Origin of the sequence: Nocardioides sp. CF8 (assembly GCF_000389985.1) — a bacterium.
Lineage (GTDB): Bacteria > Actinomycetota > Actinomycetes > Propionibacteriales > Nocardioidaceae > Nocardioides > Nocardioides allogilvus.
On the sequence record NZ_CM001852.1, the window covers coordinates 2,761,939 to 2,810,723 of the forward strand.

Sequence of the window (48,785 nt, forward strand, 5' to 3'; positions counted from 1 at the left end):
TGGTCCTCGACCGGTGTGCTGGCGAGCCCGACCCGGAGCCGCAAGGCCCGGGAGAACGCCCGCCGGCGAACCGCGAGGTCATAACACGCACGTGTGGGATGCAGGTGCGCCCCACGACCTGGTGCCGCGCCGCGTGGATCGGGGCACACGGCCGGCTGGCCCTGGGCGTCCGAGCCGACGACGACTCGTAGCAACTCGCTCTTGGCGGCCCTCGCCCGACAGCCGACACACGTGCGGATGGGCACGGGAGCAGCGCGTTCGGTCAAGGAATCCACCATCGGTGACTCTATCGCGTGGAGGGTCGAAAACCCGAATGGCCCCGATCGTTCACCTGCGGCGGGCAGGGTCTGACACGTGCCACGCCCACCCTCACGGCTTCGCCGCCCCACGCGCCTCGACCGTTTCACCCGCAGCCAGGTCTTCCAGGCGGCCGGCACGCGGCACGGCGCCAACGTCACGACCTACGTCCTGGAGCGTCCCGGCGCCGTCCTGCGCGGCCGTGTCGTGCACGACGAACGACCCGACGCCCTGCTCTACCTCGGCGGCAACGCCGAGCACGTCACCCGCTGGGGCGACCGGTTCCGCGAGCACGTGCCGCACCGGGCGACCTACCTCGTCGCCTACCGCGGCTACGGCGCCAGCACCGGCGAGCCCTCCGAGCGCGCGATCGTCGCTGACGCGTTGGCTGTGTACGACGACCTGTGCACGCGCCACGACAAGGTCGCCGTGCTCGGGCGCAGCCTCGGGTCGGGCGTCGCCGTCCAGGTCGCGGCGGCCCGCGACGTCGACCGGCTCGTCCTCGTGACGCCGTTCGACAGCCTCGTCGCCGTCATCCGGTCGCTGCTGCCGCTCCCCCTGCCGGGGGTCGTGCGCGACCGGCTGCCCGTCCAGTGGCTGCTCGCTGAGCACTTCGACTCGGTCCGGCACGCCGACCGCGTCACCGCCCCGACCCTGGTGCTGCGGTCGGGGCGCGACGACCTCGTGCTGCCCGCGCGGACGGACCGGCTGATCGCCCGCCTGCCGGCGACCACCGAGGTGGTCGACTTCGCCGAGGACGACCACGTCTCGCTGGCCGACCACGACGCCTACTGGCAGGCGATCAGCCGGTTCCTACTCTGAGTCGGACTCCGAGTCGGCGGGGTTCGGGGCGTCGTCGGAGCGGATGTCGATGCGCCAGCCGGTCAGGCGGGCGGCGAGACGGGCGTTCTGGCCCTCCTTGCCGATCGCCAGCGACAGCTGGAAGTCGGGCACGACGACACGGCACGAGCGGGCGGCCAGGTCGATGATCTCGACCGAGCGGACCCGCGCCGGCGACAACGCGTGGGCGACGAGCTCGGCCGGGTCCTCGGACCAGTCGACGATGTCGATCTTCTCGCCGTGCAGCTCGGCCATGACGTTGCGCACCCGCTGCCCCATCGGGCCGATGCAGGCGCCCTTGGGGTTGACGCCCTGGACCTTGGTGAAGACCGCGATCTTGCTGCGGTGACCGGCCTCGCGCGCGATCGCGGCGATCTGGACGGTGCCGTCGGCGATCTCCGGGACCTCGAGGGCGAACAGCTTCTTGACCAACGTCGGGTGGCTGCGCGAGAGCGTGATCTGCGGCCCGCGCATGCCCTTGCGGACGGAGATCACCAGGCACTTGATCCGCTCGCCGTGCTTGTACTCCTCGCCCGGCACCCGCTCCCCCATCGGGAGGATCGCCTCGAGCTTGCCGAGGTCGACCATCACGTCGTCGGGGTTGCGTCCCTGCTGGATGATCCCGGAGACGATGTCGCCCTCCTTGCCGGCGAACTCGCCGAACCGGATGTCGTCCTCGGCGTCGCGCAGCCGCTGCAGCATGATCTGCTTGGCCGTGGTGGCGGCGATGCGGCCGAAGTCGGCGGGGGTGTCCTCGTACTCCTCGCTCGAGGTGCCGTCCTCGTCGACGTCGCGGGCCATGACCCGGACGTGACCGGACTTGCGGTCCAGCTCGACGCGCGCGTGCTCACTGGACCCCGGCGACTTGTGGTAGGCCGTGAGCATGGCCTGCTCGATCGCGTCGACGAGCACGTCGAAGGAGATCTCCTTCTCGCGTTCCAGCATCCTCAAGATGCTCAGGTCGATGTCCATCAGGCGTCCTCGCTGTCGATCTTCTTCTTGCGGTTGAACTCGATCTGCACCAGCGCCTTGGCGATGTCGGCGTAGGGCACCTCGCGGGTGTCCCCGTCGACGTCGAGAGTCGTCGACTCCTCGCTCGAGGCGACGATGCGGCCGGTGACCTCACCGTCCTCGACGAGGGTGATCTTGACGAGGCGGTCCTCGTTGCGGCGCCAGTGGCGCGGCAGGGTCAGCGGGCGGTCGACGCCTCGCGAGGTGACCTCGAGCGTGTAGGGCAGCTCGCCCATCACGTCGGACTCCTCGAGCACCCGGTCGATCTCACGGGTGGCGTCGGCGACGTCGTCGAGCGTGACTCCGCCGTCCTGGTCGACGGCGACGCGCAGCACGCGGCGCTTGCCGGCTGGGGTCAGCTCCACGGCCTCGACGTCGAGGCCCATGGCACTGAGGGGGTCGGTGATCTCGGCTTCGATGCGATCCCGGGTGGCGTCCTGTTTGGCGCTGCTCACGCGTGCGACCTCCTTGTGCTGTTGTTGCCGCCACGATAGCCGCTCCGACGCGTTGCGCCGACACCGCACGCCAGCGGTTAGGGTCACCGTCGTGTCCATCCCGCGTGCCCACACCTCACGGCGTACGGCGCTCGCGCTGGCCCTCTCCGCGCCGCTGGCCCTGGCGTCGTGCGAGCTCGACCCGCCGAGCGCAGAACCCTCCGACGCGCCGACCACCGAAGCACCTCCGGATGCCGAGGTCGTCACCTCGGCGCGCACCGAGATCCTGCTCACCGTCGCCCTGCTCGAGGCCGTGCGAGCCCAGCACCGACCGCTGCGAGCCGAGACCGGGTCACTGCTGCGCATGCACGCCGCCCACCTGGCGGTGCTCGACGACGGCACCGAGCCGGAAGCCGTCGAGGCCGAGTCGCCGGCCCCCACGCCCGAGCTGGCCCGCGACCAGGTCACCGCGGTGGAGTCAGCACTCTCCGCGACCCTCGCCGACGCAGCCGGGAAGGCCGCCAGTGGCGACCTCGCCCGCGCCCTGGCGAGCATGTCCGCCGCCGTGATCCAGCGAGTCGTCGCATGAACACCCCACGACGTTCTTCTACTCCGCTTCGCTCCCCCGAACAACGCCGCGGGGACCCCGCATGAGCACCATCGAGGCCCTGCAGGCGACGCTCGCCGCCGAGCACGCCGCGATCTTCGTGTACGGCGACGCCGGGGCCCACACCTCGCAGTCCGCCGAGCCCGACCTGTTCTCGACCATCACGACGCTCTACCGCACCCACCGCGCGCGTCGCGACCAGCTCCGGCTCCTCCTCGCCGATCGCGGTGCCACGCCGGCGGCTGCCGCCGCGACCTACGAGATCCCCTCACAGCTGGGGGCCCCCGGCGCCGTACGCCGTCAAGCACTGCGGACCGAGGAACGGTGTGCGGGCGTCTACGCAGCGCTGGTGGCCAACACCGCCGGCACCGACCGCGCCTGGGCGATCTCGGCGCTCAGCGAGGCGGCGCAGGCCCGGATCATGCTGAACGGGAGCCCCGAGACGTTCCCCGGGGCCCCCGAACTCGCTGGCTGAACCGCGTCAGGCGCGGTAGGCGGCCCACATCTGCGCCATCCGGTCACTCTGTCCGAGGCTGAACTCGGTGTAGCAGGAGTCGTAGCTGTAGTCCATGTAGTTGTGGATCGGGTCCGTTCCCGGCAGCGAGCACGAGTCGCGGCCCTCGGGACAGCCGCTCGAGGCGCTGCTCTGGGCCGGGGTGTCGCTCACCTCGTCGTTGGTGCTCGTGCACCCGCCCTGGAACGTGTGGTAGAGCCCCAACCAGTGGCCGGCCTCGTGGGTGGCGGTCTCGCCGAGGTCGTAGTTGGTGGCTGAGCCGCCGGGCAGGGAGGTGTAGTTCACCCGGATGCCGTCGATGCTGGGGTTGCGGGCGTAGTCCCAGGGGAACGTGGCGATGCCGAGGTAGCTGAAGTCCACCAGCCAGATGTTGAGCGCGTTGGCGCCGCCCTGGCGCGTGGCGGCACGGTAGGTCGTCGACTGGCGGTCCTTGTGCCACTGGTCGTTGTTGAAGCGGTCGACCCCGGCGAGCGTGAAGGTCAGCCCGGTGACCGCGGCGGTGGAGGACTCCTGTCCCCCGAAGGTCGCGTTGAGGACGGCGATCTGGTCGGCGATCTGGGTGTCGGTGACGTCGCCGGCGCCGGTCTTGGAACGCATGACGTGGACGTACACGGGGACGTCAGCTCCGACGAAGGACGCGCTGGCGTCGGCCGGCGACTGGCCCTGCGCCTCCAGCTTCTTCTGGGTGCGCACCTCGATGGCCCGCTGTTCCTGCGCCGAGATCTCGCGGTGGTCGGGGCCGAAGCCGCCGCGCGCGGCCGAGCTGCCGTGCTCTTCGTGTGGGTCGACCACCGTGGCCGGGGAGAAGCACTGCTGGTCCTCACGTGGGACCTGGGCCTGCGACGCCGAGGTGAGGGCGCCGGTCGCGACCAGGCCGGCCGACACGAGCGCGGTGGCGCTCAGGCGGCAGAGAATGCTTACGCGTGACATCAGGAGATCGTCCTTTCGAGGGGGTCCCCCGAACACGCCCGGGCTGCGCGGCGGGGCGGAAAAATGAGAAGTGGCCCGCAGCCTCGCCACGTGGGGAAGTCCCGAGATCTTCCCCAACTGGCAAGGATGCGGACCGCTTCGCGGGGCTTGTCAGCATCACCCGAGTGATCTCCCGTATGGGGTGGGAGCCACATGCATAAGTGTGCAACACGATGACACGATCGCCCTAGCGGTTCTCGATGCAGGTTTTTGCACTGCGAAAACCTGCAAGATGGTCGGTCAGGCCAGCCCGGCGACGGCTGCGGGGATCTCCGCCAGCGAGTGCACCACCGCGTCGGGGCTGCCCTCCGTGTGGCCGACCTGGTTGGCCGGGATCGTGCTCAGCGGGATGTGGATGGCCTTGAGACCGGCGTTGTGGGCGCCCCAGATGTCGTCGAAGAGCCGGTCCCCCACGTAGACGCACGCGCCCGGATCGCTGACGCCGACCGCGGCCATGGCTGCGCCGAACGCCTCCGGCGACGGCTTGGTCCACTCGATCTCGGAGGTGTAGACGTCGCCGTCGATCAGGTCGTAGACGCCGTCGCGCTGGAAGAACTTCACGTGCCACGCCCGCGGCCAGATCGTGTTGGACAGCACCCCGATCTTCAGCCCCATCGCCCGCAGCTCGGTGAACATGTCGCGGCACTCCGGGTCGGTGGCGGTGTGCGGCTCCCAGAACTCGTAGTAGGCCGCCAGCAGGTCGGGCTCGTGCTCGAGCCCGGCCTCGGTGAACAGGTCGGCGATCGTCGACGACTGCTGGTGGTCGCGGCTGCGTCCCCACACCACGTCACCGGCGGCGTGCAGCCGCGCCGTGATCTCCTCGGGATCGTGGTCGGCGTTGACCACGGCCTGCGCGAGCGCCAGCGACTCCGCATGGAAGTCCACGTCGTGCCAGCGGGTCAGGGTGCCGCCCCAGTCGAAGATGACTGCCTGGAGATCAGGCACGCACGAGCTCCGCGATGTGCGCGGCGGCGTCGGCGACGGCGACCTCCGCGCGCTCGCCGGTGGCCCGGTCGCGGACCTCGACCGTGCCGTCGGCCAGGCCGCGGCCCACGGTGACGATCGTGGGCATGCCCATCAGCTCGGCGTCCTTGAACTTCACCCCGGGCGAGACCTTGCCGGCGCGGTCGTCGTAGAGCACGTCGATGCCCTTGGCGGACAGGTCCTCGGCCAGCTGCGATGCAGCGGCGAAGATCGCCTCGTCCTTGCCTGCGGCGACGATGTGTACGTCGACGGGCGCGACGTTGCGCGGCCATGCGAGCCCGATCTCGTCGAGGGTGCCCTCGGCGATCGCGGCCACGGCCCGCGAGGGGCCGATGCCGTAGGAGCCCATCGTGACCGTGACGAGCTTGCCGTTCTCGTCGAGGACCTTGAGGTCCAGCGCGTCGGCGTACTTGCGACCGAGCTGGAAGATGTGGCCCATCTCGATGCCGCGGGCAGCCTCGAGCGTGCCCTCGGTGCAGTTGGGGCACTCGTCGCCGTCACGGACGTCGGCTGCCTCGATGGTGCCGTCGGGCGTGAAGTCGCGGCCGACGACCAGGTCGAGCACGTGCGAGTCGGGCAGGTTGGCGCCGGTGACCCAGCGGGTGCCCTCGACGACGCGGGGGTCGACGAGGTAGCGGATGCCGGACTTGGACTCCGTGCCGAGGACCTCCGGGCCGATGTAGCCCTTGACCAGCGCGGGGTGCTTGGCGAGCTCGGTCTCGTCCATGGCCTCGACCTCGATCGGCTCCAGCTGGCCCTCGAGGCGCTTCTGGTCGACCTCGCGGTCACCGGGGACGCCGATGGCGACGGGCTCGCTGGTGCCGTCGGGGTGCTTGAGCACCACGAGCACGTTCTTCAAGGTGTCCCCGGCCGTCCAGGGACGGTCGGGGCGCGGGTAGGCCGCGTTGAGGTGGTCGACCAGCGTCTCGATCGTGGGCGTGGCGGGCGTGTCCTCGACGTGCGCGGCGGGCGCATCGGCGTAAGACACCGGCTCGGGGGCGCGGACGGCGACGGCCTCGACGTTGGCGGCGTAGTCGCAGTGGCTGCAGCTGACGTAGGTGTCCTCACCCACGGCGGCCTTGGCGAGGAACTCCTCCGACTTCGAGCCGCCCATGGCGCCCGAGGTCGCCTTGACGATGACGTACTCGAAGCCGAGCTTGTCGAAGATCCGGATGTAGGCCTCGCGGTGCGCGGCATAGGACGCGTCGAGACCGGCGTCGTCGATGTCGAAGGAGTAGGAGTCCTTCATCACGAACTCGCGCCCGCGCAGGATGCCGGCGCGGGGACGCGCCTCGTCGCGGTACTTGTTCTGGATCTGGTAGATCGAGAGCGGCAGGTCCTTGTAGGAGCTGTAGAGGTCCTTGACGACGAGGGTGAACATCTCCTCGTGCGTGGGCCCGAGGAGGTAGTCGGCACCCTTGCGGTCCTTGATCCGGAAGATCCCGTCGCCGTACTCCGTCCAGCGGTTGGTCGCCTCGTAGGGCTCCTTGGGCAGGATCGCGGGGAACAGCAGCTCCTGGGCGCCCATCGAGTCCATCTCGTCGCGGACGATCTGCTCGACCTTGCGCAGCACGCGCAGCCCCAGCGGCAGCCAGGTGTAGATGCCCGGTGCGTTGCGGCGGATGTAGCCCGCCCGCACCAGCAGGCGGTGGCTCGGGACCTCCGCGTCGTTGGGGTCGTCACGCAGGGTTCGGACAAACAAGGACGACATCCGCAAGATCATGCGCACAGGATAGGTGCGGGTCGCCGCAGGCAGCGAGCCGGTTTGGCGCGAGAGCCCGGCCACAGCAACGAGACGGCCTCACGAGCGTCTGAGACAGTGGAAGGACCACACGATCGTCGTCACCTCTCGGGAGACCCTCCATGACCACTCTCCGCACCTTCGCCCTGGCCGCCACCACGGCAGCGCTGTGCAGTACGGCGCTGCTGGTGCCTGCCACGGCGTCCGCACCCGTCGAGCTGCAACCGGAGGACCTCTCCCGTGGGTCCGACATCGCCGTCGCGCACATCGAGGACGGCGACCTCGTCGTCGGCGATCGCCGGGTCGACGTCGGTGGTGAACGTGCCTACCTCATCGGCAAGGCGGGCAGGGGCCACCTCGTCGGGACGAGTGACTCCGACGGCGGCTCCCTGCGCATCGTGCGGGTCAAGCTCGACAACACCGTCACGGTGATCAAGCGCGGTGTCCCGTTCTTCGAGGCGAAGGTGTCGCACAACGGCCGCTTCTTCGCGCTCACCGGGCGCGGCAACCGCCGTGCGGTGCCGGTCCGGGTCTTCTCCGCCCGCAGCGGCAAGCTCAAGGTCGAGAAGGACTTCGCGAACTACCCCAGCGTGCTCGGCATGGCCGGCACGCGCGTGCTCCTGACGACCTGGGGCGGCAGCAGCAAGGGGGTCAGGTGGTGGGACACCGGGAACGGCGCCGTCACCGCGGTCACCAGGCGGCCCGCCGGCCAGGTCGACATCGGCAACAACCTGCTCGCCAGCTACACCAAGGACCCCTACCGCGACGGCTGCACCGTCGTCAGCCGCCTGAGCGACCCGACGGTCCGCCTCTGGAAGTCCTGCACCGAGCGCGTGGAGGACTTCTCCCCCGACGGCGAGCGGATCGCCACCGTGCACATCCTCTCCGACGGCATCGGCCCCAGCGAGGTCTGGGAGCGCGAGGTCGACGGCAGCCTGCTCGGGGAGTACTCGACGAACTGGTTCGGCCGGATCGGCTTCGAGGACGCCACCGACCTCCTGCTCGAGGTCAACGGCGACACCCGCTCCTCGACGGTCCGCTGCAGCGAGGGCGACTGCGAGAACGCGACCGACCCCGTCGCCGTACAGCAGCCGCGTCCCGGGTTCAGCCGCGCGCTGCCCTCACGGCGCTTCGGATCATCGGCACCTGCAGCGGGAGCCTGGCAAACGCCGCAGTTCTGAGGCCGGTCTTGCGGCTCGACCTCAGGTCGCTGGCCATCTTGAGGTTCGCCGGATAGACGGCGAGCAGCAGTGCCGCGCTCGCCCAGCCGGCCACCACGCGCGTGCGTGGGTGCAGCAGGCCTGCGGCGCAGACGAGCTCGAGCACGCCGCTGGCCACGATCACCTCGCGGTGCGCCGGCACGATCTTCGGCATCAGCGGCTCGTAGACCTCCGGCTTGACCAGGTGGATCACTCCGGAGACCGCGAAGATCCCCGCCAGCCCCTGGATGTCCTTGGTGAGCGGGGGCGTCGCGCGAGTCGTCATGGCGCGAAGAGTAGTCGGGCTCAGAACATCAGCGTCGAGAGTCTCGCCGTCTCGGTGAACCCCACGCGCGCATAGGCCGAGCGAGCGGCGGTGTTCCACTCGTTGACGTAGAGCGAGACCGTGGGCGCGACCTGCTCGCGGACCAGCGCCACGACCGCCGCCATCCCGATCTCAGAGAGCCCCTCCCCCCGTCGGTCCGGGTGGACGTAGACGCCCTGGACCTGGGCGGCGTACGGCGACGCGCACGCCACCTCCGCCTTGAAGATGACGCGTCCACGCTCGTCGAAGCGCGCGAACGACCAGCCGCGCGAGATCAGCTGGCGCACGCGCGCCTGGTAGAGGTCCTTGCCGCCGGCGGACTCCGGCGAGACACCGACCTCCTCGGTGTACATGGCCACGCACGCTGGATAGAGCGCCTCCAGGTCGCCGGCCGTGGTCACCCGGACCTCCGGGTCAGGGGCGACCATCGGGTCGTCGGCGATCTGCAGGTGCGGCTGGCGCCACCGCGCCTCACGCGGCGGGCTCCAGCGGTCGCTGACGACGCCCCAGAAGGCCTCGACGACGTCGTGCGGGCCGACGATGGTGGCCGTCGAGCGCACCCGCTCCAGGGCCCGGTCGGCGAACAGCCCGACGTCCTCGGGCGTGCACTGGACCGGGACCAGGTTGGCGCCCATGTGGCAGCCGGCCACGAGCTGGTCGCCCTCGAACCGGCCCCAGACCTCGCCCCCGAGCCAACGGGGATCGAGGTTGGTGACACGCGCGCGGTAGGCGGCAAAGACGTTGACGACCGGGTCCTGGGCGGTGAGGGACAGGAACGCCTCACGGTCGTCAGGCCCCAGCAGCCGCACGTCGTCGCGGGTCGTCAGCACGATGGGAGCCTAGCCCGGTTGGTCAGCAGGGGAGGTCAGCTGACGTTGACGGACGCGGCCGCACCCTCGACGGGCTCCATGCCCTCGGCGAGGCGCAGCGCCTCCTCGATCAGCGTCTCCACGATCTTCGACTCCGGCACGGTCTTGATGATCTCGCCCTTGACGAAGATCTGGCCCTTGCCGTTGCCGGAGGCGACACCGAGGTCGGCCTCGCGGGCCTCGCCCGGTCCGTTGACGACGCAGCCCATGACGGCGACGCGCAGCGGCACCTCGAGCCCGTCGAGGCCGGCGGTCACCTCTTCGGCGAGCTTGTAGACATCGACCTGGGCGCGACCGCAGGACGGGCAGGAGACGATCTCGAGGCGGCGCGGCTTGAGGTTGAGCGACTCCAGGATCTGGAGGCCGACCTTGACCTCCTCGACCGGCGGCGCGGACAGCGAGACCCGGATCGTGTCGCCGATGCCCTGGCTGAGCAGGTGGCCGAAGGCGACACTGGACTTGATCGTGCCCTGGAACGCGGGTCCGGCCTCGGTGACACCGAGGTGCAGCGGCCAGTCACCGGCCTCGGCGAGCAGCTCGTAGGCCCGCACCATCACGACGGGGTCGTTGTGCTTGACCGAGATCTTGAAGTCGTGGAAGTCGTGCTCCTCGAACAGCGACGCCTCCCACACGGCCGACTCGACGAGCGCCTCGGGCGTCGCCTTGCCGTACTTGTCCATGATCCGCTTGTCGAGCGAGCCGGCGTTGACGCCGATCCGGATGCTGGTGCCCCGGTCGTTGGCCGCCCGCGCGATCTCCTTGACCTGGTCGTCGAACTTGCGGATGTTGCCGGGGTTGACGCGGACCGCGGCGCAACCGGCGTCGATGGCCGCGAAGACGTACTTCGGCTGGAAGTGGATGTCGGCGATCACCGGGATCTGCGAGTGCTGGGCGATCTCGGCCAGCGCGTCGGCGTCGTCCTGGCTCGGGCAGGCCACGCGCACGATGTCGCAGCCGGTCGCGGTGAGCTCGGCGATCTGCTGCAGCGTCGCGTTGACGTCGGAGGTCAAGGTGGTGGTCATCGACTGCACCGAGATCGGGCTGTCGCTGCCGACGCCCACTGAACCCACCTTGATCTGGCGGGTCTTGCGTCGCGGGGAGAGCACGGGGGGAGGAAGGGCGGGCATGCCCAGTCCAATGGCGGAGCCGACAGACGTCATGGGATGAGTCTAGGAGGCGGCGGTTCATTCGCCGCAGCGGCGGCACACCCACGGCGGCCCGACCGGTCACGAAGTGCCGCCGAAGGCTCCCGACCGGTCACGAAGTGCGGAACTTTGCGACCGCTCGGCGGTCCCGGCCGGGCACTTTGTGCCCGCTCGGCGAGGTGGTGTGGAGCTTTGTGCCCGGTCAGGACGTGAGGTGCAGGGGTACGACGATGTCGCCGATGATCAGCACGACGCCCATCAGCAACATGGCCAGTCCCATGACGTAGGCGATCGGCAACAGCTTGGCGACGTCGACGTAGCCCGGGTCCGGCCGGCCCCGCAGCCGGGCCCAGCCGCGGCGCAGGCCCTCGTAGAGCGCGCCGGCGATGTGGCCGCCGTCGAGCGGCAGCAGCGGGATGAAGTTGAACAGGCCGACGAACAGGTTGAAGCCGGCGATCAGCATCACCAGCGAGACGACCTTGTCCTTGACCGGGAAGGTGTCGTGGGACGCCACCTCGCCGGCGAGGCGTCCGCCGCCGACGACGCTCACGGGACCGTTGGGGTCGCGCTCCTCGAGGCCGACGATGGCCTTGCCGACGCCGTAGACCTTGACCGGCAGCTGTCCGAGGGCCTTGACGACCTCGACGGTCATCGTGCCCATCTCCTGGGCGGTGTAGATCGGGCCGCCGGTCTCGTAGACCGGGGTCAGGACGGGCAGCACGCCCAGGAAGCCGACCGGGGTCAGCTCCTCGGACTCGCTGTCGAGCGGTCGCGGCTGCACCGAGGTGGCCGTCTCCAGGGTCAGCTGCTCGCCGTCGCGCTCGACCACGATGGTGGCCTTGCCGTCGTCGTTGGCGCGGATCGCCTTCTGCATCGTGGCCCAGTCGGTGACGGGCTCGCCGTTGAAGGAGACGAAGCGGTCGCCCGGCTCGAGGCCGGCCGCCGCCGCGGGGGTCGGGTTGTTCTCCAGCTCGTCGGCGCTGCAGACACGCCCGTCCTCGTCGGCGGGCACGATGCACGGCACCACCTCGGCCACGACGGGCTCGACCTTGGCGTCGACGACCTGGCCGACGGTGGCGAAGACACCCCAGAACAGGAAGAACGCGATGGCGACGTTGACCATGGGGCCACCCGCCATCACGATCACCTTCTGCCACCACGGACGCTTGTAGAACAGCCGGTCGCGGTCCTCGGGGCCGATGTGCTCCCACTCGGCCGCGCGCGCGTCGCTGATCAGCTGGGTGAACATGCCGGTGTTGGACTTGCGGACCCGCAGCTCGTCGTCGGGGTCGCCCGTCCCGTCGCCCTTGCCGGGCGGCAGCATGCCGACGATCTTGACGTAGCCGCCGAGCGGGATCGCCTTGACGCCGTACTCGGTCTCGCCGACCTGCTTGCTCCAGATCGTCGGGCCGAAGCCGACGAACCACTGGGTGACCTTGCCGCCGAACTTCTTGGCCGGGATCAGGTGGCCGAACTCGTGCAGGCCGATTGACGCCATGATCGTGACGGCGAAGATGAGCACGCCCAGCGTGTAGTAGAGCGCGGTCACAAGGTCTCTCCGTTGGTGGCTGCGTCGATCGCGAGGCGGGCCTCCTCGCGTGCCCAGGTGTCGGCCGCGAGGATGTCCTCGATCGTCAGGTGCTCTTCCAAGGGTACGTCGTGGGTCGCGAGCACGTGGGAAACCGTGGGCACGATGTCGATGAAGCGCAGCCGACCGGTCATGAACGCCTCGACACACACCTCGTTGGCGGCGTTGTAGACCGCCGGCGCCGTGGCGCCCCGCTCCCCCGCCCGGCGGGCCAGCGACACGGCCGGGAAGGCGTCGTCATCGAGCGGGAAGAACTCCCACGTCTCCGGCTTCGTCCAGTCGACGCCCGGTGCCGCGTCGGGCACCCGGTCGGGCCAGGCCAGGCCCAGGGCGATCGGGATCATCATGGTCGGCGGGCTCGCCTGCAGCAGGGTCGAGCCGTCGGTGAACTCCACCATGGAGTGCACCACGCTCGTCGGGTGCACCACGACCTCGATCCGGTCGAAGGGCAGGTCGAAGAGCAGGTGGGCCTCGATCACCTCGAGCCCCTTGTTGACCAAGGTCGCGGAGTTGATGGTGATGACCGGCCCCATCGACCACGTCGGGTGCTGGAGCGCCTGCTCCACGGTGACCTCGGCCAGCTCCTCGCGAGAGCGCCCGCGGAACGGTCCCCCGCTGGCGGTCAGCACCAGGCGGCGTACCTCCTCGGGCGTCCCGCCGCGCAGGCACTGTGCGACCGCGGAGTGCTCGGAGTCCACGGGCACGATCTGGCCCGGCCGGGCGCGGGCGGTGACCAGCGGCCCGCCCATGATGAGCGACTCCTTGTTGGCCAGCGCCAGCGTGTTGCCGGCATCGAGCGCGGCGAGGGTCGGGCGGAGACCGACGGCGCCGGTGATGCCGTTGAGCACGACGTCGCAGGCCATGCCCGCGGCCTCGGTCGAGGCGTCCTCGCCCAACCCGCTGAAGGCCGGCGCGAACTCGGCGACCTGGCGCTCGAAGAGCTCCTCGTTGGAGCCGCCCGCCGTCAGCCCGACCACGCGGAAGCGGTCGGGGTTGGCGCGGACGAGGTCCAGGGCCTGGGTGCCGATCGAGCCGGTGGAGCCGAGGACGACGACGTCGCGCCTCATGCCTGCACCCACAGGGTCAGTCCCCCGACGTCGATCGGCGTCGCGCCGGTGGGCACCCGCGAGCCGCCCTCGAGGGCGCTCACGATGCTGATCGGCTCCCCGTCGAGGACCGCCAGCACGCCCGGGGCGGGCACCTCCGCACACGGCGCCGGGTCGGTCCGGCCGGCCCGCATGACGGTGGCCCACGGCAGCTCGCTGGAGTCGTCGACGGTGATCAGCGGCACCTCGCCGAGGTCGACGTCCAGCACGGTGGGGAGTACGGCGACGCGCGGGCGCGCCTCCTCGAGGACCGACGCGACGGCGTCGGCCGACGCGGCGGCGTACGCACGGACGGCGCCGAGGCGCGCGACCGCGAGGCTCGCGACGACCTCGTGCAGGGGCGGCAGGGGGGCGACGAGGACGGTGTCGCCGAGCCCGACGCCGAAGGCGCGCAGTGCGCCAGAGAAGGCGCCGACCTCCGCGAGCAGGTCGGCGAAGGTCCAGTCGCGGCCGTCGAGGGTGGCGGCGACGGACTCGGCCAGGCCGCGGATGACGTGGCGGTCGAGGGCGTGGAAGCAGGCGTTGAGGGTGCCCGCGTCACCCTCGACCGGCTTGCGGAACCAGTCGATGCCGGTGCCGGTGCTCATGCGAGCCCGTTGTCGGCCGTCGCGGCCGGCTTGGCACCGGTCCGCAGCCAGGCGGTGAAGAACGAGGTCAGGTCCTGTCCGCTCACCTTCGCGGCGAGGGCCTCGAACTCCTCCGAGGTGGCGTTGCCGCCGGACCTGGTGTCGAGCCAGGTGCGCAGGAGCAGCCAGAACTTCTCCTCTCCGATCCGGTTGCGCAGCGCCTGCAGCGTCATCCCGCCGCGGTCGTAGACCGGCTCGTCGAAGATGTGCGCGGCACCGGGGTCGGCGATCGAGAGTCGCCAGAAGCTGTCCGACGCGCCGATCGAGGCATAGCGGTTGAGCAGCGCATCGGCGGCCGGCTGGCCACCGTGCTGCTCGGCATAGCGCCACTCCATGAACGTGGCGGCGCCCTCGTTGAGCCAGATGTCGCGCCAGCGGGCGATCGCGACGTCGTCGCCGAACCACTGGTGCGCGACCTCGTGCACGACCAGGCTGACGTTGTGGGCGCCCACGGACGGATAGGTCGGGCGGGTCTGGTTCTCGAGCGCGAAGAAGACCGGGAGCCCGGTCGTCAGGCCACCGGTCACCGAGAACGGGTAGGGGCCGAGGTCCGCGGACAGCGCCTTGACGATGCCCGGCGTGCGCCCGAGCAGCTGGTGCGACGACTTCTGCGCCGCCGGCGAGAGCTGCTGGGAGACCGCGTTGACCCACGGCAGCCCGTTGCTGGTGCCCTTCTTGATCGAGAAGTCACCCGCGGCGAAGAACGCGAGGTAGGAGGCCATCGGTTCGTCCGCGCGCCAGCGCCACGTCGTGCCGCGCCTGCTCTGCTTCTTGCTGACGAGCTTGCCGTTGGCGATCACCTCGCGGCCGGCCGGGACGGTGGTGCTGATGTCGAAGAGGGCCTTGTCGATCGGGTGGTCGTTCGCGGGGAACCACCAGGTCGCCATGTGCGGCTGGTTCATGGCGACGGCCTCGTGCTCGTCGGCCAGCCAGTTCTCCTCGCCGGCGTAGCGCTGGGTGCCGGGCCGCCCGGCGTACTTCACGACGACGGTGTGACGGGTGCCGGCGCGCAGCGCGGTCGCGGGCGTGATCGTCAGCTCGTGGCCCGACTGGGCGACCTTCGCGGCGACGCGGTCGACCTTGGCCAACGAGGCCTTCAACAAGAAGTCGAGGTTGAAGCTGCTCAGGTCGGAAGTCGCCGTCAGCGTGATCCTGGTGGTCCCCCTCAGCGCCTGGGCTCGGATGTCGTAGGCGTTCTTGATGCGGTACGCCGCCACGTCGATGCCGCCGTTGCCGTCGAGCGGCCAGTAGGGATCGCCGATGCCGCTGGCGCCCGGCGCCGGGGCCGCGGCGTCCTCGACGGCGACCGCGGCTCCCCCTCCGACGAGGAGCGGGAGGGACACGGCCAGGACAGCCACTCTTCGCAACATCACGCCCGCAACCTACCCGCGGCGATAAATGGGTGGCGAGCCGAGCCGGGCCTCGCCACCATGGTCGCGAGCACGTGTGCCGCGCACCCCGCGCAGCCTCACCGATGCCCCGGATGAGAGGAGTCGTGACATGTCCGTCGTTGTCCTCGGCCTGTCCACAGACCGTCCCTCTCATTCCTGGAGCACCCGTGTCACACCTCACTCCGGGCTCGGCTGACGAGCTCGATCCCGCCTTCGTCTTCGACTTCCGCACCTACGACGAGGATCTCGCGCCCAACCAGCGCTGGTCGACCTGGCTCGACGTCGAGCCACTCATGCGCGGCCCCGAGCCGCGCCCCGACTGGGTGGTGACCTCCCAGGGCGCCATCGACACCGACCTCGGCATCCTCAAGACCGGCAAGGAGGCTGACGTCTTCCTCGTCGAGCGTGCCGACCCGCTCGACCCCGACGGCGGCGTCGTGATGGCGGCCAAGCGCTATCGCGACACCGACCACCGCACCTTCCACCGCGCGGCCAGCTACACCGAGGGGCGCTCGATGAAGCGCTCACGCGACGAGCGCGCCCTCAAGCGCAAGTCGACCTGGGGCCGCCTGGTCGCCGCCGGCGAGTGGGCGATCTCGGAGTGGGACGCGCTCAAGCGCTTCCACGAGCTCGGCCTGCCGGTGCCCTACCCGGTGCAGATCGAGGGCACCGAGATCCTGATGGAGTGGGTCACGCACGACGGTGAGACGGCTCCCCGGCTGGCGCAGACCCGGCCGGCGCCCGACCTGCTCGCGTCCTACTTCGAGCAGCTGCGCGACTCGCTGGCCACGATGGTGCAGTCCGGCGTGGTGCACGGCGACCTGTCGCCGTACAACACGCTCGCCGCAGGCGATCGGCTCCTCATCATCGACCTCCCGCAGATCGTGGACCTCGTCGGCAACCCGCAGGGCATGGACTTCCTGCTGCGCGACTGCGCCAACATGTGCACCTGGTTCCGCGCCAGGGGGCTCGAGGTGGACGAGCAGGAGCTCTTCGGGGAGCTGATGGCGCACGCGTTCTAGGGTCGTCTCGTGCAGCACTCGCGAGGCCGACTGGTCGACGTCACCACCCTGGCCGATTTCGACCACCGTCTCGCCGAGGGCGTGCGGTCGCTGGCGGGCTGGCGGGTGACGGGTCTCGACCTGACCGGTCGCGGCGACGCACTGGCCTCGGTGACGGTCGCGCAGTCGCTGTTCCAGGGCTGCGCGTTCGCCCCCGCGGACGAGGAGTCCGTACGCCGCCGCGGCGCCGTCGTCCTGCCGCGGGTGCCGCACGCGCCGCTCGACACCTTCCGCAGCGCGCTCTACTCGCCCCGCGAGCTCTACGACACCCCGGCCTACACCGACTCCCTCGACGCCCGCGCCTATGCGTGGTCGCGCGGGATGCCCGACCAGGACGACGCGCTCGCCGAGGCGCTGCACGACCACTCGATCGACATCGCCCTCGACGCCTGGGTCGACGGACGGTCGATCGTGGGCGTCATGGGCGGGCACGCGCTCCAGCGCGGATCTGCCGGCTACGCCGACGCCGCCCGCCTGGGTCGCGCCCTCGGCTCCCGGCTGACGGTCGCGACCGGCGGCGGACCGGGGGCGATGGAGGCGGCCAACCTCGGGGCGTTCCTCTCGGCTGCCCCTGCGGACGCGCTCGACTCGGCGCTCGAGGCGCTCGGCGCCGTACCCTCCTTCACGCCTGACGTCGGCGCCTGGGCAGCCGCAGCCTTCGCGGTCATCGACGCCCACTCCCCCGGCGTCGACTCGCTCGGCATCCCGACCTGGCACTACGGGCACGAGCCGCCCAACCCGTTCGCGACCGTGATCGCGAAGTACGTCCGCAACGCCACCCGCGAGGCCATCCTGCTCGAGGTGTGCGACGCGGGCATCGTCTTCCTGCCCGGCGCCGGCGGCACCGTGCAGGAGATCTTCCAGGACGCCTGCGAGAACTACTACGCCGACGAGTCGACGCTTGCGCCGATGGTGCTGGTGGGCGTCTCGCACTGGACCGAGGTCGTGCCCGCGTGGCCGCTGCTGAAGTCCCTGGCCGCCGGTCGCGCGATGGAGGGACACGTGCACCTCGTCGACACGGTCGACGAAGCTGTCGCGGTGCTGACCTCATGACACTCGATCGAGGATGGGCCGAGGCCGTGGTCGCGCAGCTGCAGCCGGTCTTCGATGCCGACGGCTCGGGCTGGTCGTTCCAAGGCATCACCGACCCGCCCACCGCGCTCCTGTGGGAAGCGGTGCCTGCGTCGTTCCTCGCACGGCATCCTGACTCGGACATCGAGGCAGCCAATGGCATGCCCGCCTCGCAGATCCCGTGCCTGGACATCTGGTTCTACCTCGAGCCCGGCCTGGTGTCGTTGTCCTGGGAGGGCTATCCGCAGCAGCCTGCTCCGGTGGTGCCCACAGGGGACGGCGACCTCGACGGGCGCACCTTGGCGACCCTGCTGGCGGAAAACCTCCGCGTCGACCAGCCCGGCTGACGGGTCGGGCCAGCTGTCCGCCAGAACACCGGCGACACGCCCTACGGCGAATCCGACACGCCGTGCGAAAGCCGCGACGTCCGCAAGAAGTGGCCACTCCGGATCGTCAAGCACCGAGGAGTCGGGCTAGCGTCGCCGCGTGCTGCCCGAACCCACGCGCCGCCTGCGCTTCCGCGAGATGACCGAGGCTGATCTCGACGAGGTGACCGAGACGTTGTCAGCCACGCGAGCCGATGCCGAGCGCTGGATCGCGTGGACCACGGACAACTACCGCCAGCACGGATTCGGCCTGTGGGTGATCGAGACGCACGACGGGCGGTTCGTCGGCGACTGTGGTCTCACGATCCAGGAGGTCGAGGGCGAGGACTTCGTGGAGCTCGGCTGGCACGTGCACCCCGACCATCGACGGCTGGGGTACGCCGCGGAGGCGGCCGCCTCAGTCCTCGCGGCCGCTGGACAAGCGCGGACCGCCGATCACCTGATCGCGATCATCCGGCCGGAGAACGTCGCGTCCCAGGGTGTGGCTCAGAAGATCGGACTCACCTTGGAGCGCAGTGCGTTCAAGCTGGGCGGCGAGGCGCTGATCTTCGGCACCAGGCTCGTCCCGACCGGGGTTTCGTGACGGTCGCTGCGCGACCTCCTCAACCTCCGCTGTCAGGCCCAGGCGACGACGCCGTCGCCACCGTCCCAACGAGCAACCAGAACGGGTCCGGCAGGGTGGGCCGACCCGATGTCAGTCGCCAGGTGCACGGCCAGTCCGTCCGGTGACAGCGCCGGGTTCGTGAGGACCAGCTCCACCGTGGGCTCCCGGGTGTCGACGAGGGTGTCGCCGTCCCAGATCTCGAGCGGAGCCTGCTCCTGCTGACCAGCCAGCGCGCGTCGGTATGCCGCCAGGGCGACCGGGTCGCCCGCGCCGTCGTAGATCCACCGCCGGCCGAGCACCGAGTGCTCCATCGTGGTGACGAGGTGGCCCTCGGCGCCGTCGAGGGGTGCTGCGCGGTAGGTCAGGACGGTTTGGCGTACGGCGCCTCCGCGGGTCACCAGCAGCGCCTCGATCCCGACCTCGCCCTCGGGGTCGTCGAAGCGGTAGCTGCCGACCTGGCGCAGCTCCCCGTCACCGGCCAGGTCGCTGCCCAGCCACTCCTCGAGGAGCTCCAGCTTGGTCGGAGAGATCGTTGCCCGGTGGATGATCGCCATGTCTCGGAGCCTAGGCGTTGGCGTTCCGGCGGGGAGCCCGTCAGCCGGCGCGGCGCGAGGCGCGAGGCGTCCGGCTGCCGCAGACCTCTCGGTAGTGCTCGACGAGCCGGTCGTTGACGGACTGCCACGAACGCCCCTGCACGCTGCGGTGCGCGGTGGCGGCGACCTGCTCGCGCAGGTGCGGGTCGTCGACCAGCCGGGCGACGTACGACGCGAGCTCGGTGCCGTTGCCGGGCTGGTAGAGGAACCCGGCACCCTCGTCGACGACGTCGATCGGGCCACCCGCCCGCGGCGCGACGACCGGGACCCCACTGGCCAGCGCCTCCTGGGCGGCCTGGCAGTAGGTCTCGTGCCGGCCCGTGTGCACGAAGACGTCGAGGGTGGCATAGGCCCGGCTCAGCTCCTCGCCGTGGAGGACCCCGAGGAAGGAGGCGCCGGGCAGCAACGCGCGCAGCCGGGCCTCCTCCGGTCCGCCACCGACGATCACGAGCCGGACCCCTGCCAGCTTGTCGACATGCGCGAGCAGCTCGAGCTCCTTCTCCGGCGCGAGCCGACCGACGTACCCCACGAGGGACTCCCCGTTCGGTGCGAGCTGCGCGTGCAGGTGTGCGTCGCGGTAGCCGGGGTCGAACATCTCGAGGTCGACGCCTCGCGGCCATCGGACCAGGCCGGGGATCTCCATCTCCTCCAGCTGGCGCACCGACGCGGTCGACGGGGCGAGCGTGCGGTCGACGGCGAGGTGGATCATCCGCGTCAACCTGGACATCGCAGCGATGCCACCGGCGATGCCGTAGCGCTCGGCGAAGCCGACCAGGTCGGTCTGGTAGATCGCCACGGTGGGGATGCCGAGCTCGCGGGCGGCCTTCGCGGCCTGGTAGCCGAGCGTCGCGGGCGAGGCGATGTGGACGACATCGGGCTGGAAGCGCAGCATCACCGAGCGCAGCCGGCGGCGCGTCTCCAGGCCGATGCGGAAGTCCTTGTAGAACGGGAGGCTCGCACCGCGGGCGATCGTCACTGGATATCCGGCGTACGTCGATGGGCCGGTCGGCGCGAAGACCTCCGCGACATGTCCCTCGCTGGCAAGGTGCTCCAGCACCCGGCGTACGGAGTTGGTGACGCCGTTGACCTGCGGCAGGAACGACTCGGTCACGACCAGCACGCGCAGGCGGTCGGGGTCGGTTCGCCGCGACTGCAGCGGGACCAGGTTGGACCGGGAGAAGGTCGTGTTGGAGACGGCTGACTGTCGATCAGGTCGACGCAACGTGGCCATGGCGCCACCATGGCGGCGCGGTCACAACAGCGGTGGTGGCCCGTGCAGACGACACGTGAACACCGGTTGACGGATGCGGCGAGCGCTACTCCGCCGCGGCGAGCTGTCCGCAGGCGGCGTCGATGTCACTGCCGCGGGTATCGCGCATGGTCGTGACGACGCCGGCGGCGTTGAGTCGGCGGACGAACTCGTCCATGTCCTCCTCACGAGACCGGGTGAACTGGGACCCGGGGATGTCGTTGAGCGGGATCGGGTTCACGTGCACCCAGGCCCGGCCGCGACCGTTGTCGGAGAGCACCTCGGCCAGCCGGTCAGCACGCCACGCCTGGTCGTTGATGTCGCGCATCATGGCGTACTCGATGGAGACTCGGCGGCCGGTCTTCTCGAAGTACTCGTAGGCCGCAGCCACGGTCTCCTCGACGGACCACTTCGTGTTGATCGGGACCAGCTCGTTGCGGAGCTCGTCGTCAGGCGCGTGCAAGGACAACGCCAAGGTGACCGGGATGCCCTCGTCGGCGAGCTGCTTGATCCGCGGCACCAGGCCCACGGTCGAGACCGTGACATGGCGGGCGCTCAGGCCGAGGCCGGCAGGCGCAGGCTCGGTCAGGCGGCGTACGGCGTTGAGGGTCGCCTTGTAGTTGGCGAGCGGCTCGCCCATGCCCATGAAGACCACGTTGGACAGGCGTCCAGGTCCACCGGCGACGTCACCGTTCGCCATCGCACGGGCACCCACGACGACCTGGTGCACGATCTCGGCGGTCGACATGTTGCGCTGCAGGCCGCCCGCGCCGGTGGCGCAGAACGGACAGGCCATGCCGCAGCCGGCCTGGCTGGAGATGCAGATCGTGGCGCGGTCCTTGTAACGCATCAGCACCGACTCGACGAGCGATCCGTCGAAGAGCTTCCACAGCGTCTTGACCGTCTTGCCGCGGTCGGCCTCCTGCTGCCGGATGGGGTTCATCAGGTCGGGCAGCAGCGCGTTGACCAGCTCAGCGCGCTGGGCACCCGGCAGGTCGGTCATCTCGTCGGGGTCGTGGACGAGTCGACCGAAGTAGTGCGTCGACAGCTGCTTGGCGCGGAACCCCGGCAGCCCCATCTCGGTCAGCAGGTCCTTGCGGCCGGCTTCATCGAGGTCGGCGAGGTGGCGCGGGGGCTTCTTGCGGCCGCGCGGTTCGTCGAAGACGAGGGGCAGGGTCTTGATGGGTTCGTGGGACATCGCTCCGCGATCCTCCCACCCCGGTGGTGCAAACGGCGACTCAGCGCGCGTCGGCCCGGACCATGAAGTAGAGGACCAGCGACGCCACACCCAGCACGACGGCCGCGGTGATGAGCATCCCGATCACCATGAAGATCCCGAAGCGGCGGGTCTTGCGCTTGGCGAGCAGCGCGATGGGCAGCACCAGCCCGACCAGCAGGAAGGGAAACAGCTTCTCGGCCGTCTCGTCCGGCAGCACCATCCGCAGGATCGCCACGAACCCGCCCGGCAGCGCGGTGACGAAGAGCATCCCGGAGAAGAAGCCGGTGAGGGCCGCGAACGTCGGGTGACTGCGGTGCCACCAGTTGCGCGTCTCGTCGACCGGGTGGTCGGTCTCGGTGGTCGTGTCGGGCGCGCTCATGGCTTCATCGTAGGCGGGTCGGCACCGTGATCAGGTCGGGCATGCCGAGTGACCTCCACCTCACCAGGTCGGGCGGGTTGTCGGTCAGTGCGGCCACGGCCAGCGTCCAGGCCGTGCCGTGTCCGACCAGGACGACGTCGTCGTCGCCGTGGGTGTCGAGGATGCGGCGTACGGCGGGGAGCACCCGCGCACCGAGAGCGGCCAACGGCTCCCAGCCCGGCGCGGCGGGCTGATCGGGCTGTTCGAAGGCTGCTCGCACGCGATCGCCGAAGTCCTCGAACCACCCCGCGGCGCGCTCGTGCTCGCGCAGGTCCTCGATGATCCCGACGTCGCTGTCGGTCAGCAGCTGGGCCGTCTCCTGCGCCTTGGGCTCGGGCGAGCAGAACCACGCCGCCCGGCTCGGCAGCCGCTCCCGCAGCGCCCAGACGTCGTCGAAGCCGGATGGGTCGAGCTCCCACTCGGCGGCGGGCCGCAGCGGGTCGACGAGCGGCCGGCCGTGACGGACGAGATGCAGCGTCACAGGAACTCCCCCGCCCCACGCAGCCGCGTGCTCAGCACCCGGGCGGCCCGGCTCGAGTCGAGGCGTACGTCGATGGGCCCCGCGACACCCGCGGCGGCCCGGCTCGTGGCTCGCAGCGAGGCGGGGTCGAGCCGGTCACGGCGCGCGATCAGGCGACCCAGCTCGAACCGGCTCATCGCCTGGGCGCCCCCGATGTGCAGCACTCCTTGGAGGTGGTTGCCGGCGAGCTCGACGAGGGCGGCCGCCAGGTCGCCGACATGGACGGGGCAGCGCTGCTCGTCATCGAAGAGCGCCCCGTCGGCGCCCGACGCGAGCGCGTGCACGAGTCGTTCGTGCTGCGAGGTCCCGTCGCCGAGGATCAGCGACGTGCGAGCGACCACCACGTCGGGGCACACGGCGAGCGCCACGGTCTCGGCGGCGGCCTTCGCGGCGCCGTACGCCGTGATCGGGTCGGGCGGGGCGGACTCGTCGTAGAGCCCGTCGGCACCGGAGAAGACGACGTCGCTGGAGACGAGGACCAGTCGTGCTCCGTGGCGGGCAGCCGCGGTGGCGACGTGCGCGGCGCCGGTGGCGGTGACGTCCCAGTCCGACTGGACGTAGGCCGTGTGGATGATCGCGTCGGGGCGGTGGTGGCCGACGAGCGCCTCGACGGCGTCGCGATCGCGCAGGTCGGCGTCGTGCGAGCCGACGCCGATGACGTCGTGCTCGCGCGCAGCAGTCGCGACGACGTGGCGCCCGAGATAGCCGGTGCGGCCACCGGTGACGAGGAGTCGCACGGACCTAGAAGACGAGGTAGTGGAGCAGCAGCCAGATCGGGGCGACGGTCGCGAGCAGCGAGTCGAGGCGGTCCATCAGGCCGCCGTGCCCGGGGATGATCTGGCTCATGTCCTTGATGCCGAGGTCGCGCTTCATGACCGACTCGCAGAGGTCGCCCAGGGTCGCCATGACGACGGCGATCAGCCCCAGCAGGACACCCACCCACCAGTCACCGCCCAGGAAGGAGGTCACTAGCCAGACACCGACGGCGACGCACGCGATCAGCGAGCCGGCGAAGCCCTCCCACGACTTCTTCGGGGAGATCACCGGGGCCATCGGGTGCTTGCCGAACAGGACTCCGGCGATGTAGCCGCCGGTGTCGGAAGCGACCGTGATCGCGATGAACGTGACGACCGCGCGCATGCCGATGTCGTCGAAGTCGAAGCCGAACGACGGGTTGGTGCCGCCCTCCGCGAGCAGCAGGGCGACGAACGAGGCCAGGAACGGCACGTAGATCAGCGTGAACACCGACGCTGTCGCGTTCTTGACGTAGCCGTCGACGCCTCGGCGCAGCAGCCAGAGCATCACGATCAACGAGGTCACGGCCGTGGCGGTCACCAGGGCGGGCGCGCCCCAGACGTAGGCGACCACCACCATGACGACCGCGCCGAGCATCAGCGGCTGCTCGGGGATGTCGATGTCCTTGGCGGCCAGCCCCCGGTGCAGCTCCCACACGGCGACCACGACGGCCACCGCCACGATGAGCATGAACGCGGTCTTCCAGAAGAAGAGCGACAGATGGATCGCCGAGACCAGCACGACGCCGGAGATGATGGCGGCGGGCAGGTCACGACCGGCACGGCCGTGGTCCTTCTGGGGCGTCGGCTGGGAGGCGTCCGGCGCGGCGGGAGTCGTCATGATGTGAGGTGGGCTTCGGCTCAGACCTCGAGCAGCTCGGCTTCCTTGTTCTTGAGCATGTCGTCGATCGCATCGGTGTGCTTCTTGGTGATCGAGTCGAGCTTCTTCTCGGCGCCGGTGACGTCGTCCTTGCCGACCTCGCCGTCCTTCTCGAGCTTCTCCAGGCCCTGCTTGGCCGTGCGGCGCACGTTGCGGACCGCGACGCGCCCGTCCTCGGCCTTGCCCTTGGCCATCTTGATGTAGTCCTTGCGGCGCTCCTCGGTCAGCTCCGGGAAGACCGCGCGCAGCACCTTGCCGTCGTTGGACGGGTTGACGCCGAGGTCGGAGTCGCGGATCGCCTTCTCGATGTTGGCCATGGCGCCGATGTCGAAGGGCGCGATCAGGATCGTGCGCGCGTCCTGCGAGGTGAAGGACGCGAGCGCGGACAACGGCGTGGGCGTGCCGTAGTAGTCGGCGACGATCTTGGCGAACATGCTCGGGTTGACCCGGCCGGCGCGGATCGCCGCGAACTCCTCGCGGGTCGACTCGACCGACTTGGACATCTTGTCGTCGGCCTCGTTGAGGACTTCGTTGATCACGGCTGCTCCTAGTTGCAGATGGCGGCGTACTGCCAACGGTGCTTGCTGATGGGTCTGGATCGTGGGGCCGGATCAGCCGTCGCGGCTGACCAGCGTGCCAATCTTCTCACCTCGGACGATGCGCAGGATCGCACCCTCGTCCTCGGCGCCGAAGACGACCAGCGGCATGTCGTTCTCCATGCACAGCGCGAACGCGGTGGCGTCGGCGATCTTGATGCCCTGCTGGAGGGCGTCCTGGAAGCTCAGCGTGTCGTACTTCGTGGCGGTCGGGTCCTTCTTGGGGTCGGCGCTGTAGACGCCGTCGACACCCTGCTTGGCCATCAGGACGACGTCGCAGCGGGTCTCGAGTGCCCGCTGGGCCGCGACCGTGTCGGTGGAGAAGAAGGGCATGCCGGCGCCGGCACCGAAGATGACCACGCGGCCCTTCTCGAGGTGGCGCATGGCGCGGCGCGGGATGTAGGGCTCGGCGACCTGACCCATCGTGATGGCGGTCTGGACACGGGTCTCGATGCCTTCCTTCTCCAGGAAGTCCTGCAGCGCCAGGCAGTTCATGACCGTGCCGAGCATGCCCATGTAGTCGGCTCGCGAGCGGTCCATGCCGCGCTGCTGCATCTCGGCGCCACGGAAGAAGTTGCCGCCGCCGACGACGATCGCGACGTCCACGCCCTCACGGACGACGGTCGCGATCTCGTGGGCCACCTTGGACACGACATCGGGGTCCACCCCGACCTTGCCGCCACCGAAGACCTCACCGGAAAGCTTGATCAGGACACGGTTGTAGGCGGTCACTCAGGAACCCTTTCGAAGGTGTTGTCGATGCCCGAGCAACCTACTCGACCCGGGCAACGCGGGTCGACTCGGCAGCGGCTGCGGGGCACAAATGCCGGAGGGGCCGTACGCCGCGGCGTACGACCCCTCCGGATCAGTCTGTGAGGCTGGCGATCAGGCGCCGACCTCGAAGCGCGCGAAGCGCTTGACGGTGGTGCCGGCCTCGTCGAGGACGGTCTTGACCGACTTCTTGGCCTCGGAGACCGACTCCTGCTCGAGCAGGACGATCTCCTTGTAGAACCCACCGAGGCGACCCTCGACGATCTTGGCGATCGCCTGCTCGGGCTTGCCCTCCTCGCGGGTCTTCTGCTCGGCGATGGAGCGCTCGCTCTCGACGACGTCCGCGGGGACCTCGTCGCGGGTGAGGTACTGGGCCTTCATCGCGGCGACCTGCATCGCGGCGGCGCGGGCAGCACCGGCGTCGCCCTCGAACTCGACGAGCACGCCGACGGCGGGCGGCAGGTCAGCCGAACGCTTGTGCATGTAGACGACGGTCTCGCCGTCGAAGTAGGCGACCTGACCGAGCTCGATCTTCTCGCCGATGGTGATGGCGAGCTCCCCGACGACCTCGCCGACGGTCTTGCCGTCGAGCTCGACCGCCTTGAGGGTCTCCAGGTCGCCGGCCTTGGCGGCGTCGGCCGCGTCGGCGATGCGCTGGGCCACGGCGACGAAGTCGTCACCCTTGGCCACGAAGTCGGTCTCGCACTTGAGCTCGACCAGCGCGCCACCGGAGGTGGCGACGAGACCGGCGGAGGCCTCGCGCTCGGCGGCGCGGTTGGCGGCCTTGGCGGCACCCTTGACGCGCAGCAGCTCGACAGCCTTGTCGAAGTCACCGTCCGCCTCGGTCAGCGCCTTCTTGCAGTCCATCATCCCGGCCTGCGTCAGCTCACGGAGCTTCTTGACGTCGGCAGCGGTGAAGTCAGCCATGATCCCTCATCCTTCAGTTCGTGTGTGGTGAGCTGAAGCGGGCCGCGAGTCTCCTCGCGGCCCGCCAGCCGATCAGTCGTTCTTGTGCTCGGCGTTGACGAAGCCGGCGGCCTCGGCAGCCTCGGCGGTCTTGAACCAGACCTCGGCCTTGGTGCGGCCGTACCAGGGGCTGGTGGGCGCGTGGAACTTCATCGAGTCCTTGTTGCCCTTGATGTCGAAGCCCTCGGGAGCCGAACCGTCCTCGTTGGCGGGCGCCGAACCGGCGAACTCACCCTCGGCCGGGACATCCGCGAGCGGCTTGACCTCGGCAGCGGCCTCGTCGGCGGCGGGCGCCTCGACGACGGCCTCGGCGGCAGCAGCAGCGGCGGGAGCCTCGACAGCGGCACCGGTCGACTCGGCGGCGGGCGCCTCGGTCGTGGCGTCGCCACCGGTGGCCTCGACGGCAACCTTCTCGGCGTCACCCTCGAGGAGCTCGCGCTCCCACTCGGCGAGCGGCTCGGCGGCGGTGGCGTCGGTGGCCTTCGGACCGGAGCGGGCGATGAGGCCCTCGGCGACGGCGTCGGCGACCACGCGGGTCAGCAGGCCGACGGCGCGGATCGCGTCGTCGTTGCCCGGGATCGGGAAGTCGACCAGGTCGGGGTCGCAGTTGGAGTCGAGGATGCCGATGATCGGGATCCGCAGCTTGCGGGCCTCCTCGACGGCGAGGTGCTCCTTGTTGGTGTCGACGATCCACACGGCGGAGGGGACCTTGGTCATCTCGCGGATGCCGCCGAGGGTCTTCTCGAGCTTGGTGTGCTCCCGCTTCATCTGCAGGAGCTCCTTCTTCGTGCGACCCGAGCCCGCGACGGTGTCGAAGTCGACGTCGTCGAGCTCCTTGAGGCGGTTGATGCGCTGGTGCACGGTCTGGAAGTTGGTGAGCATGCCGCCGAGCCAACGCTGGTTGACGTAGGGCATCCCGACGCGCGTCGCCTGCTCGGCGATGGCCTCCTGGGCCTGCTTCTTGGTGCCGACGAACATCACGACACCGCCCTTGGCGACGGTCTCCTTGACGAAGGCGTAGGACCGGTCGATGTAGGCCAGCGACTGCTGCAGGTCGATGATGTAGATGCCGTTGCGCTCGGTCATGATGAAGCGCTTCATCTTGGGGTTCCAACGACGGGTCTGGTGACCGAAGTGGACGCCGCTCTCGAGCAGCTGGCGCATGGTGACGACTGCCATGTGATTCTCCTGTGTGATGGAGGCGCTCACCCGGTGTGCGCGACCTTGATGCAGGCCGAGCCGGGGATCGGATCTCCGAAGTGGTTTTCAGTTGCTTGCGCCCGACGGGTGTCGGTCGCCCTGACGCTCGCGCGCGATCCGATCCGGCTCGAATTCGAGCCGGAACTGAGGATCGGCGCCCACGGGTGGTCGGCCTCCAGGGAAAGAGGCCGTCGCGGTCTGCGAGCGTGCGAAGTCAGCCCGGGTCGATCTGGGTAGTGCTGGGCTGCTTCGCGAATCGTAGGCCACCCGCCCGTCGGCGTGCCAATCGAGCCTCGACCGGGCCCCGAACCGTCCACAGGCCCCTCGTCGGACGTCGTGTCCACAGGGTACGTCGCAGCGCGCGTGCCGCACCGTCGCGTGGGCGCGACGCTGGGTCGATGAAGCCGTTGCGCTGTCTCCTCCCGGTCGTGCTCGCCCTGCTGCTCGCCCTCGTCTGCGGCCCGGCCTCCGCCCTCCCCCGCCCGCCCGAGCCGGATCCGGTCGGCATCTGGCCGCTGAGTCCCGAGCCCGACGTGATGCACGGCTTCGACCCGCCCGACGACCCCTGGGGCTCGGGCCACCGAGGTGTGGACCTCGCCGGCACGGTGGGCCAGTCAGTGCTGAGCGCGATGGCCGGCCAGGTCGCCTTCGTGGGCAAGATCGCCGGCAAGCCCGTGGTCACGATCACCCACGGCGACACCCGCACGACCTACGAACCCGTCTCCTCCTCGCTCGAGGTCGGCGCCGTCGTGGCCGCGGGCGACCGCATCGGCTCGCTGAGCCTGCCGTTCAGCCACTGCTTCCCCCGCGCCTGCCTGCACTGGGGCTGGCTGCGCGGCGAGACCTACCTCGACCCGCTGGGCCTCGTCAGCGACGGCCGCGTGCGACTGCTGCCGCTGTGGCGCGAGTCGCCGATCGACCACGGAGCGACGGCGGCACAGTGGCGACCACCACCCCTGCCGTACGCCGCCTGGTATCCCCCGCTCCGGGCCCACCTCCCCTGACGACCGAGCCCTGACGACCGAGCCCTGGGTGACCCGACGCCGCGGTGAGTGAGCAACATTTCCCGGGGCGCGAATGTGGCTCACCCACCTGCCTGCCCGCGTGTCCTCGCAACTCGCCGACGCAGCGGTGGTCCAGCCACATTTCCGGCGCTCTGAATGTGGCTCAATCACCGCCGCCGAGGGGGCGGAGGCGGAGGTCCGCTCAGGCGCGCGGGTGGGCCTGGCGGTAGGCCTGCCGCAGCCGGTCGGTGGTGACGTGGGTGTAGAGCTGCGTCGTGGCCAGCGAGGCGTGGCCGAGCAGCTCCTGGACCGAGCGCAGGTCGGCCCCGCCCTCGAGGAGATGGGTGGCGGCGGTGTGGCGCAGGCCGTGCGGGCCCATGTCGGGCGCGCCGGGCACCTCGGCGATCCGGCGGTGCACCAGCTCACGCACGGCACGCGGGTCGATCCGGCGACCACGGGCGCCGAGGAAGAGGGCCGCGCCAGCACCCTCGACCCGGATGGCCGGACGGCCCAGGGTGAGCCAGCGGTCGACGGCCCGAGCAGCCGGCTGGCCGTAGGGAACCGAGCGCTCCTTGCGACCCTTGCCGAAGACCCGCACGACTCGCCGCTGGGTGTCGAGGTCGTCGATGTCGAGGCCGACCAGTTCTCCCACGCGGATACCGGTGGCATAGAGCAGCTCGAGCATCGCGACGTCACGCAGGCCGATGGGCGAACCGTCGTCGGCCCGCTCGGCGGCGGCCCGGATCAGGTCGGCGGCCTCGTCGGCGCGGAGCACCGGAGGCAGGGTCTTGTGCTTCTTCGGCGAGCCCAGCGAGGCCCCGGCATCCGACGGAGCCCGGCCCGTGCGGGCCAGCCACGCCGTGAACACCCGAGCGGCCGTGGCCCGACGGGCGATCGTCGTTCGCGACTTGCCCATGGACTGCTGCTTGGCCAGCCAGCTGCGCAAAGTGCGCAGGTCCAGCTCGCCGACGTCGACCAGCCCGAGCCGGGTGGCGTGGTCGAGCAGGCTGACGAGGTCACCGAGGTAGGCCCGGACCGTGTGCGGGGTCAGGTCGCGTTCGGAGGTGAGGTGCCGCTCGTAGTCGGCCAGGATCTTCGCCATCGACTCCGGGAGCTCGGCGTCGCGCGCCTCCACGTCTGCGTCGGTCGCCATCCTGCGATCGTAGGACGGCCTGGGCGGCGGACGCCGGAGCCACGACGGGAGGGTGGGGACCGTCGACCGGTCATCGGCCACCTCCGCCACGTCCGCCCCCTGCGACCAGCCGCCAGCCGTCGACGGCCAGGTGGACCAGGCCGGCCTCGGTCAGCTCCACCAGCACCCGGTCGGCCTCCTGCACACCGACGCCCGCGATGCTGCTGATCGACTCGGTGCTGGCCCCCCGCGCGACCGGCACCGCGTCGAGCACCCGCACCTGGCGCAGCGAGAACCCGTCATGGGCGCGCTCCGGCCCGCGCGGGACGGCCATCAGGTGCTCCCCCGAGCCGCCGACGAGCTCCAGCACCTCGGCCCCGCTCGTCACCAGCGCGGCCGAGCCCTTGCGGATCCACTCGTGCACGCCCTGGGACGTCGCGCTGGTGACCGGCCCGGGGACGCCCATCAGCACCCGGCTCAGCTGATCGTTCCAGTGGGCGGTGTTGAGGGCGCCGCTGCGCAGCGCCGCCTCGACCAGCACCGTGCCGCGGCTCAGCGCCGCGATCAGCCGGTTGCGGGACAGGAAGCGCACCTTGGTCGGCGCGGAGCCCGGCGGCGCCTCCGAGACCACGGCGTGACGCTGGGCGATGTGGTCGATGAGCTCGCGGTGGGCAGCGGGATAGGCACGATCGGCGCCGCAGGCGAGCACAGCGACCGTCGCTCCTCCGGCAGCGAGCGCGCCCCGGTGGCCGGCCTGGTCGATGCCGAACGCTGCCCCGGAGACCACCGGCCGGCCCGCGCGGGCAGCCGAGGCGGCCACGTCCGTGGCGACGTCGAAGCCGTAGGACGTCGCCGACCGCGACCCCACCACGGCGACGGACTCGCTCAGGTCGGTCAGCCGCATGGGACCGCGGACCCACAGACCCACGGGCACGCCCCCGAGCCCCTGCACCCGCTGGCCGTGCGCCAGGTCGTCGAGCTGGCTCGGCCACTCGTCGTCGGCCGGCGTGACGAACCGGACGCGCTGGCGATCGGCCACGGCCAGCACGCGCTCCGGGTCGACCGTCCGCAGCCTTGCGACCAGCTCGGGTCGCTCGTCGCCGTCCAGCAGCTCCTCGACCGTCCTGGCGGCACCGACGCTCGACACGCTGTCCGAGACGGCGCCGTCACCCGGCTCGATCGCGAGACTGAGCCGGACCCGGGCGATCAGCTCCTGCGCGGCGCTCACGACGCCAGCTCCATGAACGACATCGCCTCGAGGTTGATCGGCCCGCTGCCGCGCAGGGCGAGCGCCGTCTCGACATCCTGCTCCAGCGGCACCTCCCGCCCGGCCAGGTCGGCCACCGAGAGCGCCACCCGGTGCACGCGGGTCATGCCGCGGCGGGTGAGCCGCCCCTGGGACATCGCGTCGTCGAGCAGCACCTGCCCCTCGTCGGGGAGCGGCCAGTGCTCGGCGAGCACCGGCCCGGGGACGGCCGAGTTGAGGGCGAACCCGAGCCCGGCATAGCGGACAGCCTGGCGAGAGCGGGCAGCCGAGACCATCGAGCGGAGCTCCGCCGAGGTGCGGCGATGGGCGAACGGATCTCGACCGCGATGGCCGGCCATGGGCTGAAGCTCGCGCCAGATGTCGATGCGGTCGATGATCGGGCCGCTCAGCTTGCGCTGGTAGTTGCGGCGGACCGCGTCAAGGCAGTCGCACGTCAGGACGGAACCCTGGGCGTGGAAGTTGCCGCACGGGCACGGGTTGGCGGCGAGAACCACCATCCCCCGGGCGGGATAGGTCGCGGACTCCTCACCGCGGGCGATCGACACCTCTCCCGCCTCCAGCGGCTGCCGCAGGGCGTCGATCACGTCGGCGCGGAACAACGGGAACTCGTCGAGGAAGAGCACACCGTGGTGGGCGAGGCTCACCTCGCCGGGCCGGGCGCGGCCGGTGCCGCCGCCCAGGATGCTGGCCCGGCTGGCGTCGTGGTGGGGCGCGAAGAACGGCGGCCGCGTCACCAGCGAGTCGAGGGTGCCCACGAGCGAGTGGACCGCGGTCACCTCGAGGGACTGCTCCAGGGTGAGGTCGGGCAGGATCGTCGGGATCCGCTCGGCGACCGTCGTCTTGCCGGCGCCGCGCGGACCGCTGAGCATGATGTGGTGACCGCCGGCGGCCGCCACCGTGACGGCGCAGATCACCTCCTGCATGCCCTCGACCTCGGACATGTCGACCTCGTCGCGGAGGTCCTGGCCGCGCCACGACAGCAGCCTCGCCGACGTCGTGCCCTCCACGGGCGGCGCGGCCGGCACGTCCTCGCCCCGCAGCTCGGCGACCACCTGGGCCAGGGAGCGCATCCCGAAGACCGTCATCCCCGGCACCATCATCGCCTCCTGCGCCTGCGGCTCGGGGACGAAGACGCGGTGGATGCCGCGCGCCCTCGCGGCCAGCACCATCGGCAGCACCCCGGTCACCGGACGCAGGTTGCCCGACAGCGTGAGCTCGCCGATGAACGCGGTGTCCTCGAGGGCGGCCTGCTCGATGCGGTGGTCGGGAGCTCCGTCCTTCGGACGCGTCCGGTCGGCGGCCTTCACCGCCACCGCGATCGCCAGGTCGAAGTGGGTGCCGCTCTTGGGCAGGTCGGCCGGCGCCAGCAGGATCGTCACCCTCCTGCTCGCCGGCCACGACGGGACGGCGTTGTTGATCGCCATCCGCACCCGGTCGCGCGCCTCCTGGATGGCCTTGTCGGGCCGGCCCACCAGGAAGGTGCCCGGGGTGCCGGCCGAGATGTCGACCTGGACGTCGATGAGGTGTCCCTCGGTGCCCGCGAGGGCGATGCAGCGAGCGGTGGCCAGTGTCATCAGCACAACCCCCGGACGTGCTCGAGCTCCGGCTCGCCGGTCCGCGGACGCAGCACCGCGACGAGGTCGAGACGGATGTCGTCGGGGTGGGCGTCGTGGACGCTCAGCCAGCAGGCCGCGAGCCGGCGCAGGCGCTCGACCTTGCTCCGGCGGATCGACTCGTGGGGGGTGCCGTAGTCGTTGGAGCTGCGCGTCTTGACCTCGCAGATCACCAGCGTGCGCCCCTCCCGCAGCACCAGGTCGATCTCGCCCTGGGGGCAGCGCCAGTTGTGGTCGAGCAGCACCATGCCCTGGCGCGTCAGGAAGAGGGCGGCCAGCCGTTCGCCGTACGCCCCGAGCGCCTGGTTGTGGGTGAGCTGCGGCGGACTGCCTGCGGTGTCCATGGGTGACCTCCTCGATCGGAGGTCACAGCACACCGGCTGCCACGGACAACCGCGCGCCCGACCGGGACCGGGCTGTGGACGACGCAGCGCGGCACCCGGCTGTGGACGGATTGCGGCCCGTCCCGGGCACCGGATCAGTCCTTGGGAGGCTCGATCTCCTGCTCGCTGAGCTCCTCGACGTTGACGTCCTTGAACGTCAGCACCTTGACGTTCTTGGCGAACCGGGCCGGGCGGTACATGTCCCAGACCCAGGCGTCGGTCATCGAGACCTCGAAGAAGACGTCACCGTTCTCCGTGCGGGCCCGCACGTCCACCTGGTTGCACAGGTAGAACCGGCGGTCGGTCTCCACGACGTACTTGAAGATGGTGACGACGTCGCGGTACTCCCGGTAGAGGGTGAGCTCCATCTCGGTCTCGTACTTCTCGAGCTCCTCGGCGCTCATGCCTCACTCCTCCTCGTACGACGCAGCGTCGTGGTGCTCATTCTGCACATCCAACGGCGGCTCGAGCCCCGCGGCCCGCCGCACGTTGACGAACCGCATGCGGTGCACGGGCGACGGGCCGTGCTCGTCGAGCGCGACCGAGTGCACGTCGGTGATGTAGCCCTTGTGGGTCTTGAAGTCATAGACGGGGTACGTCGAGTCGAGCTCGACCATCATCCGGTCCCGTGTCACCTTGGCGAGGACCGACGCGGCGGCGATGCACGCGGCGACCCGGTCGCCCTTCCAGACGGCCAGCCCGGGCACCTCGAGCCCGTCTACGGGGAACCCGTCGGTGAGGACGTAGGACGGGCGCTCCTCGAGCAGTGCGACGGCGCGACGCAGCGCCTCGACGTTGGCGACGTGCATGCCGAGGCGGTCGCACTCCTCGGAGTCGATGACCACGACCGACCATGCGACGGCGCGTCGCACGACCTGGGCGTAGACGCGCTCGCGGGCCTTCTCGGTGAGCAGCTTGGAGTCGGCCAGCCCCGGCACGATCCCCGCCCTGCCCGGCGGCAGGATGCAGGCACCGGCCACGAGCGGGCCGGCGCACGCGCCCCGACCGGCCTCGTCGACGCCGGCGATGGGCTCGATCCCGACCCGGCGCAGCGCGCGCTCGTAGCCGTAGAGGCCGGCGTCGCGGCGAACGGTGGCGCCGACGGGGAGGTGCGTGAGGGAGGTCATGGCAGGCGGATCAGGACGCGGCGGGGATGTCCTCGAACGTGTCCGGACGCGCCACCCAGTCGAAGCGCTCGCGCGGCCACATCAGCACGAAGACCCGGCCGACGACGAGGTCGACCGGCACGAACTCGGGTCCGGAGACGCAGTCGGTCTCGGCAGCGGGCTTGCACATGTGCTGGCTGGAGTCGGCCGAGTGGCCCCGATTGTCGCCCATCACGAACACCCGCCCCTCCGGCACCGGCCCGGCGGTCCAGTCGGTCGAGCACTGGTTGACCATCGGGCCGTTGCACTTGGTGCCCTTGTCGTCCTGGACGTAGGTCTCCTCGTCGAGGGGCTTGCCGTTGACCAGGATCCGCCCCTTCTCGTCGCAGCACTCGATGACGTCGCCGGCGACGCCGATGACGCGCTTCACGAGGTGGCCACCGGAGGGGTAGAGGCCGATCTTGGCCATCACCTTGGGCAGCGTCCCGGACGGTCCGGCGGACTCGGCGGCGTTCAGCCAGCCGCCCGGGTCCTTGAAGACCACGACGTCACCGCGCTGCGGCTCGCCGCCGCCCCAGTAGGAGACCTTCTGGACGAGGATCCGGTCGTCGCGCACGAGACCGGGCTCCATCGACTCCGAGGGGATGTAGAACGCCTGGAGGAAGAGCGCCTTGATCGCGATCGCCAGCACCAGCGCGACCGCCAGCAGCAGGATCGTCTCCTGCCAGAGCGGGAGGTGGTGGCGATCGGACCCCTTCTCGCCGTCCTGGGAAGACGACGACCGCGACCCCTCCGGCTGGGTGTCAGACGGGGGAAGGCCGCGGTCGTGTGAAGTCACTTGCAGAGACTATCCAGTGTCCGGTCGATCTCCGGACACGAGGCGCAGGGGCGAGCTCAGAACTCGCGGCGCTCCTTGATCTTGGCAGCCTTGCCGCGCAGGTTGCGCAGGTAGTAGAGCTTGGCGCGACGCACGTCACCGCGGGTGACGATCTCGACCTTCTCGAAGATCGGGGAGTGCAGCGGGAAGGTGCGCTCGACGCCGACACCGAAGGTGACCTTGCGGACGGTGAAGGTGCGGCCGATGCCCGAGCCGTGGATCCGGATGACGACACCCTGGAACTGCTGGACACGCGAGCGGCTGCCCTCGATGACCTTCACGTGGACGTTGATGGTGTCACCGGCGCGGAAGGCCGGGACGTCGGTGCGAAGGTTGTTGCTGACGAGCTCGTTGAGCACGTTGGTCATGATGACTCCTCACGATTGCCACAGGTCAGCCGCGGAATAGTTGTGCGGATCGGTGCGGTCCAGCCTGCGTGGCCGGCGGCGTCGTACACCCCCTGTGGCAGGTGATCGTCGCGAACTCCCCCGCTCGTGTTCTCCGGGGCGAGAAGTTTGGCCGACTGGACCAAGGAGCGAGTCTGCCAGATCGGGGCAACGTCGGCGAAATCAGCAGCGTGGATCAGCGCCGTCTGGTCAGCACCACGGCACCGGGCTCCCCGGCGAGCGGGCCCCGCAGGCGGTAGCCCGCCTTCTTGTACATCCGGATGTTGTCCAGGCTCCCCGCGCCCGTGAACAGGACGTACGTCGACACGCCGGCCGGCGCCGCCGCCTCGATGCGCTCCAGCATGTCCCGCCCGAGCCCCTGCCCCTGCAGGTCGGGGGCCACCATCAGCCGGCCGACGTCCCAGGCGCCGGCGTGGTTGCCGTGCGTCTCCACCCGGCCGCGGGCCGCCGCGACCAGCCGGCCACCTCGGCGGCGGACGATGACCGTCCACTGGCCCAGCCATCGGCGTACGTCCTCGAGCGTCTCGTGGAGGGCGGGGATCCGGACATCGGGGTTGGCCTGCTGCTCGGCCACCCAGCAGGCGAGCTGCAGGGTGAGGATCTCGCCCGCGTCGGCCGGGGTGGCGAGGCGGACCTCGTCGTCGCCGACGGTGGTGGCGGCGACCAGGTCGGGCCGGCGCTCGGCGGTGCGCCGCACCGCCTGCTCGCGCCGCCAGCGGGCGATCTTGCCGTGGTCGCCGGAGAGCAGCACGTCAGGCACGTCGTGGCCGCGCCAGGAGGCGGGCTTGGTGTAGACGGGGTATTCGAGCAGGCCGTCCTCGTGGGACTCCTCGACCAGCGACTCGGCGTTGCCCATGAAACCGGGGATGAGGCGCACGACGGCCTCGGTGATCGCGAGCGCGGCCACCTCTCCCCCGTTGAGGACGTAGTCGCCGAGCGAGATCTCGCGGACGGTACCGATCGTCGCGGCGTGCTCGATCACGCGCTGGTCGATGCCCTCGTAGCGGCCGCAGGCGAAGACGAGGTGCTCGTGCGCGGACAGCTCGCGGGCCACGGCCTGGGTGAAGGGCTGTCCGCTGGGCGTCGTGAAGATGATCGTCGCGCCGGTGGCGACCTCGTCGAGGGCCGCGCCCCACGGCTCGGGCTTCATCACCATGCCGGCGCCACCGCCGTAGGGCGTGTCGTCGGTGGTGTGGTGCTTGTCGGTCGTCCAGTCGCGCAGGTCGTGCACGGCGATGTCGAGCAGGCCCTTGGCGCGAGCCTTGCCGGGCAGGCTCAGCTCGAGGGGCGCGAGGTAGTCGGGGAAGATCGAGAGGATGTCGATCTTCACTCGTCGACCTTGTCGTCGGGGAAGGGCGTGACGAGGCCGGGGCGGTCCGCGATCACGACCCGGCCGGCGGCGACGTCGACCTCCGGCACCAGTGCGGCGACGAACGGGACGAGGGTGTCGCGCCCGTCGAGGGTGCGGACGGTGAGCAGGTCCTGGGCCGAGCCGTGCACGACGGCGGTCAGCTGTCCGAGGTGCGTGCCGCTCTCGTCGTACGCCGCCAGGCCGATCAGCTGGTGGTCGTAGAACTCCTCCGGGTCGACCGGGGCGTCCTCGGGGCCGAGCGTGGCGTGCAGGACGATGCCGCGCGCCGCCTCGGCCGCGTCGCGGCCCTCGATCTCCTCGAAGGTCAGGAGCAGGACCTGCTGGTGCCAGCGGGACCGGGCGACGGTGAGGCTGCGGATCGCGCTGGCCGAGCCCTGCGGGGGCTGGGCGCGCAGGGCCTGGCCGGGAGCGAACCGGCGCTCCGGCTCGTCGGTGCGCACGTCGATGGTGACCTCACCGCGCAGACCGTGCGGCTTGCCGATACGACCGACGACGACCTCGATGCTGTCCACGGGCGAAAGGGTATCGGCGGCCGGTCGGTTCCCCCGCATATGCGGGGGAAACGAACGTTCCAGGGGGTTGTAACACCCAGGAACCTTCCACTCCCCCGCATATGCGGGGGATCAGAGGACTCCAGGAACGACGAAACGGGCGCCACCCCGAAGGGTGACGCCCGTTGCAGTTCGACGTGAGATCAGCGTCGGCGGTCGACGTCCACGAAGTCGACCCGCGCCCCACCGCGGCCCGCGAGGGCCGAGACGACGGTGCGGAACGCCGTGGCCGTGCGGCCGTTGCGACCGATCACCTTGCCGAGGTCGTCGGGGTGGACCCGGACCTCGAGGATGGCGCCACGACGCAGCTGCTTGTCGCGGACCGAGACATCGTCCGGGTTGTCGACGACACCCCGGACGAGGTGCTCGAGAGCTTCGGCGAGCACTCGGCTCAGCTCTCGCTCTTGCCGGCGTCCTCGGCCGTGACGGTCTCGGCCGCCTCGGCCGCGTCAGCCGCGCCCTCGGGGGTCTCGTCCGCGGGCACCGGAGCGGGGGTGGCCTCGGCGGCGGCCGGAGCAGCCTCCTCGGTCTTCTTCTCGGTCTTCTTCTTCGCGGTCACCGCGGCGGCCTTCGGCTCGCTCGAGGCCTCCTTGAGGGCCTCGTTGAAGATCTCGAGCTTGTCGCGCTTCGGCTCCTTGACCTTGAGCGTGCCCTCGGTGCCCGGCAGGCCCTTGAACTTCTGCCAGTCACCGGTGATCTTCAGGAGGACCTCGACGGCCTCGGTCGGCTGCGCGCCGACACCGAGCCAGTACTGCGCCCGGTCGGAGACGATGTCGATGTACGACGGGTCTTCCTTGGGGTGGTACTTGCCGATCTCCTCGAGCACTCGACCATCGCGCTTCTTGCGCGAGTCGACGACGACGACGCGGTACTGCGGGACCCGGATCTTGCCCAGGCGCTTCAAACGGATCTTGACGGCCACGTTTGTGGTGTCTCCTCAGAAATTGTGGTGTGTGAACGACCCCCGCCAGGTGGGGACCGGGTCGGGTCATCCGATGGGGCGCCGCGACGGCCGGGTGAGAGGGCCCTGCCATTGCTGCGACTCAGCGCGCGATTCTGCCACGTCCTGCTGGCTTCTGAACAATCCGGTGCGGATCAGTCCGCGACCCCGATCAGGCGCCGCACGGGCTCGGCGCCCGACACCTCGACCGGGACGTCGGGCCGCACCAGGTCGCCGGGGCCCAGGGAGAGCATCGTCATCTCCGCGAGCTCGCCGCGCCGCTCGTAGCGCTCGGTGCCGTTGACGCGGTAGCCGACCTTGCGACTGACCGCCAACGAGGCGGGGTTGTCGACGAAGGCACCGGACGTGATCTCGGTGAAGCCGAGGTGGTCGAAGAGCAGCACGCACATGGCCTGGCGCATCAGCGTTCCGAGGCCGCGCCCCTGGTGCTCGGCACCGAGCCACGACCCGGTCTCCCCCGTACGGCGAACGACGAAGTTGCTCGTGGTCACCCCCTGGACCCCGACCAGCTCGCCCCGCCACCACACGCCGAGGTTGAGCACCCACGACGCCGGCGAGAAGTCGGCGCGGGTGCGCCAGTGGTACTGCGCGAAGTTGAGCGGCAGCTCCTCGGGCGCGACGTCCGTCCACGGGAACGAGAACGGCATCCGGTCGGGCGCGTGGATGCCGCGAGCAGCCAGCGCCCCCAGCGTCACGAGGTCGTCGTCGCTGATGCCGCGCAGCTCCAGGTCACCGGCACTCACGCGCAGGTCGAGGACCGGGAAGACCTGGCCGATGGGTGTCGTCACGCAGCCAGCCTCGCGGAGCATGTTCACGGGCGGCAACTCCTTTCCACCCCCCAGGAGGGTGGGGACGAGCATCGTCGCGGTTGTCCCGTGGCAGACCGCAAGGCAGACTTCCGAACGGAAATGCATGACGCACGGATACCTACCCCCCGAGGAGATCCCATGATCCGCACCCGACGCCTCACCGCGACCCTGGTCGCGACGGCTGCCCTCGCCGTCCCGACCGCGGCGCTCCCGACGGCGGTCGCCGCCGACGGTCACGCGACCACGGCCAGTGACGCCAAGGCAGCACCCAAGGCCCAGACCAAGCAGCTGCTCAAGGACATCGCCGGCAAGGACAAGCGCCTGGCCCGCTTGGCCGAGAGCAACGCCGTCGCCGGCCTCGCCGACGACACCGAGGGTGCGCTCGTCGCCAACCTCGGCGCCGCACAGGAGGATCTGGCCGGGATCAAGACCTCGGTCGAGGCCGCCGACACGACGTTCGACACCCGCGCGGCCCGCAAGGAGCTGCGCTCCTTCCGCGTGGTGAACTTCCGCCTGGCGCTCAACGTGCTCAAGCAGGCGGAGGGCCTCGCCGAGGCCGCGGCCGCCGACCCGGAGGCCGTCGAGCACCTCGCCCTCGCCGAGGAGGCCGCGCTGGCCATCACCGCGACCAGCACCAAGGCCGACATCAAGGCTGCTCGCGCGCACCTCCAGGAGGCCCGCGCCGAGCTCGAGCCCACCGAGGACACCGAGCCCACAGAGGAGCCCGCTCCCTCCCCGGCGGCCTGACCCGGACGCAGAGCACGAAGGGCGGTCACCCCGTGGGGGTGACCGCCCTTCGCCGTACCTGGGGACCCGTCAGCCGCCGGCCACCACGCGTCCGCGGAGCACGACGGTGGTCGGTTCGTGGAGCACGGTCAGGTCGAGGAGCGGGTCGCGCGGATAGACCACGAAGTCGGCCGGAGCACCCTCGGTGAGGGTGGCGTTCCAGCCGAGCCACTCGCGGGCCCGCCACGACGCGGCACCGAGCGCGTAGTCGGCCGACATGCCCAGCTCGTGCATGGCCAGCACCTCGCCGGCGATGTTGCCGTGGCGGCTCACTCCCCCGCCGTCCGACCCTGCGTAGAGGGCGACGCCGAGCTCGTGGGCGGCCATGATCGTCTCGCGCTGGCGGGCGTGCAGGTCGGTCATGTGGTCGGAGTACTGCGGGAACTTGTCGCGGCCCGCATCGGCGTACTGCGGGAACTTGGCGATCTGCATGACGGTCGGCACCAGGGCGATGCCGCGTGCTGCCATCGTCTCCGCGAGGTCGGTCGACAGGCCGGTGCCGTGCTCGATGCAATCGATGCCAGCCTCGATCAGCACCGGCAGCACCGCCTCGCCGAAGCAGTGGGCGGTCACCTTGGCGCCGTGCTGGTGGGCGGCGGCGATCGCCTCGGCGAAGTCGGCGGCCGGGAAGGACGGGGCGAGGTCGCCGGTGTCGCGCGAGATCCAGTCGCCGACGAGCTTGACCCAGCCGTCGCCGCGCTGCGCCTCCTGCACGACGGTCTCGACCAGGGTCGGCGGCTCCACCTCGTGGGCGTAGTTGCGGATGTAGCGCTTGGTGCGGGCGATGTGGCGCCCGGCGCGGATCAGCCTCGGCAGGTCGTCGCGGTCGTGGATCCACGACGTGTCCGCCGCCGACCCGCAGTCGCGGATCAGCAGGGCGCCGGCGTCGCGGTCCTCGATCGCCTGCGCCTCGGCCTCGGCGTCGGAGATCGCCCCGTGGTCGTCGAGGCCGATGTGGCAGTGCGCGTCGACCAGGCCGGGCACGATCCAGCCCTGCGCCGCCGTGTCGGCGCCTGCCTGCGGCTCGTAGGTGACGGTGTCGCCGACGACGTAGAGGTCGCGGACCTCGCCGTCGGGAAGGACGGGACCGGTGAACTTCAGCGCGCGCATACCCAAACCCAATCACGTCCGTCGATCCACCCGCGAGGGCCGAGCCGATGTGCCACGATCCCGGCATGCCGCCCGCGGGGAGTCGCATCACCCGGCAGCTCGCTGCCCTCAGCGTCGTTGCCCTGCTCTCCGGCTGTGGCGGTGACGCCGAAGCCAGGTGGGCCGAGGAGCCCGTCGGCTCCGCGCTCCTGCCCGACTTCGCGCCCGTCCCCCCGTCCGACATCCACACCAAGCAGATCGAGGGTGCGTGGACGGTCGAGTTCAGCTCGACCCTGGTCAACGTGGGCGAGGGCGACTTCCACGCGACGGCCGACAAGCAGCTGGACGACTCCTGGGTCCTGACCCAGGACATCGAGTACGACGGTGGCGGAGCCGAGCACGTCACCACCGACGCACAGGCGGTCTGGGGCGGCGACGGCCACGAGCACTGGCACGTCGAGCGCTACGTCGTCTACCACCTGTTCGCCCTCGACGAGGCCGGGGAGGTCACGGGGCCGGCACGCACCGACCACAAGGTCGGATTCTGCATCTACGACTTCGAGCGAGCCGAGGTCGACCTCGGCTCGGACGAGCCGACCTACGACCGCAAGGGTTGCGGCGAGGAGGACTCGACCCACCTCGTGATGGGACTGAGCCCCGGCTGGGCCGACCACTACAACTGGGACCTGCCCGGGCAGAGCATCGAGATCGACGGGCTCGCCGACGGCGACTACCGCATCTTCGCGGTCGCCGACGAGGGGACCGTGTTCCGCGAGGAGACCACCGAGAACAACGAGACCTGGGTCGACTTCACCTTGTCGAGCGACCCGCAGGGGAACCGGTACGCCCTGCTCGGGGACGTCGGCCCCTCGCCCGCGTGAACTGGTCCAGACCACTCGCGGGGCCCGTTCGTCAATATTGGGCTAGTTGTCCCCCGCCACACCTCGACCGCGCGGCCTCGTCACGACAGTGGGGCGTCCTACCGGAGGCCGCTGGCCGACGACGCGGTCACGGTGGCCGTATGTCGCCCGCGGTCCAACAGACAGGGGAACAGCATGAAGCACAAGAAGATCCTGGTCGCCGTGGCAACCACGGCGATGATCGGCCTCGCGTCACCCGCGATCGCCGCCGACCTCGCCAACGGCAACGGCCAGACCTGCGGGGACGGGGTCGGGGTGTGGCACTTCGTGAACAACCAGACGCACGGCGCTGCCAGCGGCCTCCTCACCGCGACCTTCACCGACGGGGTGCACTCGATGGTCGCGCCCAGCAAGAACACCGGGTCGACGCAGCACTTCTACGTGGAGTCGACCGGCATGCTGGTCTCCGCGAGCACCAACCTGCCCGGCAGGCTCGTGCTCTCGGACTTCAGCTGCGAGGACAGCAAGAAGAAGTGAGCTGACGACCACCGGGGACTCGTCGCACGGACCGGACCGGTCGGCCTACAGCCACCGGCCCACGCCCGCGCGTCGAGTCCCCGGCCGTCAAAAGCTGAGGCGTCGTGAGGGATCCGGCGCCTACTGTGTCGCCGGTGAGCCTGCGCGAACACGCCTCCCCGCTGCGCGTGGCCAACTTCCGCTACTTCTTCCTCGGCGAGATCGTCAACACCGCCGGCTCCTCGATGTCGGGGATCGCGCTCGCCTTCGCGGTGCTGGACATCGACGACTCCGCCACCTCCCTGGGCCTGGTCGCGGCGGCCTCGACGGTGCCCATGGTCGCGTTCATGCTCATCGGCGGCGCCCTGGCGGACCGGCTGCCCCGGGCAGCGGTCCTGCGCGGGTGCAACCTGATCCAGGGAACCGTCCAGGCGATCACCGCGACCCTGGTGCTCACCGACCGGGCCGAGGTGTGGCACCTCGTCGCACTCTCGTTCGTGAGCGGGACGGTGTTCGCGGTCAGCTATCCGGCGTTCCACGGGATGGTGCCGATCCTGCTGCCTCCCGAGGAGCGCAAGTCGGGCTTCCTGCTGATCGGCCAGTCCGACGCGCTGCTGCGGATCGGTGGCCCCGTGCTGTCCGGCATCTTGGTCGCCACCGTCGGACCGGGCTGGGCGTTGGCGATCGACGCGGCGACGTACGTCGTGGCAGCGGTGTTCCTGAGCCTGGTCCGGCTGCCGTTCGGCGAACGGCCCGAGCGTCGGACCAGCGTCATCGGCGACTTCGTCGTCGGGTGGTCCTTCGCCCGCCAGCTCGGCTGGGTGATCCCGGCCTCGTGCTGCGCACTCGTGTTCAACGCCCTGATCAGCGGCTCGATCTACGTCCTCGGCCCCGTGGTCGCCGACGACACGATCGGCAGCCAGGGCTGGGGCCTTGCGGTGTCCGGCCAGGCGGTCGGACTCTTCGTCGGGACCCTCGTCCTGGTGCGGATCACCATCCGTCGACCGATGTGGGTGATCATGATCGGCTTCGCCGTGATGTCCACCCCGATGCTGCTCCTCGGGACCTGGGTCAACACCGCCGCGCTCGCCGTGGCCTTCTTCATCGCCGGCGCCGCGCTCAGCGCCCTCGGGCTGGCCTGGAACCTGACGGTCCAGGAGAAGGTCCCCGAGCACATGCTGTCGCGGATCATGGCGATCGACGGGTTCTTCTCCTTCGTCGCGATGCCGATCGGACAGGTGCTGGTCGGCCCGTTGTCGAGCCAGTTCGGCATCCGTGGCGTCGAGCTCGGCAGCGTCGCGCTGTGCATCCTGGTCATGCTCGTCGGCCTGTCCGTCCCGGCCATCAGGAACCTGCGCCTCGAGGGCCCGCGATCAGATCTGGTCGAGCAACCATGACGGGCTCATCGCCCGGGCGCCGAGTCCCTCGCAGCGCCCCCGCAACACGTGGTCGGCGCTGATCAGCACGACGCTGTCGCCCTTGTCACGGGCCGCGGCGACCTCGGCGATGATCGCGCTGTCGCCGTCGCGGGGCGCGTGCACGGTGCGCACGTGCTGGTCGCGCCCGGGTCGCACACCCGCCTTCGCACCGCCCTCGAGCACCAGCACGATGGCGTCGTACGACGTGTCCCCCACGAGCAGGCGCTCGTGCAGCCGGCGTGCGGCGCCGGCGCGGTCCTTCCACCAGCCGTCGGGGACCGAGCCGACCACGTTGGCCGCGTCGACGACCAACACGGACGTCATGAGCAGTGGTCGTTCGAACGACCAGTTCCCATGACGTCAGCGCGACCGGTCACTTGAGGAACTTGGAGAAGTCCTTGGGCAGGTCGAGCGCGGCCGCTGCCTTCTCGTAGTCGATGTCCTCGCCGGCGTTGCCGAAGGGGTTGGCGGCCTTCTCGGCTGCGGCGGCCTTGGCTGTGGCCGCCTCCTGCGCTGCCTTGGCGGGGTTGCCCGAAGAACGCTTGCCCTTCTTCTTCGGCGCCTGCTTGCCGCGCTTGCCGGCGCCGACAACGCCCGCACCAGGCATGCCGGGCATACCGGGCATGCCGCCGCCGCCCATCATCTGCTTCATCATCTTCTTCGCCTCGAAGAAGCGGTCGACGAGCTGGTTGACGTCGGAGACCTGGCGGCCCGAGCCCTTGGCGATGCGGGAGCGGCGCGAGCCGTCGATCAGCTTGGGGTTGTCACGCTCGGCCGGCGTCATCGACTGGATGATCGCCTGGATCCGGTCGATCTCCTTCTCGTCGAAGTTCTCGAGCTGCTCGCGGAACTGGCCCATCCCGGGCAGCATGCCCATGATCTTCGACATCGAGCCCAGCTTGCGCAGCTGCTGCATCTGCTTGAGGAAGTCGTCGAGGGTGAAGTCGCCGGTCTGGAGCAGCTTCTCCGCGGCCTGGCGCGACTCCTTCTCGTCGAAGGTCTTCTCGGCCTGCTCGATCAGGGTGAGCATGTCGCCCATGTCGAGGATGCGCGAGGCCATGCGGTCGGGGTGGAAGAGGTCGAAGTCGGTCATCTTCTCGCCGTTGGAGGCGAACATGACCGGTTTGCCGGTGATCGAGGCGATCGAGAGCGCCGCACCACCGCGGGCGTCACCGTCGAGCTTGGTGAGCACGACGCCGTCGTAGCCGACGCCGTCGAGGAACAGCTGGGCGGTGGTGACCGCGTCCTGGCCGATCATCGCGTCGACGACGAAGAGCACCTCGTCGGGCTGCACGGCGTCGCGGATCTCGGCGGCCTGCTTCATCAGCTCCGCGTCGACACCGAGGCGACCGGCGGTGTCGATGATGACGACGTCGTGCAGCTTGCGCTTGGCGTGCTCGATCGACTCGCGGGCCACCCAGACGGGGTCGCCGACGCCGTTGCCGGGAGCGGGCGCGAAGACGGGCACGCCGACTCGCTCGCCGTTGACCTCGAGCTGCTGGACGGCGTTGGGGCGCTGCAGGTCGGCCGCCACCAGGATCGGGGTCTTGCCCTGCTCCTTGAGCCAGAGCGCGAGCTTCGCGGCGAGGGTCGTCTTGCCGGCACCCTGGAGGCCGGCGAGCATGATGACGGTGGGCCCGGTCTTGGCGTAGCGCAGGCGACGCGTCTCGCCACCGAGGATGGTGACGAGCTCCTCGTTGACGATCTTGATGATCTGCTGGGCGGGGTTGAGCGCTCCGCTGACCTCTTCGCTGCGGGCACGCTCCTTGACGGCGCCGACGAACTCCTTGACCACCGGCAGCGCGACATCGGCCTCGAGCAGCGCGATCCGGATCTCACGCGCGGTCGCGTCGATGTCGGCCTCGGACAGCTTGCCCTTGCCGCGCAGGTGCTTGAAGGTGTCGGCGAGCCGGTCGGAGAGAGTGGCGAACACGTGTGGTCAGTCCTCGGGGTCGTTCACGGGTGGTACGGCGGGTGGCGAGGGGGTCCCCGCGCGATCGGCCAAGCCTAACCGTCGGTCGAGGGGATCTCGCGAACGACCACTGCAGGGGTCCCGAACGCGTGCTGCCCGCTGCCCTGCGCTGCCATGGCCGCGATGGTGTCAGGCCTCGACGGTGCCGAGGAGTGCGGCACGCACGTGGTGGGCCGCGTCCGCCGCCCGTTGCTCGGAGAGGGCGCCGGCATCGCGCTCCTGGACGTAGAACACGTCCACGGCCTGCGGTCCGAGCGTGGACACGTGGGCCGAGCGCACCGACAGGTCGAGTCCGGCCAGCGCGTGGCACACCAGCCACACGACGCCGGGACGATCGTCCATCCGCACCTCGAGCACGGTCGCGCGATGCGACGCGTCGGCCCTGACGACCACGACCGGTGCCAGCCTGGTCGGCACCGGTCGGCTGAGGCGCGAGACCGCGTCCACGCGTCCCTCGCTGATCGCCACCAACCGGGTGCGCAGGACCGCCGGGTCGAGGTCGGGGTCGGCCACCTCCCACACCGAGACCCCCACCTCCAGGCCGTCGTCCTCCTGGGACCAGGCGCGCGCCGAGCGGACGGTCGCACGCTGAAGCGCGAGCGCGGCCGCGGCGTCCGCCAGCAGGCCCACCCTGTCGGGGGCGAGCACCGTCACCCGGGCTCCCGCCTGGTCGGCCTCGACGAGGACGGACACTCCCCCGCGGCGTACGGCATCAGGCACCGGCACGTCGCCGTCGGAGGCGTCGGCGGGCGGCGGCTCACCACCGGCCGACACCAGCGCGTGCCGGGACAGGCGGTCGATGAGACCGGCACGCCAGGTGGACCACGCCTTCGGGGAGGCAGCGCGCGAGTCGGCCTCGGTCAGCGACCGCAGCAGGCCCAGCGCCTCCCCACCGGAGACCTTGGCCAGCAGCGCCTCGACGGTCGCCGGGTCGTCGGGATCGCGGGACGTGGCGATCTCCGAGAGCAGGAGGTGGTGCCGCACGAGCAGGGCGATGAGGTCGACGGCGGCGGCGTCGAAGCCCATGCGCGTGGCGATGGCCCGGGCGATCGGCTCACCCGCCACGGAGTGCTCGGTCAGCTCGCCCTTGCCGATGTCGTGCAGCAGCGCAGCGACGAGCAGCACGTCGGGGCGAGCGACGTGGCGGATCAGCGTGGACGCCTCGATGCAGGTCTCGATGACATGACGGTCGACGGTGAAGCGGTGGATCGGCGAGGCGTGGGGCAGCGTGCGGATCCGCTCCCACTCGGGCAGGAAGCCCGTCAGCGCGCCGGTCTCCTCCAGCGTCTCCCAGACCGGCAGCAGTCCGGGACCACTGGCGAGCAGGCTGACCAGTGCGTCACGGGCCTCCTCGGGCCACGGATCCGGGAGCGGCGGGCAGTCGCGCACGAGCCGAGCGGCCGTGGCCGGCGCCAGCACGACGTCGCGCTCGGCCGCCTCGGCCGCTGCGCGCAGCAGCATCACCGGGTCCCGGTCGGGGCGGGCCTTGGCGTCCAGCACGACCTCGCCGCGCGACAGCGCGATGCCCGGAGCGATCGGCTGCAGGGAGGGCCGCCGGGCGCCGGTCACCGAGGTCGGGCGATCGAGCACGTCCTCGACGCGGCGCCAGGTGAGGCGGGAGAGGTGACTGAGCCGACGGCCGATCTCGCGCACGTGCCGCTGCGCCGCCTCGGCGTCGGGCAGCCCGAGGCGGACGGCGAGCGGTGCCCACAGCTCCGGAGCGACGCGGTCGCTGGGCCGCCCGGTCTCGTCGTGCAGCAGGTCGCGGAAGTCGAGCAGCGCCTGCCGGGACGTCTCGAGCTCGGGGCTGCTCGCATCGACCAGCCAGGTCACCTCGAGCGCCCGGAGCACGGTGGCATCGCGCAACCCGCCCTCGGCCTCCTTGATGTCGGGGACCGACACGTGGGCGAGCTCGCCGACCGTCTGGTGCCGCTTGGCCACGAGGTCGCGCAGCGCTGGCAGCCGCTCACGGGCCTGGCGACGCCAAGCCGCGAGCATCGTCGTGCGCAGCCGCAACGTCAGGTTGGGGTCGCCGGCGAGGTGGCGGATGTCGAGCAGTCCGAGCGCGACCTTGAGGTCCTCCTGCGCCGCCGCGGTCATCTCCGAGAGCGAGCGCACCGAGTGGTCGAGCCGCGACCCGGAGTCCCAGAGCGGATACCAGACCTGCTCCGCGACCTCCCCGAGCTCGACTGCGTCGTCGTGCACGAGCACGACGTCCAGGTCGGACTGGGGCGCGAGCTCACCTCGGCCGAAACCGCCCGCCGCGATCAGGGCGACACCGGTCTCGGGACCACCCGCCTTGTCGTACGCCGCTCGGCAGAGCTCGTCGGCAGCAGCCGTTCGCGCGGAGCGCTCGATGGCCGTCATCAGGTCAGATCGCGCCCTCGTCGCGCTCACCGGTGCGGACCCGCACGACGGACTCGACGGGGGCCACCCAGACCTTGCCGTCGCCGATGCGACCGGTCTGCGCGGACGAGACGATCGTCGAGACCACGTCGTCGGCATCGGCGTCGTCCACGACGATCTCGATGCGGATCTTGGGCACCAGGGCGATGTCGTACTCCGCACCGCGGTAGACCTCGGTGTGCCCCTTCTGCCGGCCGTAGCCGCTGACCTCGGAGACGGTCATCCCGGTGACGCCGACGGTCTCGAGAGCGGCGCGGACGTCCTCCCACTTGTGGGGCTTGA

Annotated in this window: 55 protein-coding genes and 1 pseudogene (1 of these 56 running past the window's edge); 13 read left to right on the plus strand and 43 right to left on the minus strand. The window is 70.7% G+C overall.

The annotated features are described in order from the left end of the window. A protein-coding gene (locus tag CF8_RS21595; protein WP_084622877.1) for a YlxR family protein crosses the window boundary here: on the minus strand, nucleotides 1-278 show its 5' portion. Its footprint begins 28 nt before the window's first position; the window shows 278 of its 306 coding nt (coding positions 1-278); it begins with the start codon at nucleotides 276-278; its stop codon lies beyond the left edge, outside the window. Nucleotides 279-354: 76 nt separating this feature from the next. Here CF8_RS21595 and CF8_RS13475 point away from each other — a divergent pair, with 76 nt between their 5' ends. Continuing rightward, nucleotides 355-1,119, plus strand: a complete 765-nt coding sequence (locus CF8_RS13475; RefSeq protein ID WP_010833663.1) for an alpha/beta hydrolase — start codon at nucleotides 355-357, stop codon at nucleotides 1,117-1,119. Here CF8_RS13475 and nusA read toward each other — a convergent pair. Next, nucleotides 1,111-2,109 carry a transcription termination factor NusA gene (gene nusA / locus CF8_RS13480; protein ID WP_010833664.1) on the minus strand — a complete coding sequence of 333 codons (999 nt, stop codon included), beginning with the start codon at nucleotides 2,107-2,109 and terminating at the stop codon, nucleotides 1,111-1,113. The genes CF8_RS13475 and nusA overlap by 9 nt on opposite strands. Next, entirely contained in the window at nucleotides 2,109-2,603 is a 495-nt protein-coding gene (rimP, locus tag CF8_RS13485) for a ribosome maturation factor RimP (RefSeq protein ID WP_010833665.1), read from the minus strand. The genes nusA and rimP overlap by 1 nt, the downstream gene beginning before the upstream one ends. Before the next feature lie 91 nt (nucleotides 2,604-2,694). Here rimP and CF8_RS13490 point away from each other — a divergent pair, with 91 nt between their 5' ends. Both CF8_RS13490 and CF8_RS13495 read left to right on the plus strand, forming a co-directional pair. After that, nucleotides 2,695-3,171, plus strand: coding sequence for a hypothetical protein (locus tag CF8_RS13490; RefSeq protein WP_010833666.1), 477 nt, complete (start codon nucleotides 2,695-2,697; stop codon nucleotides 3,169-3,171). A 61-nt stretch (nucleotides 3,172-3,232) separates the two neighbouring features. Then, nucleotides 3,233-3,664 (plus strand): ferritin-like domain-containing protein, encoded by a 432-nt coding sequence (locus CF8_RS13495; RefSeq protein WP_010833667.1) that lies wholly within the window; start codon nucleotides 3,233-3,235, stop codon nucleotides 3,662-3,664. A 6-nt stretch (nucleotides 3,665-3,670) separates the two neighbouring features. On the opposite strand, the gene CF8_RS13500 is transcribed toward CF8_RS13495, so the two are convergent. The 3 genes from CF8_RS13500 to CF8_RS13510 form a co-directional block, all read right to left on the minus strand. Then, nucleotides 3,671-4,633: a zinc metalloprotease gene (locus CF8_RS13500; RefSeq protein WP_036491031.1), complete on the minus strand. Its 963-nt coding sequence runs from the start codon at nucleotides 4,631-4,633 to the stop codon at nucleotides 3,671-3,673. Between the two features lie 279 nt (nucleotides 4,634-4,912). Further along, a complete protein-coding gene (locus tag CF8_RS13505) occupies nucleotides 4,913-5,617 on the minus strand; it encodes an HAD family hydrolase (RefSeq protein WP_010833669.1) in 705 nt (234 codons plus the stop codon). Beyond that, nucleotides 5,610-7,379: a proline--tRNA ligase gene (locus CF8_RS13510; protein ID WP_010833670.1), complete on the minus strand. Its 1,770-nt coding sequence runs from the start codon at nucleotides 7,377-7,379 to the stop codon at nucleotides 5,610-5,612. Before CF8_RS13510 ends, CF8_RS13505 begins: the two co-directional genes overlap by 8 nt. Nucleotides 7,380-7,519: 140 nt before the next feature. On the opposite strand from CF8_RS13510, the gene CF8_RS13515 reads away from it, so the two are divergent. Continuing rightward, on the plus strand, nucleotides 7,520-8,578 hold the full coding sequence (locus CF8_RS13515) for a hypothetical protein (protein WP_010833671.1): 1,059 nt from the start codon (nucleotides 7,520-7,522) through the stop codon (nucleotides 8,576-8,578). On the opposite strand, the gene CF8_RS13520 is transcribed toward CF8_RS13515, so the two are convergent. The 7 genes from CF8_RS13520 to CF8_RS13550 all read right to left on the minus strand — a co-directional run bounded on the left by CF8_RS13520 (nucleotide 8,502) and on the right by CF8_RS13550 (nucleotide 15,625). Beyond that, nucleotides 8,502-8,882 (minus strand): DoxX family protein, encoded by a 381-nt coding sequence (locus CF8_RS13520; protein ID WP_036491034.1) that lies wholly within the window; start codon nucleotides 8,880-8,882, stop codon nucleotides 8,502-8,504. The two genes, CF8_RS13515 and CF8_RS13520, sit on opposite strands and share 77 nt — an antisense overlap. 20 nt (nucleotides 8,883-8,902) lie before the next feature. Then, nucleotides 8,903-9,751 (minus strand): GNAT family N-acetyltransferase, encoded by an 849-nt coding sequence (locus CF8_RS13525; RefSeq protein WP_010833672.1) that lies wholly within the window; start codon nucleotides 9,749-9,751, stop codon nucleotides 8,903-8,905. Nucleotides 9,752-9,786: 35 nt separating this feature from the next. Beyond that, nucleotides 9,787-10,950 (minus strand): flavodoxin-dependent (E)-4-hydroxy-3-methylbut-2-enyl-diphosphate synthase, encoded by a 1,164-nt coding sequence (ispG, locus tag CF8_RS13530; protein ID WP_036491037.1) that lies wholly within the window; start codon nucleotides 10,948-10,950, stop codon nucleotides 9,787-9,789. A gap of 187 nt (nucleotides 10,951-11,137) precedes the next feature. Further along, complete coding sequence (locus CF8_RS13535; protein WP_010833674.1) at nucleotides 11,138-12,484, minus strand: M50 family metallopeptidase; 1,347 nt, start codon at nucleotides 12,482-12,484, stop codon at nucleotides 11,138-11,140. Continuing rightward, entirely contained in the window at nucleotides 12,481-13,590 is a 1,110-nt protein-coding gene (locus tag CF8_RS13540) for a 1-deoxy-D-xylulose-5-phosphate reductoisomerase (RefSeq protein ID WP_010833675.1), read from the minus strand. Before CF8_RS13540 ends, CF8_RS13535 begins: the two co-directional genes overlap by 4 nt. Beyond that, the gene (locus CF8_RS13545; RefSeq protein WP_010833676.1) at nucleotides 13,587-14,216 is read right to left on the minus strand and encodes an AMP-binding protein; all 630 of its coding nucleotides are present in this window, start codon (nucleotides 14,214-14,216) and stop codon (nucleotides 13,587-13,589) included. Before CF8_RS13545 ends, CF8_RS13540 begins: the two co-directional genes overlap by 4 nt. Continuing rightward, on the minus strand, nucleotides 14,213-15,625 hold the full coding sequence (locus tag CF8_RS13550; protein ID WP_084622879.1) for a M1 family metallopeptidase: 1,413 nt from the start codon (nucleotides 15,623-15,625) through the stop codon (nucleotides 14,213-14,215). The genes CF8_RS13545 and CF8_RS13550 overlap by 4 nt, the downstream gene beginning before the upstream one ends. 188 nt (nucleotides 15,626-15,813) lie before the next feature. On the opposite strand from CF8_RS13550, the gene CF8_RS13555 reads away from it, so the two are divergent. The 4 genes from CF8_RS13555 to CF8_RS13570 all read left to right on the plus strand — a co-directional run bounded on the left by CF8_RS13555 (nucleotide 15,814) and on the right by CF8_RS13570 (nucleotide 18,747). Next, complete coding sequence (locus tag CF8_RS13555) at nucleotides 15,814-16,668, plus strand: serine protein kinase RIO (RefSeq protein WP_010833678.1); 855 nt, start codon at nucleotides 15,814-15,816, stop codon at nucleotides 16,666-16,668. A gap of 9 nt (nucleotides 16,669-16,677) precedes the next feature. Next, nucleotides 16,678-17,760, plus strand: a complete 1,083-nt coding sequence (locus CF8_RS13560) for an LOG family protein (RefSeq protein ID WP_010833679.1) — start codon at nucleotides 16,678-16,680, stop codon at nucleotides 17,758-17,760. Next, a complete protein-coding gene (locus CF8_RS13565) occupies nucleotides 17,757-18,125 on the plus strand; it encodes a hypothetical protein (protein ID WP_010833680.1) in 369 nt (122 codons plus the stop codon). Before CF8_RS13560 ends, CF8_RS13565 begins: the two co-directional genes overlap by 4 nt. Before the next feature lie 139 nt (nucleotides 18,126-18,264). Next, entirely contained in the window at nucleotides 18,265-18,747 is a 483-nt protein-coding gene (locus tag CF8_RS13570; protein WP_010833681.1) for a GNAT family N-acetyltransferase, read from the plus strand. Between the two features lie 32 nt (nucleotides 18,748-18,779). Here the strand turns inward: CF8_RS13570 and CF8_RS13575 are convergent, their stop codons facing one another. From CF8_RS13575 to rpsB, 11 genes are all read right to left on the minus strand, one after another. Then, nucleotides 18,780-19,322: a maltokinase N-terminal cap-like domain-containing protein gene (locus CF8_RS13575; RefSeq protein WP_010833682.1), complete on the minus strand. Its 543-nt coding sequence runs from the start codon at nucleotides 19,320-19,322 to the stop codon at nucleotides 18,780-18,782. A 40-nt stretch (nucleotides 19,323-19,362) separates the two neighbouring features. Continuing rightward, nucleotides 19,363-20,592: a glycosyltransferase family 4 protein gene (locus tag CF8_RS13580; RefSeq protein ID WP_010833683.1), complete on the minus strand. Its 1,230-nt coding sequence runs from the start codon at nucleotides 20,590-20,592 to the stop codon at nucleotides 19,363-19,365. A gap of 85 nt (nucleotides 20,593-20,677) precedes the next feature. Further along, nucleotides 20,678-21,808: a 23S rRNA (adenine(2503)-C(2))-methyltransferase RlmN gene (gene rlmN, locus CF8_RS13585; protein WP_010833684.1), complete on the minus strand. Its 1,131-nt coding sequence runs from the start codon at nucleotides 21,806-21,808 to the stop codon at nucleotides 20,678-20,680. A gap of 40 nt (nucleotides 21,809-21,848) precedes the next feature. After that, nucleotides 21,849-22,208: a hypothetical protein gene (locus tag CF8_RS13590; RefSeq protein ID WP_010833685.1), complete on the minus strand. Its 360-nt coding sequence runs from the start codon at nucleotides 22,206-22,208 to the stop codon at nucleotides 21,849-21,851. Between the two features lie 4 nt (nucleotides 22,209-22,212). Then, entirely contained in the window at nucleotides 22,213-22,728 is a 516-nt protein-coding gene (locus CF8_RS21070; RefSeq protein ID WP_010833686.1) for a histidine phosphatase family protein, read from the minus strand. After that, nucleotides 22,725-23,504 (minus strand): SDR family oxidoreductase, encoded by a 780-nt coding sequence (locus CF8_RS13600; RefSeq protein WP_010833687.1) that lies wholly within the window; start codon nucleotides 23,502-23,504, stop codon nucleotides 22,725-22,727. The genes CF8_RS21070 and CF8_RS13600 overlap by 4 nt, the downstream gene beginning before the upstream one ends. A gap of 4 nt (nucleotides 23,505-23,508) precedes the next feature. Continuing rightward, complete coding sequence (locus CF8_RS13605) at nucleotides 23,509-24,402, minus strand: phosphatidate cytidylyltransferase (protein ID WP_010833688.1); 894 nt, start codon at nucleotides 24,400-24,402, stop codon at nucleotides 23,509-23,511. Between the two features lie 20 nt (nucleotides 24,403-24,422). Further along, on the minus strand, nucleotides 24,423-24,977 hold the full coding sequence (frr, locus tag CF8_RS13610) for a ribosome recycling factor (protein WP_198017033.1): 555 nt from the start codon (nucleotides 24,975-24,977) through the stop codon (nucleotides 24,423-24,425). A gap of 75 nt (nucleotides 24,978-25,052) precedes the next feature. Further along, complete coding sequence (gene pyrH / locus CF8_RS13615; RefSeq protein WP_010833690.1) at nucleotides 25,053-25,769, minus strand: UMP kinase; 717 nt, start codon at nucleotides 25,767-25,769, stop codon at nucleotides 25,053-25,055. A 153-nt stretch (nucleotides 25,770-25,922) separates the two neighbouring features. Beyond that, nucleotides 25,923-26,735 carry a translation elongation factor Ts gene (gene tsf / locus CF8_RS13620; protein WP_010833691.1) on the minus strand — a complete coding sequence of 271 codons (813 nt, stop codon included), beginning with the start codon at nucleotides 26,733-26,735 and terminating at the stop codon, nucleotides 25,923-25,925. Nucleotides 26,736-26,807: 72 nt separating this feature from the next. Continuing rightward, nucleotides 26,808-27,953 carry a 30S ribosomal protein S2, sunset domain variant gene (gene rpsB / locus CF8_RS13625; protein WP_084622881.1) on the minus strand — a complete coding sequence of 382 codons (1,146 nt, stop codon included), beginning with the start codon at nucleotides 27,951-27,953 and terminating at the stop codon, nucleotides 26,808-26,810. A 419-nt stretch (nucleotides 27,954-28,372) separates the two neighbouring features. On the opposite strand from rpsB, the gene CF8_RS13630 reads away from it, so the two are divergent. Then, complete coding sequence (locus tag CF8_RS13630; RefSeq protein ID WP_010833693.1) at nucleotides 28,373-28,978, plus strand: M23 family metallopeptidase; 606 nt, start codon at nucleotides 28,373-28,375, stop codon at nucleotides 28,976-28,978. 202 nt (nucleotides 28,979-29,180) lie between these two features. On the opposite strand, the gene CF8_RS13635 is transcribed toward CF8_RS13630, so the two are convergent. From CF8_RS13635 to CF8_RS13695, 14 genes and pseudogenes are all read right to left on the minus strand, one after another. Next, nucleotides 29,181-30,131: a tyrosine recombinase XerC gene (locus CF8_RS13635; protein ID WP_010833694.1), complete on the minus strand. Its 951-nt coding sequence runs from the start codon at nucleotides 30,129-30,131 to the stop codon at nucleotides 29,181-29,183. A gap of 70 nt (nucleotides 30,132-30,201) precedes the next feature. Then, a complete protein-coding gene (gene dprA / locus CF8_RS13640; protein ID WP_010833695.1) occupies nucleotides 30,202-31,338 on the minus strand; it encodes a DNA-processing protein DprA in 1,137 nt (378 codons plus the stop codon). After that, nucleotides 31,335-32,951 carry a YifB family Mg chelatase-like AAA ATPase gene (locus tag CF8_RS13645; protein WP_036493147.1) on the minus strand — a complete coding sequence of 539 codons (1,617 nt, stop codon included), beginning with the start codon at nucleotides 32,949-32,951 and terminating at the stop codon, nucleotides 31,335-31,337. The genes dprA and CF8_RS13645 overlap by 4 nt, the downstream gene beginning before the upstream one ends. Next, complete coding sequence (locus CF8_RS13650) at nucleotides 32,951-33,334, minus strand: YraN family protein (RefSeq protein WP_010833697.1); 384 nt, start codon at nucleotides 33,332-33,334, stop codon at nucleotides 32,951-32,953. Before CF8_RS13650 ends, CF8_RS13645 begins: the two co-directional genes overlap by 1 nt. A gap of 134 nt (nucleotides 33,335-33,468) precedes the next feature. Further along, nucleotides 33,469-33,777 carry a DUF2469 domain-containing protein gene (locus tag CF8_RS13655; protein ID WP_010833698.1) on the minus strand — a complete coding sequence of 103 codons (309 nt, stop codon included), beginning with the start codon at nucleotides 33,775-33,777 and terminating at the stop codon, nucleotides 33,469-33,471. A 3-nt stretch (nucleotides 33,778-33,780) separates the two neighbouring features. Then, nucleotides 33,781-34,500: a ribonuclease HII gene (locus CF8_RS13660; protein WP_010833699.1), complete on the minus strand. Its 720-nt coding sequence runs from the start codon at nucleotides 34,498-34,500 to the stop codon at nucleotides 33,781-33,783. Nucleotides 34,501-34,510: 10 nt separating this feature from the next. After that, on the minus strand, nucleotides 34,511-35,317 hold the full coding sequence (lepB, locus tag CF8_RS13665) for a signal peptidase I (protein ID WP_010833700.1): 807 nt from the start codon (nucleotides 35,315-35,317) through the stop codon (nucleotides 34,511-34,513). A gap of 56 nt (nucleotides 35,318-35,373) precedes the next feature. After that, nucleotides 35,374-35,724, minus strand: a complete 351-nt coding sequence (rplS, locus tag CF8_RS13670; RefSeq protein WP_010833701.1) for a 50S ribosomal protein L19 — start codon at nucleotides 35,722-35,724, stop codon at nucleotides 35,374-35,376. Nucleotides 35,725-35,938: 214 nt separating this feature from the next. Then, nucleotides 35,939-36,337 (minus strand): GNAT family N-acetyltransferase, encoded by a 399-nt coding sequence (locus CF8_RS23210; protein ID WP_232211642.1) that lies wholly within the window; start codon nucleotides 36,335-36,337, stop codon nucleotides 35,939-35,941. 90 nt (nucleotides 36,338-36,427) lie between these two features. Further along, nucleotides 36,428-37,093: pseudogene (trmD, locus tag CF8_RS23215) on the minus strand (tRNA (guanosine(37)-N1)-methyltransferase TrmD); the annotation flags it as partial. After that, nucleotides 37,090-37,647 carry a ribosome maturation factor RimM gene (gene rimM, locus CF8_RS13680; protein WP_010833703.1) on the minus strand — a complete coding sequence of 186 codons (558 nt, stop codon included), beginning with the start codon at nucleotides 37,645-37,647 and terminating at the stop codon, nucleotides 37,090-37,092. The gene rimM and the pseudogene trmD, both read right to left, overlap by 4 nt. 182 nt (nucleotides 37,648-37,829) lie before the next feature. After that, a complete protein-coding gene (locus CF8_RS13685; protein ID WP_010833704.1) occupies nucleotides 37,830-38,072 on the minus strand; it encodes an RNA-binding protein in 243 nt (80 codons plus the stop codon). Nucleotides 38,073-38,077: 5 nt separating this feature from the next. After that, complete coding sequence (rpsP, locus tag CF8_RS13690) at nucleotides 38,078-38,608, minus strand: 30S ribosomal protein S16 (RefSeq protein WP_010833705.1); 531 nt, start codon at nucleotides 38,606-38,608, stop codon at nucleotides 38,078-38,080. A gap of 173 nt (nucleotides 38,609-38,781) precedes the next feature. After that, the gene (locus CF8_RS13695; protein ID WP_232211513.1) at nucleotides 38,782-39,435 is read right to left on the minus strand and encodes a GNAT family N-acetyltransferase; all 654 of its coding nucleotides are present in this window, start codon (nucleotides 39,433-39,435) and stop codon (nucleotides 38,782-38,784) included. 159 nt (nucleotides 39,436-39,594) lie between these two features. On the opposite strand from CF8_RS13695, the gene CF8_RS13700 reads away from it, so the two are divergent. Further along, nucleotides 39,595-40,203, plus strand: coding sequence for a hypothetical protein (locus CF8_RS13700; RefSeq protein ID WP_010833707.1), 609 nt, complete (start codon nucleotides 39,595-39,597; stop codon nucleotides 40,201-40,203). A gap of 69 nt (nucleotides 40,204-40,272) precedes the next feature. On the opposite strand, the gene CF8_RS13705 is transcribed toward CF8_RS13700, so the two are convergent. Next, nucleotides 40,273-41,352: an amidohydrolase family protein gene (locus tag CF8_RS13705; protein ID WP_010833708.1), complete on the minus strand. Its 1,080-nt coding sequence runs from the start codon at nucleotides 41,350-41,352 to the stop codon at nucleotides 40,273-40,275. A gap of 65 nt (nucleotides 41,353-41,417) precedes the next feature. On the opposite strand from CF8_RS13705, the gene CF8_RS13710 reads away from it, so the two are divergent. The 3 genes from CF8_RS13710 (at nucleotide 41,418) to CF8_RS13720 (ending at nucleotide 44,104) form a co-directional block, all read left to right on the plus strand. Beyond that, complete coding sequence (locus CF8_RS13710; RefSeq protein WP_051204220.1) at nucleotides 41,418-42,212, plus strand: lysyl oxidase family protein; 795 nt, start codon at nucleotides 41,418-41,420, stop codon at nucleotides 42,210-42,212. Between the two features lie 174 nt (nucleotides 42,213-42,386). Beyond that, nucleotides 42,387-42,728 carry a hypothetical protein gene (locus CF8_RS13715; protein WP_010833710.1) on the plus strand — a complete coding sequence of 114 codons (342 nt, stop codon included), beginning with the start codon at nucleotides 42,387-42,389 and terminating at the stop codon, nucleotides 42,726-42,728. A 134-nt stretch (nucleotides 42,729-42,862) separates the two neighbouring features. Beyond that, complete coding sequence (locus tag CF8_RS13720) at nucleotides 42,863-44,104, plus strand: MFS transporter (RefSeq protein ID WP_051204221.1); 1,242 nt, start codon at nucleotides 42,863-42,865, stop codon at nucleotides 44,102-44,104. Here CF8_RS13720 and CF8_RS13725 read toward each other — a convergent pair. The 4 genes from CF8_RS13725 to CF8_RS13740 form a co-directional block, all read right to left on the minus strand. Further along, nucleotides 44,081-44,449 (minus strand): hypothetical protein, encoded by a 369-nt coding sequence (locus CF8_RS13725; RefSeq protein ID WP_010833712.1) that lies wholly within the window; start codon nucleotides 44,447-44,449, stop codon nucleotides 44,081-44,083. The genes CF8_RS13720 and CF8_RS13725 overlap by 24 nt on opposite strands. A 49-nt stretch (nucleotides 44,450-44,498) precedes the next feature. Continuing rightward, nucleotides 44,499-46,058: a signal recognition particle protein gene (ffh, locus tag CF8_RS13730; RefSeq protein ID WP_010833713.1), complete on the minus strand. Its 1,560-nt coding sequence runs from the start codon at nucleotides 46,056-46,058 to the stop codon at nucleotides 44,499-44,501. A 168-nt stretch (nucleotides 46,059-46,226) separates the two neighbouring features. Then, entirely contained in the window at nucleotides 46,227-48,464 is a 2,238-nt protein-coding gene (locus CF8_RS13735; RefSeq protein WP_010833714.1) for a [protein-PII] uridylyltransferase, read from the minus strand. Nucleotides 48,465-48,468: 4 nt separating this feature from the next. Next, a partial coding sequence (locus CF8_RS13740; RefSeq protein WP_084623109.1) for a P-II family nitrogen regulator occupies nucleotides 48,469-48,785 on the minus strand: 317 nt, incomplete at its 5' end.

What these genes read in the sequence shown, in the direction of transcription:
- CF8_RS13545 (WP_010833676.1), bottom strand. Translation starts at nt 14,216, where the DNA reads ATGAGCACCGGCACCGGCATCGACTGGTTCCGCAAGCCGGTCGAGGGT.
- CF8_RS13520 (WP_036491034.1), bottom strand. Translation starts at nt 8,882, where the DNA reads ATGACGACTCGCGCGACGCCCCCGCTCACCAAGGACATCCAGGGGCTG.
- CF8_RS13575 (WP_010833682.1), bottom strand. Translation starts at nt 19,322, where the DNA reads ATGGCGATCATCCACCGGGCAACGATCTCTCCGACCAAGCTGGAGCTC.
- CF8_RS13700 (WP_010833707.1), top strand. Translation starts at nt 39,595, where the DNA reads ATGATCCGCACCCGACGCCTCACCGCGACCCTGGTCGCGACGGCTGCC.
- rplS (WP_010833701.1), bottom strand. Translation starts at nt 35,724, where the DNA reads ATGACCAACGTGCTCAACGAGCTCGTCAGCAACAACCTTCGCACCGAC.
- rlmN (WP_010833684.1), bottom strand. Translation starts at nt 21,808, where the DNA reads ATGTCCCACGAACCCATCAAGACCCTGCCCCTCGTCTTCGACGAACCG.
- CF8_RS13735 (WP_010833714.1), bottom strand. Translation starts at nt 48,464, where the DNA reads ATGACGGCCATCGAGCGCTCCGCGCGAACGGCTGCTGCCGACGAGCTC.
- CF8_RS13590 (WP_010833685.1), bottom strand. Translation starts at nt 22,208, where the DNA reads ATGAGCGCGCCCGACACGACCACCGAGACCGACCACCCGGTCGACGAG.
- rpsB (WP_084622881.1), bottom strand. Translation starts at nt 27,953, where the DNA reads ATGGCAGTCGTCACCATGCGCCAGCTGCTCGAGAGCGGCGTCCACTTC.
- CF8_RS13550 (WP_084622879.1), bottom strand. Translation starts at nt 15,625, where the DNA reads ATGTTGCGAAGAGTGGCTGTCCTGGCCGTGTCCCTCCCGCTCCTCGTC.
- CF8_RS13630 (WP_010833693.1), top strand. Translation starts at nt 28,373, where the DNA reads ATGAAGCCGTTGCGCTGTCTCCTCCCGGTCGTGCTCGCCCTGCTGCTC.
- CF8_RS13705 (WP_010833708.1), bottom strand. Translation starts at nt 41,352, where the DNA reads ATGCGCGCGCTGAAGTTCACCGGTCCCGTCCTTCCCGACGGCGAGGTC.
- CF8_RS13540 (WP_010833675.1), bottom strand. Translation starts at nt 13,590, where the DNA reads ATGAGGCGCGACGTCGTCGTCCTCGGCTCCACCGGCTCGATCGGCACC.
- CF8_RS13605 (WP_010833688.1), bottom strand. Translation starts at nt 24,402, where the DNA reads ATGACGACTCCCGCCGCGCCGGACGCCTCCCAGCCGACGCCCCAGAAG.
- CF8_RS13580 (WP_010833683.1), bottom strand. Translation starts at nt 20,592, where the DNA reads ATGGCCACGTTGCGTCGACCTGATCGACAGTCAGCCGTCTCCAACACG.
- CF8_RS13655 (WP_010833698.1), bottom strand. Translation starts at nt 33,777, where the DNA reads ATGAGCGCCGAGGAGCTCGAGAAGTACGAGACCGAGATGGAGCTCACC.
- CF8_RS13715 (WP_010833710.1), top strand. Translation starts at nt 42,387, where the DNA reads ATGAAGCACAAGAAGATCCTGGTCGCCGTGGCAACCACGGCGATGATC.
- nusA (WP_010833664.1), bottom strand. Translation starts at nt 2,109, where the DNA reads ATGGACATCGACCTGAGCATCTTGAGGATGCTGGAACGCGAGAAGGAG.
- CF8_RS13515 (WP_010833671.1), top strand. Translation starts at nt 7,520, where the DNA reads ATGACCACTCTCCGCACCTTCGCCCTGGCCGCCACCACGGCAGCGCTG.
- CF8_RS13495 (WP_010833667.1), top strand. Translation starts at nt 3,233, where the DNA reads ATGAGCACCATCGAGGCCCTGCAGGCGACGCTCGCCGCCGAGCACGCC.
- CF8_RS13725 (WP_010833712.1), bottom strand. Translation starts at nt 44,449, where the DNA reads ATGACGTCCGTGTTGGTCGTCGACGCGGCCAACGTGGTCGGCTCGGTC.
- CF8_RS13565 (WP_010833680.1), top strand. Translation starts at nt 17,757, where the DNA reads ATGACACTCGATCGAGGATGGGCCGAGGCCGTGGTCGCGCAGCTGCAG.
- CF8_RS13710 (WP_051204220.1), top strand. Translation starts at nt 41,418, where the DNA reads ATGCCGCCCGCGGGGAGTCGCATCACCCGGCAGCTCGCTGCCCTCAGC.
- CF8_RS13510 (WP_010833670.1), bottom strand. Translation starts at nt 7,379, where the DNA reads ATGATCTTGCGGATGTCGTCCTTGTTTGTCCGAACCCTGCGTGACGAC.
- tsf (WP_010833691.1), bottom strand. Translation starts at nt 26,735, where the DNA reads ATGGCTGACTTCACCGCTGCCGACGTCAAGAAGCTCCGTGAGCTGACG.
- CF8_RS13500 (WP_036491031.1), bottom strand. Translation starts at nt 4,633, where the DNA reads ATGTCACGCGTAAGCATTCTCTGCCGCCTGAGCGCCACCGCGCTCGTG.
- CF8_RS13645 (WP_036493147.1), bottom strand. Translation starts at nt 32,951, where the DNA reads ATGACACTGGCCACCGCTCGCTGCATCGCCCTCGCGGGCACCGAGGGA.
- ispG (WP_036491037.1), bottom strand. Translation starts at nt 10,950, where the DNA reads ATGACGTCTGTCGGCTCCGCCATTGGACTGGGCATGCCCGCCCTTCCT.
- CF8_RS13635 (WP_010833694.1), bottom strand. Translation starts at nt 30,131, where the DNA reads ATGGCGACCGACGCAGACGTGGAGGCGCGCGACGCCGAGCTCCCGGAG.
- CF8_RS13660 (WP_010833699.1), bottom strand. Translation starts at nt 34,500, where the DNA reads ATGACCTCCCTCACGCACCTCCCCGTCGGCGCCACCGTTCGCCGCGAC.
- CF8_RS13650 (WP_010833697.1), bottom strand. Translation starts at nt 33,334, where the DNA reads ATGGACACCGCAGGCAGTCCGCCGCAGCTCACCCACAACCAGGCGCTC.